Below are 57671 nucleotides of genomic sequence, written 5' to 3'. Positions count from 1 at the left end.
CAGCCACTTGCAGTAGATAAAGTGAGAACTCTACGTCTACTTACCCCATCCTTTGCACTACCACATATTAAAGATAGTCCAGCCGAGTTTAGAAAAATTCATAATCAAATAGCGCAAATATTCCAGAATAATATTCAAGCTATAGCTGGTGAAGAAACAGCGCGTTACTCACAGCGAATTATAAATAATCAAAGTTCAGGAATTTCTACCAAACCCTTAAAAATCGGATATGTATCTTATGCCTTAAGAAGACATTCTGTAGGCTGGCTAGCTCGCTGGCTAATACAGCATCATAATCGAGATAAATTTGAAATTTATAACTATTCGGTTAACTATAAACTCGTAGATGATTTTTTACAAGAATGGTATGTAGATCAATCCTATAAGGCTCGAAAGTTAGGAATTAATGCCTTTGAAATTGCTGAACAAATATATGAAGATGAAATAGATATTTTAGTAGACCTAGATAGTATCACCCTAGATATTAGCAGTGAAGTAATGGCACTCAAGCCAGCACCAATTCAAGTAACTTGGCTAGGTTGGGATGCGTCAGGTATACCTGCAATTGATTACTTCATCGCTGACCCTTATGTATTACCAGATTCAGCCCAAGATTATTATACAGAGAAAATTTGGCGATTACCCCATACTTATATAGCTGTTGATGGCTTTGAAGTGGGTGTACCTACACTACGTCGAGACGAGTTAGATATTCCTAGCGATGCTGTAATCTATCTCAGCGCTCAACGAGGATATAAACGTCACCCTGAAACTACAAAATGGCAAATGAGAATAATCAAAGAAGTCCCAAATAGCTACTTCTTGATTAAAGGTGACGCTGAAGAAGAAGCAATTAAACAGTTTTTCTACAAAATAGCTGAAGAAGAGGGTGTGGAGTGTTCCAAATTGCGATTTTTGCCTCAAGATCCCTCTGAAGCAGTCCACAGAGCGAATTTAACAATTGCTGATGTTGTATTAGATACATATCCCTACAACGGAGCTACTACAACCTTAGAAACCCTTTGGATGGGTATTCCCTTAGTAACTAGAGTTGGAGAGCAATTTGCCGCTCGTAATAGTTACACCATGATGATGAATGCGGGTATCACAGAAGGTATTGCTTGGACTGATGAAGAATATATAGAGTGGGGTGTGCGCTTGGGGAAGGATGAGGCATTACGTCAGCAAGTTGCTTTGAAACTAAAAGCGTCCCGTCAGACAGCGCCGCTATGGAATGGTAAGCAGTTTACCCGCGATATGGAAAAAGCTTATGAGCAGATGTGGCAAAGCTATATTGAAGGAAAATAAGCTTTCATATTACAATACGCTTGAGTTAAGAATAATTGTAGGTTGGGTTGTAGCTTGCTTCCCCGTAGGGGTACGGAGTGAAACCCAACAAAGGCTTGAAAACGTTGGGTTTCGTTCCTCAACCCAACCTACATAATGTAGCTTTTTGGGCTTATAGCGTTTCTCGCTTACGTGAGGTACACCCGTAGGGGCACGGCATGCCGTGCCCCTACACCTTGCGATATAATTTTGTACCGCATCTGAATGGGAACCGCTATAACCCAAGTGTATTGGGTCAAGAGGTAATATAAAAATAAGAAATGCAATTGTAAATAAATATGTCTGCTAAAGATGTCTTTCATGAAGTTGTCAAAAAAGCTTTGCAGAAGGATGGTTGGCAGATTACTCATGACCCCCTCTCAATTAGCGTAGGTGGTGTGAATCTATCTATTGATTTAGCTGCGGAAAAGCTCATTGCGGCAGAGCGGAAAGGAGAAAAAATTGCTGTTGAAGTTAAGAGTTTTTTGGAGAAATCATCTGCAATCTCAGAATTTCATACAGCATTGGGGCAGTTTATCAACTATAGAGGCGCATTAAAGCGACGACAGCCAGAGCGTGTTTTATTTTTAGCAGTACCTGTGACAACTTATAAAACATTTTTTCAACTTGATTTTCCCCAAGCCATGATTGAAGAGAATGAAGTCAAAATGATTATTTATGATGTTGAACAAGAGGTAATTTTTAAATGGATAAGCTAGCCCACTATCGCCAGACTGTACAGCAGATATTGCAGGAGTATAGTGAGCAAAAACCCGCTGACAGTAATATAGACGTTGAGAATATTTTTGATATAGAACGTGACCATTACCAGATAGTTCATGTTGGCTGGGAGGGTCAAGATTGGGTGCATAGCTGCATCATCCATATTGATATTAAGGGTGAAAAAATTTGGCTTCAGTGGAATGGCACAGAAGATGATATTGCGGCAAATTTGGTCACTATGGGAGTTCCAAAAGAGGATATTGTGTTAGGATTCCAGTCTCCTTTCATGAGGAAGTTTACAGAATATGCAGTGGGTTAGGCAATTTTTTGAAAAGCACCTTTAGAGGATATTTGAAAAGTCCTCTTGTTGGTATCAGAAGTTATAGCTACCTCTAAATCACCAAAAAGCTTAATTTATTGAACCGCCATATCTCTACGAGAGGCTTCCACCAATATGCAGCGTCTCGCAGAGAAGATGCCATCTCTACCAGACACTACTTGAACGCGTAGCGTCTCGTTAGAGAAAAGCGCCGATAATTCGTAGACTGTAGCCCATGCTGTAACGACAATTTTGCCATGCGTAGTTTACCGCCGTAGGCATCGCTCCTACTTGTTCAAACCAAAACCTTCCAAGTCTTAGTTAATTAAGCAAAATATTAAGATTATATAAAGATTTGCGATGAATCTACCTAATGCCAGATGTTTGCGATATTGTAAATAACGTTTAAATAAATAAACAGCAGACATTTCTACTCAATTGCAAATTTCTCTGTCAGTCAAAAACTTTTAAACTAGCCCGTGTCATATAGGTTACTCAACAAACACACATATTTTTTGTGATTCCAACAAATAGAATTTTTCCAGTCGTCCTCAGTCAGACCAGTTAGTGCAACTTACCAAACAACTAATTATTTTGCTCGGCATCCACATACAGATATCTAACAAAAGGTAGTGTTGCACTCTTGCTGAAAAATGGTAAAGGTAAAGAGGAAAAAGAAAAGGGAAACAGGTGAAGGAGAAAAGGGAAAACAGAAACATCCCTTAGCCCTTCATCCCTTAATCCTTTACCCTGAAGCCTTACCCACCTTGGCAAAAGTTTAAGGAATGCTTGGTAAAATTGGGGTTTTGTGGTCGTAATTACCGTACAAAACCGAATTTAGTACTAACTTAGTAGAGTTTATTATGGTATAGTTAAAAAGTTGAGACTAGCTTTACCAAATTACCCCACTCTACGACCCGGCAACAATTGCAGAATGGGAAGCAGTTTTAATTAAGTATTTACCAACAAAATCAGAATTCAATCGAGGTTATGACTCAAAAAGTGATTCACCCGATGGTGAAATTGCAGCGAAACGTGCAATCACTCATAGAATCGAACATTATCAAGCCAAGCGATAGCATCTGGAAAATCGCTTTGCTCTACGGTAATGAATGGCAGCACTGGAAACAGGAACTGATAGACTTTGGGTTTAGTATGCAAGACCCAGTTAGTGAATTGCTAGCTGTAGAAACTTGGGATGAGGAATAGGGAATAGGAGGGATGAGGAAGCAGGGGGAGCAGGGGAAGCAGGGGAAGAATTCTAACTTCTAACTACTAACTCGCTAATCCCCACTCTCTAAACTTTACAGGCAGCCAACGCTGTAGCTAATTCCCTTGCTGTTTGATAGCGATCGCGTGGCAATGGTTCTGTAACGCGGTCAATCACATCTCTTAATTGGGAACTAATGGTGGGAACTTTTGCCACATCAAACCTGAAGTTTCGCCCCCGTTGGCGGTAATACTTGAAAGGGTTTTCGCCTGTGAGTAAAAAAATCAGTGTTGGCCCAATTGCATATAAATCAGATTGAGTCAAAGGTTGTCCTCGTTCTTGTTCGGGGGCGCAGTAACCTTCTGCACCAATTCTAGTACCGGGCGCTGTACCAATTTCCTTAACAGCGCCAAAATCAAGTACCACTATGCGATCTAGCGAACTTCGCACCATTAAGTTGGCGGGTTTAATATCGCGGTGAATTAGTGGAGGCTCTTGGCTATGAAGATATTCTAAAATATCACAAGTTTGAGTCATCCAAGCGATCGCCTGGCTTGGTGTGACTGGGCCAGTGGTATAGACACGTTTTTCTAAATCTTGTCCGTGGATTAGTTCCATCGCCAAGTATTTCTTTCCACCTTCTACAAAGAAATCGTAATACTTGGGAATTCCCTGATGGTTAAGGGATTTGAGAGTGTGCGCCTCCCGCTCAAATAACTCTTGAGCTTTGGCAATCTTTGCCATATCAGCATTCATTTCCTTCAATACCAGCAGTTTAGGTATACCCACAATCTGACCAGCCGCATCCCAAGCGAGATAGGTAGTACCCATCCCTCCTTGTCCGAGAGTTCGCAACACCTGATAATGTCGAATCTTCTGTTGCACTGATAGAGGTTGACCGCAGTGGATGCAGAATAAATTATTTGGCGAGTTACCTTCGTGCGTGCAAGTGTAGGATGAATTTGCCAGATATTTTGCTGAGTAGAATGTCTCAACAGCATTTTCTTCTGTCCCTGGCATTTGTGGCGATCGCACACTAGTTTCCAGTACTGTTACATCCTGAATTTGGAATTGCAGTATTGGGCCTCCCTGCGCGAGTTGCAACAGAGAATTATCTGGTAACGGACTCTGAATTACAAGGATACCGTTGAGAAAAGTCCCATTTGTACCCTGACTAATCAGCTGCCAAGTACCGCCATTGCTGGCAGAACCGACTTGTCGAAGTTCTAGATGATGCCGCGAAACTAAACTATCAGTTAAAACAACGTGATTATCTGCCGCTCGACCAATCCGAATTATGGAGGAGTTCTCAAAGCACCACTGCTGGAGGGGCGTTTTCTGTTGCGGTTCTAACAGGGTCAGACTAACCACAATACAACCTACAAGGTAAATGATCAGGGATTGGGGATTAGGGATTGGGATTGGGAATTAGAGAGTAGAAGAACTATTTCCCAGTTTCCCGTCTCCAGTCCCCAATCCCCTAATTTTCAACTTTCCAAATTTGGGCGTACTTTTGCCCGAATTAGTATACCAGTAATGTTGTCATGACCATTGTGTTGATTGGCCAACTCAATTAAATCTGTAACGCCCCGTTCTAAGTTAGCGCCAGAACTAAGTAAGGGTTCTAAGTGAGTCTGCCAATGGGTTTCTATTAAATCATTATCTGATAGACCGTCCGATACCAACAGCAAAAGAGTATCTTCATTAATCTCGAAAAAGCCGACATCGGGATTAATCGCCTTCTCATCACGAGGCCCCAAGGCTTGGGTGAGTTGGTAGGCATCTGGGCGGGCGTAAGCGATGCTTGCTTCCACTCCTCGCGTAATTTCCCGTTGCCCAACTTCGTGATCTACTGTGACTTGTTCTAGCCCCTGCTTGCGCGTCAGGCGATAGAGACGGCTATCTCCTACATGAGCAACTGCTGCTTGAGTATCTTGAATTAACAGCATTACCAGAGTTGTACCCATACGCCCTACTCCAGAACGGGCATCTTGTTGATTAAGTTTGTAAATCGCCTCATTAGCTAAATACACTGCTTCACGAATACTATCTTCCGTTGGCAGTTGGTTTGTAATCCAGTGTTCTTGAAAGTATTGCCGTAGGGTGTTGACTGCCAACTCACTGGCTATCTCGCCGCCAGCGTGTCCACCCATACCATCACAGAGAATATACAAACCATGCCCTTGCAGAACTCGACTTTTAGGAAATTCCAGTTTATTACTTTTGGTTTCAATGCCAAAGTAGTCTTCGTTATGATGACGTTGCCGACCCACATCTGTGCGTCCCGCATCTTCCAAACTACTTAACTGCATCGCTAGCACAACAGTTGGCATATCATCAGCTTTGCTACTGATATCTTCTGGCTCATCTGATTGCGGGATAGTGGACACAGCAGTATTTTTCTCCTTTATTGGGGGCAAAGTTGCGGTTCCTAACGCTTCCAGTTCAATAGAGATTTCCTCTAAACGCGATCGCAAATGTGCGATCGTCTCAATTTTACCTAGCTCTAAATCCCCCAACATTTGGACTACAGAGCCAAATTGAGTGCGTTGAGACTGCCGAAATAGCGCTTGCCAAACGCGCCCCAAAGCTTGGATAGTTAACGGTTCCTCGGGAATGGCAGATGTTTCGGCTTGGGCATCTTCTGGCAACTCAGTGGCAAGCTGAGAATTCGATGATTCTACATACAACCTTTGTAGTGCTAGTGTTTGATCCTCATCCAATCGCAAATTCGACAAATCTAAAAGGCTTTGATGACAATTTAGTGGTTCCAACACTGCCCAAAGTTGGGTCATTTCATAACACCAGTGTAAAATTTTTAACGAACTCGTTGTTTCTTCTTGCCATAGGTCGACTAAATGCTGCCAATCTGAGCGATCTTCGATGATGACTACCTGTATATCACCCTGTTGCCATGCATCGTGAATCGGCGGTATACCCCGCTCACCTTGGGCTTGTAAGGCAATATAAAGTTTAGCAAGGTGAGGAATTCCACTTGCTTCGACTGAGGGGGTTAGCAAATCTGATTCCTGACTTACTAGCACTGCCTCAATGGGTGATATTTGATACGGCTGGCAGTCTAAAACTCTCACACCTACATCAGTAATGGTGGCAGTTTCCGTTTGGGTAGGTAGCGGATCTAACAATTGATAGCGCTCTTGGGAGTCTAAATAGGAGCCTAATGGAATCTGAAAACTTGGGGATAGAGGAGATGAGGAGGATATTACTTCCTTATCTCCCAAATCTTTTTGCTCTCCTAAAGCTTCCCCAGTCGTTTCTTTAGTAATAATTGCCCAAAACACTGTTCCACATTCCGTGCCACAGTTATAACAACTTAGTGCATTCACAGGGACATCATCAGTACTGCATTCAGGACAGACCTTGTGAGTCAGGGATGTGCCACAGCTTTGACAGAATTTATTGCTATTGGGGTTTTCAAATTTACACTGAGGGCAAATCAGCATAGTGGAAGTTCCTCTATTCCCGTTCCAAGGTGCTTCTAGCCACTATAAGATCCAAGGTGCCACAATTGGCTATCCCTGACTAAAGTAGACTTACATAGAGATTGTAGTTTATCAATTAATATTGGTGGCAGTATTAATTGTGACGCATATTCGATCAATATTTAATATATTGGCAACGAATTCTTTATAAATGGGGACTGGAGGCTAGAAACTAGGGAAGAGCTTGAAATATTTAATCCTCAATCCCCAATCCCCAATTGTTAAGAGTCTGGCAATTGTGGAGGTTCACCATTAAACCATTTTTGATAAATTTGCTTGTAAGTGCCGTTGGATAACAAAGTCGCTATATAGCGGTTCCCATTCAGATGCGGTACAAGATTATATTGCAAGGTGTAGGGGCACGGCAGTGCCGTGCCCTTACGGGTGTACCTCACGTAAACGAGAACCGCTATACCTTTGTTAATTTCATCTAGGTGGGGAGAATCCTTTGGCGTAGCAATCCCGTAGTATTCTTCAGTCAGAAGGTCGGCAACAGACAACTCTGATGCCTTGGAGTTTGCCATTTTGAATCGCATACAAAGTAGCAAAAGCATCGCCAACCACAGCATCAACGTTGCCATTGAGCAAGTCTTGGAAAAATTCTGGCCCAGAATTAAACTGGACTGCAAAACCTGCTACCTTTGCAATCGTATTCATCAAATCAATATCGAAACCTTTTAAGTTACCGTCAGCCTTTTGAAATTCAAAAGGGACAAAGGTGGGTTTAGCATCTGGGTTAATAGTGAGATACAAACTCTGACAGCCAATAATCAGTATTAGGCAGCCTAAGCTTAGAATTAGCTGCTCCCACTTGAAGTTAATTAATTTCACTATAGTAATTTCGTTCTAGTGATTAATATTTACAATACTTGTCATGATGTTATAAGAAATAATACATACGTATGATTTTTCCCTAATTGCCTTTTTGTGTGTTCTCTATTCTGACTTTCAATTTTGAATGCTTATGGCTTGTACCACTTCTGCTTATCGAATTACTGATTTGTTCGCCGAACGAGCTAGAAATATCGCACCACCAACTTATGGTACAGAGTTAACCAAAATCATCACTGTCAGCTTTGCTTATGGTCTAGCTGACCCAATTCTCTTTCCCCATGCTGATTTGGCTGCTGCAAGTGCTGCTGTGCTAGCAGAAGAGGCTCCGATCGCTCTCAATTACGGCCCACCTTCAACCCAATTGTATGAGCAAATTATCCTCCGCTTGCAGGCTAAAGGAATCGCTGCTGATCGCGATCGCCTGATCATTGGCTATGGTTCTGGTCAGATTCTCGGCTTGCTACCAGATGTATTTGTTGAACCTGGTGATGTCGTAATTGTCGAAGGCCCAACCTTTTTGGGAGTAGTCAGTAGATTTGTCCAGGCTGGCGCACGCGTAATTACCATTCCTGTAGATGAGATGGGAATGGATGTAGATGCTCTAGAAGAAACTTTGAGCGATTTCAAGAAACAAGGCATTCGACCCCGGTTTATTTACACTATCCCCACTTTTCATAATCCCACAGGCACTACTATGCCGTTATTTCGCCGCCAAAAGTTGGTAGCGTTAGCGGCTGAGTATGGCGTTTTAGTGGTGGAAGACGATGCTTATAGCGATTTGCGCTTCCAAGATGAAACTGTGCCCTCCTTGGCAAGTCTTGACAAGGAAGGGTGGGTTTTATACGTCAGTACCTTCTCGAAAATTATTGCGCCTGGTATCCGGCTAGGCTGGGCTTGTGGGGATCCAGCGATTATTGAGCGGTTGGCAATGTTCAAAAGTGAGGGGCCTGTAGGGCCATTTGTTAGCCATGTGGTCGCCCGCTACTGTGCTACAGGCAAATTAGATTATCACATTCAGGAGCTAATCGCCTGTTACAACCATAAGTGTAATTTGTTGTTAGAAGCGATCGCTCACGAGTTTCCTAGCGATGTCGTTGCTTTGCGACCAGGTGGGGGCTTTTTCGTTTGGTGTAAATTGCCACCAAATATTAGCGCTCAATCACTCCTAACTGCTGCCAATGAACACGGCGTCAGTTTTCTACCAGGGACTCGCTGCTATGCCAATGGACAGGGAGATGATGCCATCAGGTTAGCTTTTAGCTTTCAAACAACCGAGAAGATTCTTGAGGGAATCGCCACCTTGGGCGCAGTGTTGCGCAGATGGGGGTAATTTGTAATTCGTAATTTGTAATTCGTAATTCGTAATTCTACCTCGTTCCCAGTCAGAGACTGGGAATGGCTTTTGGAAGGTTCCCGCCTTCCGTCTAAGCCGTAGAACCGCAACGAAAAGCATTTCCTTCTTAGAGGTTGTTTGAAAAGTAGTTGGCTGTATCTTTGCACTCATTGATCCCCCCTAACCCACGCCAGTCGCTCCACTTGGGGAGACCCCAAGACCGCGCTGGCTCCCCTTAAAAAGGGGGGAACCGGAGTCAAAGTCCCCCAATTTATCGGGGAGCCAGTGCGGTCTTCTCCCAAAGGGAGAGGCTAGCGCCTTCTCTGCGAGAGGCTTCCGCCAACGCGGAGCGTCTCGTAGAGAAGGGGGTTTACCCCATGAGCAACTGGCGTGGATTTAGGGGGATCTGAACGTTTTTTTTACCGAGAAGAGGAGTTTTCAAACATCCTTTTAAACCTGGAAACGAGATTTAAAATTTTGTAAACTTTAAAAAATTTGTTCTAAGCGTTGGAAATCGCGCTGCACTTCATACCAGAGACTTTTATTATGAGGATCTGTTTTCAAAGCTTTTTTGAGATAAATTCTAGCTTTGAGTAGTTGTTTTTCAGAAATTAGCGCCCGTCCCCAAATTTGATAAGCGATCGCTAGCCATTGGCGAACTTCTGCATCTGTTGATAAACGATCTGCTAAAGCTTCCGCCAGGGCGATCGCTTGCGGAAATCGTCTTTCTTGCAAAAATCGCTGCAATTGCTCATAAGTCTTCCACTTCAGCCGTTCTTCTATTTCCAATAGATTCGGCGGCTTTGGTTTCCCTGGTTCTTGGCTTGTCACCGTTGTTACTGGTGTTTTCTGCCGTTGCGTTGCCTTGGCATCATTACCTCTAGATGTTGACACCTGACTTGAATGTGCAATAGTTTCTTCTGGCAGTACCACCGTCAGCAGGAGTTTGTACGCCTCTGTCAACGCAATAAACTTATCTTTGGCTTTGTTGTCATCTGGGTTAATATCGGGATGATATTGCTGTGCCAATCGCCGATAAGACGATTTGATGTCAGCAAAAGAGGCTCCCGATCTTAAACCTAGTAAACGGTAGCAATCTCCAAGATCCATCTTGAGCTATGAGCTATCGAATATCCAGCTAGAGGCTATCAGCTATCTGCTTTAAGCCTGAACTATTAATAATAAGGGCTAATTTGTGATTTTAAAGTTCAATGTTGACAGTTTCTTTAGCGAAGGGAATGGGGAATCGGGAATCGGGAATCGGGACTTAGGAGTTATAATTCTTCCCCTGCTCCCCCTGCCTCCCCTGCTCCCCCTGCTTCCTCATCCCCTCTGCTTCCCTACTCCCCTGCTACTATAGAGGTTCGTTCTTCAATCACACGGTCAATTAAACCGTATTGTTTTGCTTCTTCGGCAGACATGAAAAAGTCACGATCCATATCTTTTTCAATCTTTTCTATGGTCTGACCTGTTTTATCAGCATAAATGCCATTGAGCTGGTGACGAATCCGCAGTATCTCTCTAGCTTCAATCTCGATATCGCTTGCTTGTCCACGAGTGCCACCTGAAGGCTGGTGAATCATAATCCGTGAGTGAGGCAATGCTAGCCGTTTGCCTTTGGTGCCAGCAGCCAGTAGGAAAGACCCCATTGAAGCCGCTAAACCGACGCAAATAGTCACTACATCTGATTTGATATGTTGCATGGTGTCAAAAATCGCCATGCCAGATGTAACCATTCCACCGGGGGAATTAATGTATAAATAAATATCTTTACCTGGATCATCTGAGTCCAGATACAGCATCACAGCGATAATTTGATTGGCAATTTCATCATCAACATCTCGCCCCAAGAATATAATCCGTTCCCGGTAAAGGCGATCATAGATACTAATCCAATCTGTATATTGTCCACCGGGCATCCGGTAAGGAACTTTAGGAACGCCTATAGGCATAATTTACTCCGTTTTTAATTAGTCATTAGTCATTGGTCATTAGTCATTGGTCATTAGTCATTGGTCATTAATAATTTTTAGTTATTAACAAAGGACGAATGACATCGACGCGCCAGCGGCTACTCTTCGAGTTCTCCAACGGAGTACCCGCATGGTAGGACAAATTAAAGGACACTCGCCGGGAGTGGGGGATTTGCGAGTTCTTCTTTCTCAAAAACTCGGTCAATCAGTCCATATTCCTTAGCTTCGTAGGGTGTTAAATATAACAACCGATCCATGTCTTTAGTAATTTTTTCTGGAGCCTGTCCAGTGGTGCGATGCAAGATATCAACTAAGGCCCCTTTATTTACCAAAACTTCCCTAGCGCGAATTTGAATATCCGTTGCTTGACCTTGGGCGTAGCTCTTGGGCTGATGCAGGATAATCGAGGAGTGAGGTAAACTAGCGCGGCAACCTTTTGTACCAGCACTGAGGAGCATCGCTGCCATACCCATCGCGGAACCGACGCAGATGGTGTGGATAGGAGGTTTGATATATTTCATGGTGTCATAGATGGCGAAGGCTTCGGTTTCAAAGCCAATGGGTTCGCCACTGTAACCGGAAGTGCCGGTGGAATTGATATAGATTTTAATCGGTTTTTCGGGGTCGTCGGATTGCAAAAACAGCAATTCGGCCACGATTAATTCCGTGACAGCAGGTACCAGTGGCATCCCAATATAGACAATCCGCTCCTTCAATAAGAGGGAAGGTAAATCTGGCGGTGGTGTCCGGTAAAAGTTATCGCCGTAATATGGGGCTTGAACAGCCTTGATTGGGGAAATGTCCATAGCAACTGATCGCCTGAAACTATGCCGTTAACTGTAATACATCCTAGCGCGATGCCAGCCTTCCTTAAGGTGCGGATTTCTCCCTAATGCTGAAGGTGGCTTCGCATCTGCCAATGCTTGGCTTCTAAGATATTCTGATTATATTAGTGTATTTGTGTTGGATAGGTTTTCCGTAGAGTTAAAGTGTTGCTTTGAAGTTATTTTTTAATATGTATATCCTGAATAGGGACTTTAAGTTATGAAGGTTAATTTGCAGCCTGCCTTGAATGATGGTAATTTGGACGCAAATCAACTGAACAGTCAACGTCAGTTGGGAATTTCGATTTCAGCGATCGCAGAAAATCAAGATCGCCATGTACCCCTGAATTTATGCTTAATTCTCGATCATAGTGGTTCGATGAACGGGCGATCGCTAGAAACGGTGAAAAAAGCAGCAATTCGTTTGGTAGATAGACTCAATCCTGGCGATCGCCTCAGTGTTGTAGTTTTTGATCACCGCGCGAAAGTCTTAGTACCCAGTCAAGTGATTGCAAATCCAGAGAAAATCAAACAGCAAATTAATCGCCTTGCCGCCGATGGTGGAACTGCGATTGATGAAGGGCTACGTTTGGGGATTGAGGAGTTGGCAAAGGGGAAAAAAGATACTGTTTCCCAAGCCTTCCTATTAACCGATGGGGAAAATGAACACGGTGATAATAGTCGCTGTTTAAAATTCGCTCAATTGGCTGCTAGCTATAATTTGACTTTAAACACTTTGGGATTTGGTGACAATTGGAACCAAGATGTTTTAGAAAAAATTGCTGATGCTGGCTTAGGTAGTTTATCTTATATTCAAAAACCCGAACAGGCAGTGGAAGAGTTTAATCGCCTGTTTAGCCGCATTCAAACGGTAGGATTGACTAATGCTTATCTGTTATTCTCCTTGATGCCCAATGTCAGGCTAGCAGAACTCAAACCTGTGGCCCAAGTTTCCCCAGACACAATTGAGTTACCACTGCAACAAGAAGCTGATGGACGTTTCGCTGTGCGGTTGGGAGATTTAATGAAAGATGCAGAACGGGTAATCTTAGCTAATATTTATTTGGGACAATTGCCAGCAGGTGAACAAGCGATCGCTAATATCCAAGTCCGCTACGATGACCCAGCTGCCAACAAAGTGGGTTTAGTTACACCAAATATACCCGTTTACGCCCATGTAGTGAAAAATTACCAAGCAGACCCGAATCCCCAGGTGCAACATTCTATCTTGGCATTAGCTAAGTATCGCCAAACCCAGCTAGCCGAAACGAAATTGCAACAAGGCGATCGCTCTGGTGCAGCGACAATGTTACAAACGGCTGCGAAAACTGCTTTGCAAATGGGAGATACTGGTGCAGCGACGGTGTTGCAAACTTCTGCCACCCAGCTACAATCTGGTAGAGATTTATCTGAAAGCGATCGCAAGAAAACCAGAATTGTCTCCAAAACAGTTTTGCAAGATAATCCTCCTCAATGAAAGTTAAATTGCTCTCGGCGTTAAATGACAATAATGTTGATATGGCTCAAAGAAGTAGCCAACGTCAACTAGCAATAACGATTTCGGCTATCGCTGGTGAGTCTGACCAAAATCTCCCCCTTAACCTCTGCTTGATTCTAGATAAAAGTGGTTCCATGCATGGACACCCAATTAAAACGGTGATCCAGGCTGTGGAACAATTAATCGATCGGTTGAAAGTAGGCGATCGCATTTCAGTTGTAGCTTTTTCTGGTACTGCGGAAGTCATTATCCCTAACCAAGCGATCCTAGACCCCGAAAGCATCAAATCTCAAATAAAAAGCAAACTGACTGCTAGCGGCGGCACTGCGATCGCTGAGGGTTTGGAATTGGGAATTACAGAACTGATGAAGGGGACAAGAGGCGCTGTTTCCCAGGCGTTTCTACTGACGGATGGGCATGGTGAAAGCGGTTTGCGGATTTGGAAGTGGGATATTGGGCGAGATGACAACAAGCGCTGTCTTCAATTGGCGCAAAAGGCTGCCAAGCTGAACCTAACTATCAACACTTTCGGATTTGGCAATAGCTGGAATCAGGATTTGCTAGAAAAAATTGCCGATGTCGGTGGTGGGACTTTAGCGCATATTGAACGCCCTGAACAAGCTGTGGAGCAATTTAGCCGACTGTTTGGACGGATTCAGTCTATTGGGCTAACTAATGCCTACTTGTTGTTATCTCTAGTGCCTAATATCCGATTAGCAGAACTTAAACCCATTGCCCAAGTTGCCCCAGACACAATCGAGTTACCAGTGGAACCGGAAGCTGATGGTAGTTTTGCTGTACGTTTGGGAGATTTGATGCAGGATGTAGAACGGGTAGTTTTGGCGAACATTTATCTGGGACAATTCCCAGAAGGGAAACAAGCGATCGCTCATCTACAAATCCGTTATGATGACCCTTTGGTTAACGAAGAAGGTTTACTTTCGCCTCTCATGCCAGTATATGCAGATGTAGTGCAGGTCTATCAACCGGACTTGAATCTCCAGGTGCAGCAATCTATTTTAGCATTAGCGAAGTATCGTCAAACTCAGTTAGCCGAGGCGAAATTGCAACAAGGCGATCGCACTGGTGCAGCTACGATGCTACAAACAGCTGCTAAAACTGCTTTACAAATTGGAGATAAAGGTGCAGCAACAGTGTTGCAAACTTCCGCTACACGCCTGCAAGCTGGAGAAGAACTTTCTGAAGCTGATCTCAAGAAGACTAGAATTGCATCAAAAACTGTTTTACAGGAATAATAAAAATTCAGTTTTGCTGATTAACGGTGTGAAAAAAAATACTATCATTATTAATTCAAAAATGTTGGAGAAGAAATCAGAAGTCAGAATTCAGTTGGGTATTTTGACTCCCGAATCCTGTTTAACAAAAATATTTGTAGTTTTTATTTTCACTACTTGCTTTATGACAATTGAATTTGCAGCAGCTTAGAAACTTCTCACAATATTGCATCTATGCCAAGAAAGGTTCCTGTAATTCTGCAATAATGTGGAAATATTGCAACTCAATAAGCCTAGACTTGCAATGATTTGTAGTCAGCTATTGCCTTGATAGTTGCAATCCTCTCTGTAAAGAAAAAACTATAGGGAAAACATATTAATTTAAAGCATATATGTGTATTTTAGTCAATATTTTTTACCTTTCTTTCGTCCTTTATCCGAGAGCGCTGACAACCTAAAATTTTGTTTCAAACTGCTAAAGTCCGATTGGGAAATCGGGGTTTTATGTCATGATGGCATATTAGAATATATATGCTTCTAAACTACAGGGAATCTCTCATGGCTCTCCGTCTTGGTGACACAGTACCCAACTTTACGCAAGCCTCAACACACGGCGACATCGATTTTTACCAATGGGCAGGTGACAGCTGGGTTGTGCTGTTCTCTCACCCTGCTGATTTTACACCTGTTTGCACAACAGAACTCGGCACAGTTGCCAAGCTAAAACCAGAATTTGACAAGCGCAATGTCAAAGCGATCGCACTTAGTGTTGATAATGTTGAATCCCACAAAGCCTGGGTAGGAGACATTGAAGAAACTCAAAGCACCACTCTTAACTACCCAATTTTGGCAGATGCAGATCGCAAGGTTTCTGACCTTTACGACATGATTCACCCGAATGCTAATGCGGCTGTGACAGTGCGATCGGTGTTCGTGATTGACCCCAATAAGAAACTCCGTCTCTCTTTCACCTATCCTCCCAGCACGGGACGCAACTTTGATGAACTTTTGCGGGTAATTGATTCTCTGCAATTGACTGATAATTACAGCGTGGCGACACCAGCTGACTGGAAAGATGGAGAGGATGTTGTAATTGTCCCCTCACTCAAAGATCCAGAAGTACTTAAAGAGAAATTCCCCAAAGGTTACGAGGAAATTAAACCCTATCTGCGGATGACTCCTCAGCCTAACAAGTAAATCTGAAAATGATTTCGGATAAGAAGCAGAGACGCCAAGTTATATCTTGGCGTCTTTGTTTCTTTGCATAAGAATATCCTCATTAGGCTAGGTGTCCAAACTTGAAGGAAATCCCATGTTTTCATCCCTTTTTGTTTTGCAAATTTTGTGGCCGGATCTAAATTACCGTTACAAAACTTTATTACGTTAGTGCCGCGTACCACTACAAACAAGCAAGCTACGCGCAGCGTCTCGTAGAAAGTATTATTACGAATTATCTTAACAGCACCCCAAATTGTACTTCACAGTACCTTTTTTAGTGCTAGATATTTTTAATATTCATAAGAGTAACTTATTATATATAAGATAATTATTCAATTTTCACTTATAGGAGTATTTTTGCTTACTTAAAATTAAATATCAGCATTGCTATATGTTATACCCAACGTAAGACATGAAAAATTGTCCCGAATGCTGCGAATTTAGTTAGTATTTTGAGAGAGATGTACTTAAATTAAGAGATAAATTTCCTAAAATCGATATATTTATTCAGCAGATTTTGTCATTTCTATTCCTAAGTGAACTCGATTAGTTATGCTCCTAGATTTAGAAAGATTTTATCAGGCTTGCAATCCAAGCAGACCTCTAATTATAGGAAACGCTAGCGATCGCAGGTACTATATCGATTTTGCTGCGGTACGGGGTGGCAAAATTATTGAAGCTTTGCAGCGCACGATCGCTCGAATCTCGCCGGATATCCCAACCTGTCAGCTATTTACAGGACATCTCGGTTGTGGAAAATCAACGGAGTTGTTGCGCCTCAAAGCTGAGTTAGAAGTGCAACAGTTTCATGTAGTTTACTTTGAGTCTACCCATGTCTTAGAAATGGCAGATGTGGATGTGACTGATATTTTGTTGGCGATCGCTGGACAGGTGAGTGAAAGCCTAGAAGCCATGAAAATTAGGTTCAAGCCTGCCTATTTTACCAAGTTGTTTGGTGAACTGGTTGATTTCTTGCAAACGCCAATTGATCTTGGCGTAGAGGCAGAGTTGTCAGTGGGAATTGCCAAAATTACAGCTAAAACTAAAGAAAGTCCCCAATTACGGCGGCGGTTAAGAGATTATTTAGAACCGCGAACAGCAAATATTTTACAGTCAATTAATCAAGAATTGCTAGAACGTGCCACCAATGAACTGAAAGCCAGGGGTAAAAAAGGATTAGTAGTAATTGTTGATAACTTGGATAGAGTCGCAATTCGACCTTTACCATCGGGGCGATCGCTGCCAGAATACTTATTTATTCAACGTGGTGAACAGTTACGCAAACTGAATTGTCATATAGTCTACACTATTCCCTTAGCCCTGACTTTCTCCAACGATAGCGCTGAACTTCAGCATCGTTTGGGGGGAGGAGTCGCCCCCAAAGTCTTACCGATGATACCTGTACGTTTGCGCTCTGGAGAGGTTTTTCCTCAAGGGCTAGCAATGATGCGGCAAATGGTTCTAGCTAGGGGTTTTCCAGACATTTTGCCTAGCGATCGGTTAGGCTTAATAACAGAAGTGTTTGATAGTTTGGAAACCTTAGATCGATTGTGCCTGATGAGTGGTGGTCATGTACGCGACTTACTAGGATTACTGTTTGACTGTCTGCGAGAACAAGATCCACCTTTTGATCGGGAATGTGTCGAACTGGTAATTCAAAGACAGCGGGATTACCGAGCCAACGCCATCGACCCCCATGAGTGGGAATTAATCTTTCAGGTGGTGCAACACCAGAGAGTCAGAGGTGATATACAATACCACGCTCTATTGCGAAGTTTATTTGTATTTGAATACCGCGATCATCAAGGAGCTTGGTTTGCCGTCAACCCAGTTTTAGCAGAGACGGAAAAATTTAAATCATGGTTGAACGACACCCACAAGTAGATGTAAGAGCAGCTAACGAGCGTGCTTTGCGAAGTTTGGGGAGAGCAATTACCCTTTCTAGTGGTCAGTTTTCCCTAGTTTTGGTGTGCTGCAATTATCGAGTTTTGCAAGAGCTTATGCTACAAAGACTCGAAGAACTCTCTTCAGAGGTACACCAAATTCAAAAGGTAGTTCTGCCGCATAATGCTAGAAGTCTTTACACAAGTATTCATTTACAATTGCTAACCGCAGCTAATCCGCCATCGGCGTTGATGATTTTAGGTTTAGAGTCAGTAGATGGACTTGATGATTTACTTAGGTCTGTCAATCATATTCGAGATGAATTTCGCAAACGCCACCCATTTCCGATGATTGTGTGGGTGAATGAGGATGTATTGCAAAAAGTAGTGCGTTTAGCACCAGATTTCGCTAGTTGGGCGGCGACACCGATTCGGTTTGAAATGACAACTCAATCACTGCTGCAATTTCTGCAACAGGAAACTGACTCTTTATTTGCTACGGTGTTACGAACCGACGCCGCACAACACCAACCTCCTCAACTCCCAAAGCATTATTCCACAGTCGAGCAAGTCTGGGAACATAGCTATGAACTCCACTTTGCCATTAAAGAGTTGCACAATCGTGGTATTACCTTAGAGCCAGAATTACACGCTAGTTTAGAATTTGTTTTTGGTTTAGATAATTATATTAGCGATCGCATCAATACAGCTTTAAGCCATTTTCAGCAAAGCTTGCTAGTTTGGCAAAACTTGGTGGAGACAGAGGGGAAGAGAGCAGGGGGAGCAGAGGCAGCAGGGGGAGATGAGGGGGTATTTTCTTCGTCTAAGCCTCCATCTCCCCCATCTCCTTTACTTCTGCGACAGGGAACTTTGTTGTTTTATATTGGGCTGTGTTATTGCCGTTTTGCCGAGCAAAATCAAACAGAAAACCGTCGCCATTGGTATACAGCTAAATCTTATTTCCAGCAGTGCTTGAATATCTTGCAGGTGGCTGGACGTTTAGACATAGTTGCTGGATTTATTGGTCAACTTGCAGAGGTTTTGCAATATCTGCAAGAGTGGGAAGAGTTGCAGACTGTTGCTCAAAAGTCTTTGGAGTTACATCAAACTTATGGTAGTCAAATTCAATTAGCTTGTGACTACGGTTTTCTGGCGCAAGTGGCTGTGCAGCAGTCGCGGTGGGTACAGGCGAGTATCTTAGCACACGTATCACTGCTGAAATTAGGTGAGGCGCAAAAGCACAACGACCCTCATAACTGCTTATTTCCATTATTATTGGCGCAAATTTACTATTTAGTTTTGGCAAAAGCACAGCGCAATACAGGTGAGCTAGAAGTCGCTCATGAATATTTAGAAAAGGCGACAAAAGAACTGCCGACAGCCTTAGAAAGCAGTGCCCATCAATACGATGCCCATCGTTATATTCGCTTATTGCGAACACTGCGATCGCTCTACTTTGAAGAAGGTCGCTATCTGGAAGCTTATTACATTCGACAGAAACGGCGTTCTGTTGAGCAGCAGTATGGTTTTCGGGCTTTTATCGGTGCAGGACGCTTGCAACCCCAAAGGCAAGCGACAAACCCAGCATTGATGTCACCTTCTGGAAGTACCAGCGTGGCTTTAGAAATTGCCGCTTCTGGTCGGGAGCGTGATATTAATAACTTAATTGGCAGAATTAGCCGCGCCGATCAAAAGCTAACGGTGATTCATGGTCAATCAGGGGTAGGCAAGAGTTCTATTGTCACGGCGGGTTTAGTTCCGGCACTGCAAAATCGAGCCATTGGCGATCAAATAGCCGTGCCTGTGGTACTACAAGTTTATACAGATTGGCCACGGGAATTAGGAAAATCTTTAAGTGAGGCGATGTCTAGTGACCCATCGCTTGCCATTTACGCTGATATGAAGCCAGAAGTAGCCAATGAAGCAGAAGCTTTGCCCTACTCCGACACACTGATCGCCATTTTTAGAATTTTACAACAACTAAAAGAAAATGCTGACAACCATCTGATCACAGTTTTAATTTTTGACCAGTTTGAAGAATTTTTCTTTGGTTATAGCGATCGCAATCAAAAACAGGAGTTTGATAAATTTATTAGCGATTGTCTGAATATACCCTTTGTAAAAGTTATTTTTTCCTTGCGAGAAGATTATTTACATCGTTTATTAGACTTTAAAAATCTTTCCGCCCTGGAAGCGATTAATAATAATATTCTCGACAAGCATATCCGCTACCAGTTAAATAATTTTTCGCCAGAATATGCTAAAGCAATTATCCAAAAATTGACAGAGCGATCGCACTTTAATTTATCACCTGCTTTAATTGATGCCTTAATCGAAGATTTATCAACAGAATTTGGAGAAGTCCGCCCCATTGAATTACAAGTTGTGGGAGCGCAAATTCAAGATGAGCGCATTACTACACTAGAAGAATATCAGCCATATAGACCCAATAAACTCATCGAGCGATATCTTAAGGAACTAATTAAAGACTGCGGCCCAGAGAATGAACGAGCTGCTTTACTCGTCTTATATTTACTTACAGATGAAAGTAACAACCGACCTTTTAAAACTCGTGCTGAGTTAACGGCGCAGCTAGCAGAGTTAGAAGATGCTGGCAAATTAGATTTAGTATTAGAGATTTTAGTAAGCTCAGGCTTAGTGGTTCTTTTTCCTGATATACCAGAACGCTATCAACTGATTCACGATTATTTAGTAGACTTGATTCGCTACCTGCAACAACAAGAATCGAGCTTACAGGTACAACTAAATCAGTTGCGCTCCAAAGTAGAACAAAGTAAAGCTGAAATTGATCGGCTCAAGAGCGAACTTAGCCAAAATAGCCAGCGATCGCAATTGATAGATTCTCATCCTCAACAAAGTTTGGACTTATTAACAGAATTGCGAGAATTACACAAGCGAGAAGAATTAAGTCAGTTAGAAATTGAGCAATTGCGAGCTGAACTTAAAGAAAAAGAGTTAACAGCTAAACTTGCAGAAAGTCAAAAGAAACAAAGGCTCAGTGAAGCTCAATTAAATCGTTCGCTAAAAATCGCCCTAACTGCTTCTTTTCTCGCCATATTAGGATTAAGTGTTTCCATAGTGACAGCAGTAGATAGCGAAATTAAAACCCTCAGTGCATCCAGTGAAGCCCTCTTTGCCTCTCAAAAAGGTATTGATGCCTTAAAGGAAGGTTTAAAAGCAGGGAGAAAATTACAACAAACAGTCTGGGTAGATTCCTATACAAAAGAGCAAGTACAGACGGCATTATATCAAGCCGTTTCTGGGTTAAAAGAACATAACCGCTTGGACGGGCATATATCTGGGGTAAATAGTGTTGCATTCAGCCCCGATCGCTCTTTAATTGCCTCAGCCAGCGCAGATACTACAATCAAACTCTGGCATCCTGATGGCAGCTTGCTTAGAACCTTGTCGGGGCATGCAGATGTAGTTAATAGCGTCAGTTTCAGCCCAGATGGTCAAATTGTTGCTTCCGCCAGTCAAGACAGGACGGTGAAACTTTGGAGTCGAGAGGGTCAACAGCTTGCTACCTTATTAGGGCATCAAGCTGTGGTGAATAGTGTTAGTTTCAGCCCAGATGGGCAGATTATTGCTTCGGCGAGTACAGACAAGACAGTGAAACTGTGGAGTCGAGATGGTAAGCGGCTTAAAACCTTGCAGGGACATGATGGTGCAGTCTTGAGTGTCGCTTGGTCAACCGATGGTCAAACCATTGCTTCCGGGAGTGCTGACCAGACGGTGAAATTGTGGAGTCGAGACGGTAAGCTGCTCAAAACTTTGCAGGGACATGAAGATGCAGTCTTAAGTATAGCTTGGTCAGCCGATGGGAAAGCGGTAAGCAAAGCCATGTCCAAAGGGCTTATCGCTTCTGCTAGTTTAGACCAGACAATCAAACTGTGGAATCTGGAGGGGAAGCTACTGCGAACATTGTCAGGGCATAGTGCTGGAGTTACCAGCGTCAGTTTTAGCCGTGATGGTAATACGATCGCTTCTGCAAGTACCGACGAGACAATCAGACTTTGGAGTTCTGAAGGTATGTTGTTGGGAACCCTGAAGGGACATAATAATTGGGTGAATAGCGTCAGTTTCAGCCCAGACGGTCGCACCCTTGCTTCCGCCAGTCGGGACAAAACTATTAAACTTTGGCATTGGGACGATGTGTTACTGCGAAACCCCAAAGCCAATGACGATGACTGGGTAACTGGCATTAGTTTTAGCCCAGACGATCGCACCTTAGCAGCAGCAAGTCGAGACAGAACTGTAAAACTTTTCAACCGCGACGGTAAGCTACTCCGTACATTTACAGGGCATGATGGTCAAGTATGGGGCGTTAGTTTCAGCCCCGATGGTCAAGTAATTGCTTCGGCTAGTAAAGATAAAACTGTAAAGCTTTGGAGTCGAGACGGTAAACTGCTCAATACTTTACAGGGTCATAATTATGCTGTCTTGAGTGTAGCTTGGTCGTCTGATAGTCAAATAATTGCCTCGGCTAGTAAAGATAAAACGGTGAAGCTTTGGAATAGAAACGGTAAACTGCTTAACATCTTGCAGGGACATCAAGATGATGTGAATTGGGTCAGCTTTAGTCCTGATGGCAAATTGCTAGCCTCAGCTAGCGATGATAAAACCGTGAAAATTTGGAGTGTGAATGGTAAATTGCTATACACATTAACTGGTCATAGCCGCCGAGTAAATGGGGTTGCTTGGTCGCCTGATAGTCAGGCGACCGCTTCAGTAAGTATTGATAGCACAGTGAAGATTTGGAGCCGGGACGGTCATTTGCTAAATAATCTTACAGGCGATGGTGATAGTTTCATCAGTGTGAGTTTTAGCCCCGATGGTAAAACTTTAGCAGCTAGCAGTGATGACAAAGTGAGAATTTGGAACCGAGAAGGAACGTTGCTGATTGCTTTGAAAGGTGATAAGCAAGAGTTAACCAGCGTTAGTTTTAGTAATGACGGCAAGACTCTGGCTGCGGGTAGTGGTAATGGCACAGTAATTTTCCAGAATTTGGCAGATATCGAACTGGAAAAATTACTGGCTCGGGGTTGCATTTTGCTACATGATTATTTGCAGACTAATCAGAAGGTAATGAAAAGCGATCGTGCTTTATGTTCTGGTAGGTGATAGCGTATTTAGTTATCAAATTTAATTTTCACTTTTGCCTTGTTCTACTAATGTGTTTACTAGTTCAATTTAATGTCTACTATATAAAAACTAACTTTACAACATTCGCTAATTTACATTCATAGTTTTTTCTAAAATTTTACTTATAAGTTGACCGCGAACATTACGTCCTTTTCTACTAGCAGTACCTTGATGTGTATAATAATAATATTGAGCAAACATATTTTTAGATAAATCTTCTTTCTTATTTATATGTAGCTCTTCTTCTAAAGATTTTAAAGCATGAGCTAAAGTTTCCTCTTGAGGTAAATAACCATACTTGTTTTTAATTTTTATTAATTCAACCATTAAAGTAAACAAACTAGACTTCTTTATCCACAAACTATCTGAAGGGAGATTAGACCCAATAATTAATCTAGATGCTTCGTTAAAATTATTAGACATTAACTCTTTATTTGGATATTCATTATTATACTTTTCTACATAGGTCTTTACCTCTTTATCACTAGTAAAATAACCACCTTCTTCTATTGTTGACATAATTAGCAATACATATTCTAGGTCTTTCATACGAGAAAATTCACCTTCACTAAAGACCTCTAAACTAGTAAAAATAGCATTATTTTCTAGAATATCTTTAGCAGTTGTGATGAACTCCCCTTCGTATAATGAGTTGCTAATTTCTATTGCATTTAGTGCGTATTGTACAGAGTTTATTCTCTTAAAAACTTCTCTAATTTCACTTTCAGGAATTCTTCCTAAATCTCTAACGACAACTGTATAATCAAAAAAATCTGTTTTTTCTTGTGTAGACAATTTTTCAAACTTACTGATATTTTTGATAGTGAATTCTGGTGATGCTGTGACATATTGGTAGATTGTACTTAATCTTTGTTGACCATCTACGACAAGTGTTTTTGATGTTTGAATATCAAGATCGATTTCACCATCAGCTAGATATATTTCAGGGAAAGGAAGTTTTAATAAAATTGTTTCTATAAATTTTTCTTTATGTGCATCATTCCATACAAGCTTTCTTTGAAAAGATGGAGCAAGTATTAAAGTACCAGTTTTCATCATGTTGAATAAATCTAAAACTTTTTTATTAGTTGCAATACCATTTTTGCTCATTTTAAACATCCTCCTGTCTCAGTTTTTTGATATTCTGTATGTGATATTTTTCAAAGAGAGCGGAATTATAATAAATACCCCCTGCTATTTTTTGGGGTGTATAATTATAAGAGATTGATTTAAAATATTCAAACCACTCATTTTTACGAGAATATTTAAATGGAAATAAATCTGGTCTTAGCCACCCTTTAAAAAAATATTTTAAAAATTTTTTATACCTTTGTTCTTCTCTATCAGTTCTAGATACTAAACTTATGTCGAAATCATATAACTCTGACCAAAATTTTTCAAAAATTTCTCTAGATATAATAGCTATATCTATATCTGATTCTTCAGAGAACGAATTCCATAATTTACTTGGAGCTATACTAAATCCTAATTTAGCTGAACCAACCATCAGTACACATTCTGGTCTTTCTTCAAAATGAGTAGCAATTTCATGTTTGAGGTCAAAATATTTACCTTCATCATCTTTAAAAACATAAGGTGTACCATGTATTATATATTTTTGAACAATTAATTTCTCTGTTAGAGAGTAATCACGTAATGCTGCTTTGAATATATCAATCTTTTGATTAATATGGCTTTGGTCAATTATTAAAGTCTGCCACATAGAGTATTTTATTTAATCAACATAACTTGAGCCAAGTTTTTATAGCTACAAACACATATATTCAATGCTAAAATCTACCAAGTCAATAAGTGTATATACTTGAATAAATGGTGATTTGATTTTTTAGCTTTGTTAGCCCGAACAAAAGACAACAGAAGTTACAAACTGTTAATAGTCACAGAATACAATCGGATAATTAAAACAGGTATTTTCACAAAAAGGCGATCACACTACATTATCAATTGCGATCGCCTTTTGTTACCCAACCTCAAGCCGTTGTTTCAAAACTACGGCAGAAAAATCAGCCAGGACTCATAGACAAAGTTGTACATCTTGGTAGCATTGAGTGAAGTACCCGTCAGCAAGGGAGCGAGGGCGATGTATGCAACCGTCACACAACCACTGACTTTTGAAGAGTTTCTTGCCTGGGACGATGGTTCAGGCAGAGAGTTTGAGCTATCGGATGGAATTCCCGTGCCATTATCAGAACCAAATGCAAATCATGAGGATTTGATCGAGCGACTGTGTACCTACTTAGAAAATCACTGCCAAGAAAGTGACCTGCCTTACGTGTCGCGCCAGTCCAAGCAGGTTCGGCTCAAAACAGCACCAGGAGAAAAGGAAAAAAGCCGGAAAGCAGATATTGTCATATTTGCAAGAGTTGAATGGCAGAGAATGAAAACTAGCTCTAGTAGTCTGCCAACCCAAAAATGCGCTTGTGAGGGCTGGGGAAAGGGGAAGGGTTAAGGGGTAAGGGATTCAAAACCTTTCCTCCCGCCCCTTATCCCCAGAGGGGGCCCCACCTTCCCCTTTACCCTTTACCCCGCTTTCGTCACGAAAGCGAACTACTAGTTCTGCTGCTGCATATATTCCACCACCGGGAATCATTGAGGTCGTTAGCAACAACTGGAAGGACGACTATCTGACAAAACTTGCTGAATATGTTCGCGTAGCGTCTCGTAGAGAGGACTTGGGCGTTTTCGAGTACATCATTGTAGACTATGCTGCTTTTGGTGGCATTCGGTTCATTGGCTCTCCCAAGCAGCCAACCATTACAATCTATCAACTTGAAGGTGCAGAGTATTTACCCCCAAAGGTGTTTCGAGGGCAGGATCGAATTGATTCTAGATTGTTTCCGAATATTCCCTTAACGGCTGAACAGATTTTTGCAATGAGTCGCTAATTAGCAACGAAGAAATTTATTCTAGTCGTCTTCTTGCCACTAGTTTAATGTGCGATCGCCCTTGGAATTAACAAAGCGATCGCACATTAAACTCAATAGACTTTTTGCATGAGTAAAGTCCTATAGCGATATAACAGTTTCAGCAGATTGGCTCGACGCATTACGAGGGCGAAGATGTAAGGTGATTTCCGTATCGAGCCGCTTGAGGAAAATGAGGAGTTTGCCCTCGCTGAACCGTTGAAACTCTCCTTTCATCAAATGAGATACTTCTGGCTGGGGAATGCCAAGAAGTTCGCTGATTTCGCGCTGTTTCAGGTTGCGTTGAGAAAGGAGGCGCAGTACCTGAATCCCTATCTTTCCTCGCATAAAAAGTTCCGAAGCATCCTCTAAACCAAGATCAGCGAATACGTTACCACTGCTTTCTTCAAAAACGGGTTCTTGTGTCATTGTTGTTTCTCTCTTACCACTGCGTTTTTATAGCGTTGTTTAATCAGATCAACATCAGCCTGTGGGGTTTTAATCCCCTGCTTTGATTTCTTCTGAAAAGCGTGCAGAACATAGATTTTCTCTCTAATCTTTACCGCATAGACTGCCCTGTAAGTATCGGTATCGTAGCGTTTGACGATTTCATACACGCCGCTTCCAACTCCTTTAAAAGGTTTGGCATCCATTGGTGTTTCCCCTGCTTGCACCAATTGCAGTGCATAGCCTACTGATGCACGCACATCAACAGGAAATGAGCGGATATTTTTGAGAGAGTCTCCCATCCAAACCAGAGGTCGTAAAGGAATTTCTATAATATCCTCGTCATCATCCATTTTATATGAAATTTCCTATAAAATAAGTTAGACAATAGCATGAAATGCCCCGCGTGCAAACGGCGTATCGCGTTATATATTAACTATCTATCCAAATAATCTTAATTCATGCAAAAAATCGTATCCGATTCAAAAATAATGATGGGCAAACCTGTCATTTCAGAAACTCGTATTACAGTTGAGTTAATTCTTGAAAAACTTGCTGCGGGTGAAACACCTGAGCAAATACTCGAAGCGCATCCACGACTTAGCTATGAAGGAATTAAAGCAGCTTTGGCATTTGCGGCTCAAGCTTTAAAGTTAATCCAAAATTGGTATTATTATCGTCCTAACTTGTTAGGAATACCTTCACAACCACCAGGAATAGTGCCTCTAGTTTTTTCGCCCCCCCAAGTGCAACAATAGCAGCGTGCAGACTCAGACATTCGCTGCACATTGGTGAAATCGGCATTTTCTATCACAGCGCCAGTTTGTTCGCCGGTTTCATAATCTGGTGGTTCGGTGCGACTGCGGGGTGATGCTTTGTCCACTGTACCGTAAAATAGGCGAATCCCGTTCAGGTCAGCACCACTGAGATTAGCATGATATAGAATTGTGCGAGAAAAGTTAGCTTTTACTAAATCACAATCGGACAAATTAGCGCGGACAAGATTAGCTTCACTCAGATCAGTCCAACGCAAATCAGTGCCAGAAAGGTCTGCTGCTGCTAGCATTACACCTAAATCAATAACGCGCACACCTTCCCAACGGTCTTCCGCGTAACCACCAGTACCGTTGAAAATCGCTCGGCCTAATCGGCCATCGCGTTTTAGGGGAGACAACAATTTGGAACGTGAAAGAAAGCGGAGAATTTTCGCTTTACCACTGCTATCGACACTACTTAAAATTGCGGCAGTGCGTCCTTCAGCGATCGCTCTTTCTTGGGGCCAATCTTCTAATAATCCTTCTTCATCTAATACCAAGTCTGAAACGCCTTGGAAATAAGAATCAATTGTCTGCTGCTGGGTGATAATATTTTGCTGAACTGTTAGCAGGTTTTGCTGAATTGTCAAGTCTTTGGAAATGACATATTGTCGCCATGCTACGTAAACAGCGATGATGGCGATAAGGATTTGCCCCAATGCGCCAAACCATTCTGCTAGGGTTCCAGCAATATCCCAATTAATCTGGCCTCCCCAAAGCAGTAAGCGATCGCCTACACCTGTAAACTTGATCAAGCCGATGATGGCTACTAGTAGTCCCAAAATAGCAACAAACAGGGTGCGTTCTTGGGGTGAAAACCACTCGTTTAACGCTTTTTGCAACCAAGGCAATAATATCGCTAGGGATAACAGCAAAGTCATCAGCGTTCCGATAATGCCGATGATCCAGTTATTCAGAATAACTCCAGTGAAGGTGATGGCGATCGCGATTACAGTAATCAGCAATGCCCTCGGCTTAACTGTGAATTGCTTGGTAGCCGATTGCTTGGCCTCAGAATGGGCTTGTTGGAGAGCAGTTGTATATTGCGGAGATTTCAAGGATGCGATCGCCGCTAGTGCTTGTTGTGTCGCTAGTACTTCTGAGCTTAGGTTTTTCTCAGTTGCACTCCCGTCAAAGTCATCTGGCTGCAAATCGTTTTCCGGGTCTGGTTCTGGGGTTGGTAGATTAGAGGAATTGGATTCAATTGTCATGTTTTCTATTTTGCCCCAGCAGATTCAGAACAACATCTGTTTTATCAGAAATTGTCCTAAACCAAAGACGTATATTCCATACGACTGAGGGGCTTTAAAAGAAAGTGTCAGACGGCAAAAATATATTTTCTTCCTTCTGCCTCCTGCCTTCTGCCCTCTGCCTTTCTTCGGTAACAATTTAAAGCTAGCCATTCAACCAAAGTCTTGTTCACCCATAATTAAGGGACGGGCAAGATGCCCGCCCCACAAAATTGAGTAATTTATTTGTTGCAAGTCTCAATATTCCGCACTCAATTAGGGTGCAAGGGCATTACCCCGAATTAGACTACCAATGGTTTTGGCAGTAATTTTCAGTTGGGTGATGGGATTAGCTGGGACAACCGTCTTATACAGATAGCTATCAAATGTTAGCCGCTGTACATCGAGGTCATCGCACATTTCCACAAACGCCTCGCGGGTAGCGTCGGAACGATAGAACACGCTTTGCAGAATGTCCAGAACCTTGTAAGTGAGTCCGTATCTTTTATCCCAACGCTTCAGGTAAACCTTGAGATCGCCTTCTGTTGGAATACGGCTACCACCGTTAGAGGTTTCTACAATGGTTTCAGCACACATCCGCCCAGATTTAGCGGCAAAATAAATACCTTCGCCAGAGGACTTGGTAACGTAACCAGCAGCATCTCCCACCAACGCGATGCGACCGACAACACGACGAGGACGGGGATGTTCAGGAATGGGATGCGCTTCTACTTTGATGATTTTACCGCCTGCTAGCTTCTCGGAAGCACGGGCGCGGATACCAGCTTGTAACTGTTTAATACTGGCTTTATTGATGTGCATTGTACCAGTACCGACAGCTACGTGGTCATATTTGGGGAAAACCCAAGCGTAGAAGTCAGTAGAAACGTCATCGCCGACATACATTTCGGCAAGGTCGTTATAATAGGCCATTTTGTCTTCGGGTAAGCGAATCCGCTCTTGGAAAGCGATCGCATAATTGTAATCCCCAGCGTCCATTTCTTTAGCAACGCGAGAATTAGCCCCATCCGCCCCAATAATTAGATCCACTTTCAGAGTTTTGGCAATACCCTGTGATATACCATCTGCGTGGTCAATGTAATGGATGGTATAGGGATCAGTATTGTTTCCTGGTATATCAAGTTTATGAACAGTGGCATTAATTAAATTTGCGCCTAGTTTTGCGGCGCGATCGCGCAAAAAGCCATCCAGTACTTCCCGGCGGCACATTCCTATATATTCATCTTCATTTACCAAATTAATATCAACCTCACGATTGGAAGGCGAAATCATTTTCATCTTCCGTACTCGGCGATCGATAATCTCTGGCGGTAAGTCAAATTCACTCACCATACATAGAGGTATTGCACCTCCACAAGGCTTTGCATTGTCTAACTTCCGCTCAAACAGGTAGGTTTCAATCCCAGAGGCTGCCAGTGTTTCAGCGGCAGATGAACCAGCAGGGCCTGACCCAATAACAGCAACCCGTAGTGTCAAAGGTCTTTCTCCCAATCTTCACATTTACCGAGAGCATACTACCACGGTCTTTCTAGTGATTTGGCGCTTTTCCTCCAGGTTTCTGCACAAATGCAATATTCCTTAATGTTTCGATACGAATTGGGGATGACTCCTGATTGTGATTCCCTAGATTGCAGTGGTGCTGACTGTAGCTTTCTCGATTGCGGCAGTTGCGGTAGCTAAATGTTGTTCATCCATAAATTAACGATGTATGGTATATGTAAGACACGGTAATCCTAGCAAGGATCTGTAGATTTAGTTGCAGAGGAACAGCAGCAGTGGGCATAGTAGTTGAGAACGTCTCCAAACAGTTCGGGAGTTTCAAGGCAGTTGATGAGGTCAGCCTCGAAATTAAGAGTGGTTCGTTAGTTGCGTTGCTAGGGCCATCGGGATCAGGTAAATCTACGCTACTACGGTTAATTTCCGGTTTAGAAATGCCAGATAGTGGCAAAATCCTGCTTACTGGTAAAGACGCTACATACCAAAGCGTGCAACAGCGAAATATTGGGTTTGTGTTTCAGCACTATGCCCTATTCAAGCATTTGACTGTCAGGCAAAATATTGCCTTTGGCTTAGAAATTCGTAAGGCACAGCCAAAGAAAATTAAAGGGCGGGTAGAACAGTTACTTGAATTGGTGCAATTGACTGGATTAGGCGATCGCTATCCATCACAACTTTCTGGTGGTCAAAGACAACGGGTAGCATTAGCAAGATCACTGGCAGTAGAACCTGAAGTTTTATTGCTAGATGAACCCTTTGGTGCACTTGATGCTAAAGTCCGCAAAGACTTACGGGTATGGTTACGCAACCTCCATGACGAGGTTCATGTTACTACAGTTTTTGTTACCCACGACCAAGAGGAAGCAATGGAAGTCTCTGATGAAGTTGTGGTGATGAATAAAGGGCGTGTGGAGCAGGTGGGGACACCAGCAGAAATTTACGATAATCCTGCCACCGCATTTGTCATGAGCTTCATTGGCCCGGTGAATGTGTTACCTAGTAACTCGAAGATTTTTCAAAGTAGTGGATTTGATGCACCACACCCACAAGTATTTTTGCGCCCACAAGATGTAATTTTGGAAACTAGCGCCAACGGTACTACTACACCTGCAACAATAAGCCGATTGATACATTTGGGTTGGGAAATTCAGGTGGAATTAACTTTCGATGATGGACAAGTCGTGACGGCGCATTTAACACGCGATCGCTTTAATGACTTAGAGTTAGAACCGAAACAGCGAGTGTATGTTAAGCCAAAGGATGCGAAGTCCTTTCCAGTGTCTTATTCAATTTGAAGGAGGCAGGAGGCAGGAGGCAGAAGGCAGAAGCTAAATCATTCGTGAACAATGAGATCCCCGACTTCTTAAAGAAGTCGGAGATCTTGTTATTGCGATTTTTACAAATCAAATCGCATTGCTATCTATCTGAGATAATTAGCTGCCCTCGGTTACAGTATCTCCAGGCCCGGCGGTGACAATCACCAGATTTTCCGGCTTAATTAAATCTTCAATTGCCTTTTGCATATCAGCCATAGTCACTTCTTGAATCCTCTGGGGAAACTCTTGAATTTCCGACCGTGAAAGCCCTAAAACAGCATTATCCAAAATGATACTTGAGACATTGCTGGGATTAGCTAAATCCACGGGATAGCTATTAGTAATTGAGCGTTTTGCTGTGTTGAATTCAGCCTCAGTTACTCCTTGTTCACGCAACTGTTTGAGTAAAGCCACAGTACTGGCGATCGCTTTTTGGGCATCTCCAGGAGCAGTCTGCATTTGAATCAAAAACGGGCCGGGATTGATCCCGGCGGCAAAACCACTATATATACCGTAGGTTAAACCTTGGCGATCGCGCACTTCCGTACCCAGACGGCTCGATAAGGTATCACCACCCAAAATTTGATTTAGCACCAGTGCCGCATAATAACGCGGGTCTTTCCGAGAGATGCCATTGTAACCGATGTAGGTAACAGCCTCAGATTTACCGGGAATTACTTTGTTTACTTGTGTCAAAGTTTGCGGTAATGCTACGGTCGGTATTTTGAGAACAGGCGGTTTACCCGTGGCTTGCCATTTACCAAACACCTTATTTAGCAAAGGTTTCACCTTAACTGAATCAAAGTCTCCAACTATTGCGATCGTCGTGGTATCCGGTCGGTAATGTGTCTGGTAGAAGTTAAGCAAATCATTACGACTAATACTCTTTAAACTCTCAGCCGTAGGAAAGCTGTGGAATGGATGATTTTCAGGGTAAATTGCCTGTTGGAATACTTGTCGTCCCAAACCCCTAGGGTCATCTAGTTGTACTTTCAGATTTGTTAGTGCCCTTTGGCGACTCAGTTCTAACTGATCGGCGGGGAAAGTGGCGTTTTCTAACACATCTGCCAAAGTTTGAATCAATATTGGCAGATTTGCCGAAAGTCCCTCACCGCTAACATTAACTCCTTCACGACTGGCGCTGAAGTTCAAATCGGCTCCCAGGTCTTCTAAGGTTTTCGCTAGGGTAAGAGCATTTTTAGTCTGCGTTCCATTCATTAAGTTGCTTGCAGTCAAATTCGCTAATCCGGCTTTTTGATTGCCGTCAAATTCAGTACCAGCGTCAATTTGTCCACTTAGGTTAATAGTGGGAAGGTTGCGATCGCGCAAGAGCAAAACCTTCAAACCATTATTTAAAGTAAACTCTTCTGGTAGTGATTGTTTATTAGAATCTGTCTCTGATGTAGCAGGTGGCAGATATTTCGCCAGTTCTGCTGGATCTACGGGTTTACCAGGGCTGAAATTTTCTACTGTGCGACCAGAACCACCGCTAGAAGCCCCTGGTTGACCATCTGGTTGAGTTGGCTCAAAGAAGCCGATGGTTTGTTGAGCCGGATTGAGGTAAGCTTTCGCTGCTTGCTGCACTTGAGCAGGAGTAACTTTAGCGATCGCAGCCAGATACCTTTCAATAAAATGATAATCCCCTGCGATCGTTTGGTAATACCCCAGTTGATTAGCTTGACTAGTGATATCTTGGTTCCCCAAAATATACGAGGCTTGCAGTTGCGTCTTCGCCCGGTTCAACTCTTCTGAGGTGACAGGCTGCTGTTGCAATTTTGCTAGAGATTCCTGTACTACCTGGGCAATTTTCCTCAACTCTTGACCTGGAGCCGCCGTAGCATTAATTTCATACCAACCCGGTTCGATAAGTTCAGCAGCACCACCACTCACTGAACTCGCGAGTCCAGATTCCACCAAATCTTGATAAAGCCGAGAACTACGTCCACCCGTGAGAATAGCATCCATCACATCAATTGCTGGGACATCAGGATGTTTGATATCTGGCAGAGGATACACCGCTTGCAATAGGGCTGCACTTCCAGGTTGCTTGAGAACAATCGGCACTTTTTTCGCAACAGGGTTAGATGGCGAAGCGTCGGAGGAATTATTAATTGTTCTGCTGATGTTCTTTTTTGCTCGTTGCGATACCTTACCAAAAGTTTCTTTCACAACTTTGAGTACAGGTTCTGTAGCAAAATCCCCAGTAATTACTAACGTGGCATTTTCTGGACTGTAGTAGGTTTGGTAATAATTCCGGACCTGCTCAACCGTGAACTTCTCTACATCGGCTTTTGTGCCTCCCACCGATAAGCCATAGGCTCGATTGGGGAAAGCAGCTCGCATCACTGCCCGACTCAGACGATAACCTGGTGAATTTTCGTACCCCTGTAACTCAGAAATCACCACCTGCTTTTCACTTTTGAGTTGCTCAGGCCCAATTAAAGAGTTCTCCATGCGATCGGCTTCCAGTGTCAGCAGTGCTTCCAATTTGTCTCGCTGCACTGTGCCAAAGTAAGCTGTTTCGTCATAACTAGTAAAAGCATTGAACTGGCTACCCAAAGCACTAAACAAACGTCCAAACTGTACTGGACGGTCATTTGTACCTTTGAACATCAAATGTTCTAGCTGGTGAGAAATGCCATTCTCTCCCTTAAGCTCGTTGCGTGAACCAACTTTATACCAGACCTGCACACTCACCACTGGAGCGGTATGGACTTCTTTGGTTAGCACCGTTAAACCATTGTCCAATACCTTTTTTTGAACACCTTTGGTGAATGACACAGCAGATACAGGTGCGGCTGCTGTCGGTGTTGCAGCATTTGTAAAATTGCCCGACAAAGGCACGATAGTTAAAAGAAGGCTGAGAAAAAATCCTATAAGCATGTATGAGCGCCGTTTCATAAGCAATGCGAAATTTTCAATTTTTAAATAAAACCCAAAGGTATTTCAAAATTTAAATCTAACTCAAGTTGCTAATTATGGAGAGAAGCAGACAAAGATGCAATCAAATCTCCTCAAAAGAAATGTGGCAGGGGAAGATCATACATAAACTTATTGCTACATTCATTTTTGGAGATGTTTATTAGAGGATGTTTGAAAAGTTCTCTTCTCGGTAAAAAAACGTTTAGATCCCCCTAAGTCTCCCTTTTTAAGGGGGACTTTAACTCTAGTCCCCCCTTTTTTAAGGGGAGCCAGCACGGTCTTGAGGTCTCCCCAAGTAGATCGACTGGCGTAGGTTAGGGGGGATCAATGAGTGCAAAGATACAGCCAACTACTTTTAAAACATCCTCTTAGTATGCTGTTAACAGCAATACCTGTATTATCACCTAATGCCTCAGAAGTGATACTGAACTTGTACCAGTTTAAAGGCAAGAATATTAGCATTAGTTACTCAATGAGCAGCTTTATTGACCAGCCCCTTTTAACCTATCAAGATAACCAATAGATACCATTGAACAAATTACTGCAAGGATTAAAATTGAAGCTTTAGATCGTTTAATTGAGGCTCTCAGACAGGGTTTAAAAGATTTAGTCGAATAAACTTCCAAATATAATAAAGAAAGAGTGGTTCGCGATAGACTATCGCGAATCACTCTTTCTTTTCCACACCCATGAAAAGTCAGGTTGGTTGTGGTCTATTTCGGCAAAATTTGTACAATATTTTTATTTTTAAGAAAATAATTTTTGGAGAAATTAGTATTAAATGTTACAAAATACTCTACAAATATCTTTGTTATCTATCTTTAGGTACAACTTTACATACCTATGTTGACAGAGATAACTCTCTATGTGACTATTATATGTAATGTAGGGTAATGTAGACATAAATTAGATTACGCTTGTTAATCAGCCTTCATAAAGATCATCAGATGCAGTGACAAGTTTTTAGCGAGTAAGAAGTTTTTGAAAGTTCGGAGTGAAAACTTTGGCACTTAGCAAACTTTTGTTTCTCGTGTAAAAGCGTAAATTTACTATTTTTAGTGCAACTACTCATACAAAAAATCATTGTCTTGACAGGTAAAATTTTTACCTAAGCGTGATCTAATTAAAAGTTTATAATTCCCATCATCAATCTCGGCTCTCGGCTAATGTTTGAGTTGTGTATCGATTTAAAACCTAACTGCAAAAACATAATTGTGTAAATTTTGATTCTCTTAGAGAAATCAGGTAGATAAAGTAATTCTGCCGTCATGATTTATTTACTGTTGGGCCTGAATTCTCAGCTTGCACATGCGCGACAGCGAGTTTGCATCACCAAATAAGGTTGAGGCATACTCTGTTTTCGGCAAAAATAATGTTTAGCTTAAGGTAGAATCTTAGCCTTCGCTGCATTTTTCGTGCGAGTTATAAGTTTGTAAAAGATAACGTCAAGAAAGTGAGCCGCGAAAAAGTGCGACTACACAATGTTCTGGCATTCTTAAATGATTGCTTCTAATTGTTTTGAAAGGCTATAATTGTCCATTTTTGTGCTGTCGCATATAGTTGCCAAATCAAAAAAAGTTGATTTGTAAATGTTTACTCATGGAGTGATTGGGAAGTATGTCTAACGATCTACTGCAATATCTTCTCACCATACCTTTATGACCCCCTCTTCTAATTTTGGGAGAGGGGGAAGTGGTGAGAATTGCAACAACTAATTAGCAAGACTTGTATCGTGCATCCAGCCCGTTTAAGTTAGCTAGAAAAATTGTGTTTTGAAAACGAGGATTAACTTATGGCAGTAAGAAACGGAACACCGGAAAACGATACCCTTACCGGCACTAATAATGCTGATACAATTCGCGGCTTTGGTAAAGAAGACCTCTTATTTGGCTTAGGCGGTAATGACACCATCTTCGGTGGAGATGATAAAGACACCGTGTTTGGTGGGGATGGTGCCGACAGAATATTGGGGGAGTTCGGTGAAGACGAGCTATATGGTGATGCTGGCAATGACTTCATCGATGGTGGATTCGATAAGGACACTTTGTTTGGTGGAGGTGGTGCTGATAGACTCTTTGGCGGAAAAGGCGAAGACACAGTGTTTGGTGATGCCGGCAATGACACTATCTACGGCGGCGCGGACGCTGAAGATGGACTCGAAGGCAAAGACTTCCTTGATGGTGGCGCTGGTAACGACTGGGTATATGGTGGCTTTGAAGATACTGCCCAGGGCGGTGCTGGCAATGACACCCTAATTGGTAGCTTCTATGATGACGCACTGTACGGCGACGACACAGAAGGTTCGGTTTCGGGTGGTGCTGATTACATCGATGGTGGTGCAGGCAATGATACCCTTTACGGCGAAGCTGACACCTTGGCTTCGGGCGGTAATGACACCCTCATCGGTGGCGCTGGTGATGACACTCTCTATGGCTATGCTGGTGATGACTCCCTCCTGGGTGGAGACGGTATTGACTACCTTGATGGCGGTGATGGCAATGACGTTCTCGATGGTGGTGCAGGTTCTAGCACCCTCTTGGGTGGCGCTGGCTTAGAAACCATCACAGGGGGTAGTGAAGGTGACTTCATCGATGGTGGTGAGGGTAATGATAACCTTAGTGGGCTTGGTGGCAATGACACCATCTATGGTGACTTTGGTGTAGATGAATCTCTCGCTGGCAATGATGTGATTAATGGCGGCGCGGGCGATGACTTCATCGATGGTGGCGCTGGCGTTGACCGTATTATCGGTGGTGGTGGCAATGATGTTCTCTACGGTGGCGAAGACTCAGAAACCCAAACCGGACGTGATACGCTAACCGGCGGTGCTGGTACTGATTTCTTCCAATTGAATTACGCAGAATATGAATTCGAGCCACCCCAACCCGGTGAGCCAATCATCCCTGTTCCTGCTGGCGACTGGATCACCGACTTCCAAAATGGTACTGACTACTTAGTGCTTGAAGCTCTGGAATTTCAGGATCTAGGCTTCCAGCGCATCAATCTCAGTGTTGGTGGTGTTGCTACAGCTAGTACTCGGATCTACGTTCTGACTGAAGGCGTTACTATTGCTCAATCCGAAACCTTAGCAGTTCTGCAAGGGGTACTTCCCGGAGCGATCGACGCATCAGATTTCGTTGTAGAGCCTATCTAAGAAATGGGTAACTAGGCGGTGTACTTGGTTCGTACCCAAGTAGCACACACCTGATAGTTACCCCAACCATGAAGAGTGGCGGCATTGTCAGAATTCGCTTTCGCTACTCTTCGTACCAAAGCTAAATAAGCAGGCGTAATTAAAGATCACTGGATTTGGATTGGTATTAATGGGTATTAGGTAAGGGTAATTCAAGCTACTCTATACCTTTTACCTCATACTTCTCCTCACTAGTTACATTTATTCTGCCTGACCTACTTAACTGTGTCCATCTTAATATCTCCTGTCCGAAAATCTAGAACAGGAAATAAGCTCAAACACATCTAATTTGCATATCTCGACTGCATCAAAATCCTGTGGGGTGGTCATCTTACCCCCGGCTTTCTCATGCAGTATAAATGCTTATTAGCTTAAAGATTTGTAATACTCAGCATTACTGAAAGTGCCGTGCGAATTTTATTTTTGCATCCTAATTTCCCTGCTCAATTTCGTCATGTAGCAGCAGCTTTGGCGAAAGACAAACGTAACCAAGTTTTCTTTGGTACTACTCGTCACGATGGTAAATTGCCCGGTGTTAACAAAGTCATCTATAACCTTAAACGAGAAGCTCGACCAGAAACTCACCATTACGTCAAACCTTTGGAAAATGCTGTTCTTCAGGGTCAAGGTGTGTATAGGCTGGCAGAGCAACTTAAAGCACGGGGATTTCTTCCAGATGTAGTCTATGGCCATTCGGGTTGGGCCCCTACCTTATTTATCAAAGATATTTTTCCCAAAGCCAAGTTACTGTGTTACTTTGAGTGGTTTTATCATGCTCATGGTACTGATGCTGACTTTGATCCTAGCGATCGCCTGACTGCGGATGATGAAGCCCGAATTCGGATTAAAAATGCGCCGATTTTGCAGGATCTATATAGTTGCGATCGCGGTCTTTCTCCTACCTATTGGCAACGCCAGCAATTCCCTCTAGAGTATCACAGTAAAATTTCTGTATTACATGATGGGATTGATACTAACTTTTTTTGTCCAAAACCAGGGGCTAAATTAGTTCTTCCACGGATCAATCTGGATCTTTCTCATGTTAAAGAACTTGTTACTTATGTAGCAAGGGGCATGGAGCCTTATCGGGGATTTCCCCAGTTTATCGAGGCAGTTGCATTACTCCAACAACAACGCCCTCATTGTCATGTCGTAATTGTCGGAGAAAACCGCGTAGCCTATGGTAAGCCTCTGCGTGATGGCAAAACCTATAAAGAGGTGATGCTAGAAAAATATGATCTCGACCTCAGCCGAGTTCATTTTACAGGCTGGCTACCTTACGTTGAATATTTGCAAGTTCTCCAAGCTTCTGTGGTACACGTTTATCTTACCCGTCCCTTTGTTTTATCTTGGTCAATGTTGGAGGTTTTATCAGCAGGTTGCTTGCTGATAGGTTCTAAAACTGCTTCTGTAACCGAGGTGATTCAAGATGGCGTTAATGGGCTGTTGGTAAATTTCTTTTCACCGCAGCAAATATGCGATCGCATTGCAGAAGCCCTCAATCATCCAGAGAAAATGTCTGCAATTAGAGCGAAGGCAAGGCAAACAATTCTAGATCGCTATGACTTAGCCCAATTATTACCCCAACACCTGCAATGGATACAGCAGTCAGAAGATAGCAAACTAGTTGCGCCTTGGGAGGGAATAAAACTAGGGTTGCTAGCGCCTGTAGAAAAGAAGGGATTTGGTAAGCGACATCAAAAAGCTGAGAATTCATCAGTCACATCTGCGACACCCTTACAAGTTCATAATCAGACATTGACAACTCAAGAAATTATTCCTCTCTTGAGTCGATACCAACTGCTACCAAAGCTTCAGCAAGAACTCTTAATTGACAAAGCGATTGACAAAGCGATCGCCTCTTTTAGCTGCACAAGCGAAGAGCAAGCCAAATGTTACCAAGAGTTTTGCCAACAAAATCAGTTGTCATCCGAAGCTGAACGCCAAGCTTGGTTACAGCAGCAGAATCTGACTGAAACAGAATTTTTAGATTTAACAACTCGCAACCTGAGAATTGAGAAATTCAAAAAAACTACCTGGGATAACAAGTTAGAGACTTATTTTCGCCAATTAAAACCAAAACTTGACCAGGTTGTTTATTCTCTCATTCGCATCCGCGATAGAGCTGTTGCTCAAGAACTTTACTTCCGCCTGTCAGAAGGTGAACAGTCCTTTGCTGAACTAGCAAGGCAATATTCCCAAGGTGCAGAGGCTCAGACTGGTGGCTTAATGGGGCCCATATTGAGTGCACCCCATCCCAAACTTGCCCGCCTCCTCGCCTTCAGCCAACCCGGTCAGCTATCGCTCCCGACCAATATTGGCGATTGGTGGTTAATTGTGCGCTTAGAAAAGTTTATCCCGTCCCAATTTGACGAACCGATGCGACATCGGTTGCTCAACGAACTTTTTGCTGGTTGGTTAAAAGACCAAATGCAAGAAACTTCTCCACCACAATCTGTAGCAATCAAACATTCAGCTTGAACTTCTATTGCTTTAACCTTTAGGTATGTAGTATGCCAGCTCTAAACTTTAGCGAACAGCTTTTAGTAGGAAACGATTTTAGCGGTCAAAACCTGAACGGTTCGACCTTTTTCAAAGCCACTCTCACCAACGTTTCATTGTTCAATACACAGTTGAGAGGCACTAACTTTGAAGAAGCAAAACTATACAATGTTGATGCCCGTAATGCCATTTTTGCCTCCAATAATAATTTTGGCCCAGCTAATCTTTTTAAGGCAACATTAGAAAATGTCAATCTCAGGGGAGCAAACCTAACTGGGGCTAATCTCTCATTCCTCAACACTAAATTCATCAACCTGTCAAACGCTAACCTGACCAATGCCAATCTACAGGAGGCTAATCTCAGTGGCGAACAATCCGAGCGACCAAACCTGAGAGGTGCGAACTTTACTGGTGCTGATCTATATAAAACAAAGCTCAAAGCTGCTGACTTGACTGGTGCGAATCTGAAAAATGCCAGCTTAGAAGAAGCTGATTTTGAAGCAACTCTTTTAGTCAACATCGATGCAACTGGTGCTGACTTCCGACTAGCAAAACTGACAGATATTACCCTGCAAAATGCAATTTTTGACCTAGCTAATTTCAGTGATGTTGTTCTGAGTGATGTAGAAGCATTAGATCCGACACAGCCAATTAATGCTAGGTTTCGTGGTGCTAATTTAACCAACTTGACTCTAGATGACGCTATTTTGACGGGTTCTGATTTTAGTGTTTATGTAGCTGCTAATGGCACTGTTACAGTTACAGACCTGACTGGGGCTAAATTAATTGATGCTGATTTCACTGGAGGAAATTTCAGTAGTGCCAAGCTGTTGAATGCTGACTTATCTAAAACCAACCTCACCAATACCAATTTTACAGGGGCTAATATGAGTGGGGTGCTGACGACTGATGCGATCGCAATTGGTGCAAATTTCACTGATGCCAATCTCAGTAACGCTAATCTGTCAAAAGGCAACTTTACAGATGCTACCTTTGTGGGTGCAAATCTCACGGGAGCGATCGCAGTTGATGCCATTGGCTTATTTCTTGGTGATGCCAGTAACAACACCCTCAACGGCACTAGCAACGGCGATAACCTCTTTGGTTTTGGGGGTAATGACACCCTCATCGGTGCTGGAGGGGATGATTATCTTGATGGCGGTGCGGGTGCTGACAGAATGGTTGGTGGTGCGGGTAATGACACCTATGCAGTCAATAGTGCCAGCGATACCATTGCTGAAAATGCCAATGTAAGTATAGATACTGTCCGTTCTAGTCTTGCTAGCTACACATTAGGCAACAACGTTGAAAACTTGGTTTTAGTAGGGACAGCCCAAAACGGCACTGGTAACGCACTTAATAATATCATTATTGGTAACACTGGTAACAATACCCTCAACGGGTTGGCTGGCAACGAGACCCTAATTGGCGATGCTGGTAATGACACACTTAACGGTGGCGCGGGGGATGACTCTCTGATTGGTGGCACAGACTTTACCAATGGCACTTTTACAGGAGCAAGTCTCACGGGTGCGATCGCAGTTGATGCCAATTTTACCAAATCTGCCCTTTTGTCTCCCTCAATCAAAGACCATTTTTACCTAATAACCTAACTTAAAAAGGGTGTAGCCTCATGCGAATTCTTTTTACTATTGTCCACTTTTTTAATCCTGATATTAAGGGTAAGCACGGCTCCCAAAGAAAAGACCCGCGACCCCGTTTGCTAGCTTTAAGTCGAAGTCTTGCTGCCTTACATCAGTTACTTGGTAAATCTCAAAGTATGATCAACACTGGGCAACAATTAGCTGTTGACAGAGCTTCTAAATTTGTCTGACTTTTCACGGGATGTGGAAAGTCAGGGGTAATAGCGTTTTTTGTGAGGCTGCGCCAAACTCTGTTCAAAAGAAAGCTTGCAGCAGAGATTAAAAGTGACTTTTGGTTTGGCGCATCCTTATATTACTGTCACCTTATTTTTTTTGAAAATAAGGTAGTGCGTTAACGCAGTGTAACGCACCCTACAAATGAATCAATCCCTAAACTTCAACATTCAAAGTACGTACCAAAAAAGCCCATTTATCTGCGGCTTCTTCAATAATCTTAGCCGTGGGTTTACCCGCACCATGTCCTGCTTTCGTCTCAATCCTAATTAGAACTGGTGCGTCACCAGCGTGAGCCTCTTGTAAAGCTGCGGCAAATTTGAAGCTATGAGCAGGGACAACGCGATCATCATGATCGGCTGTGGTAATTAGTGTAGCTGGGTAAGCTGTATCTGGTTTGATATTTTGCAATGGCGAATAAGCATACAACGCTGGAAACTCTTCTGGATTATCTGCTGAACCATATTCGGAAGTCCAAGCCCAGCCGATGGTAAATTTGTGGAACCGCAACATATCCATGACTCCGACTGCGGGTAAAGCTGCACCAAACAAATCTGGACGTTGCGTCATACAAGCACCCACCAATAAACCGCCGTTACTACCACCTGCGATCGCTAGCTTCTCAGTCTTAGTATACTTGTTAGCAATCAACCACTCAGCAGCCCCAATAAAGTCATCAAAGACATTCTGCTTTTTATCCTTCATCCCTGCTTGATGCCATTCTTCGCCGTATTCTCCACCGCCGCGAAGATTAGGCATAGCATAGACACCACCCATCTCCATCCACACCAACAGACTCACAGAAAAACCAGGTGTCATTGAAGCATTAAAACCGCCATAAGCATAGAGGTAAGTAGGGTTATTTCCATCTAATTTAATACCCTTTTTATGGGTAATAAACATTGGTATTCTAGTACCATCCTTGCTTTGATAAAAGACTTGTTTTGTCTCATAATCATCAGGATTAAAATCTACCTGTGGCTGGCGGAAAACCTCACTTTCTCCTGTCACCAGATTGTAGCGATAAATAGTACCTGGTATGGTAAAGCTGGTAAAGCTATAAAAAGTTTCAGTATCATAACGCTTCCCACCAAAGCCTCCGGCTGAACCTAGTCCAGGTAATTCAACCTCTCGAATAAAAGCACCTTTGAGGTCAAATATTTTGATTTGACTGTGAGCATCTTTGAGATAATCAACAACAAATTGATTATTAAGTATACCAACACTTTCTAGAGTTTCCGCAGATTGGGGAATGAGTTCTTGCCAATTTTCTGGTGCAGAGTTTTTCGTGTCAATCACAATAACCCTTCCCCGTGGTGCATTTAAATCTGTGCGGAAATAAAACACGCTATCATCATTATCGATAAAGCTGTAATCTGCTTCAAACTGGTTAATTAGTTCTACGACTTCTGCATTAGGGTTAGTCAAATCTTTATAGAAAACTAAATTCTTGGAGTCAGTACCCATCCAAATTGCAATTATTAGATAGCGTCCATCTTCAGTAACGCCACCACTAAAACCCCACTCTTTTTGGTCAGGACGTTGGTAAATTAGTACATCTTCTGATTGAGGTTTACCTAGCTGATGATAGTAAAGCTTTTGATAATAGTTAACATCTTCTAATTGAGTTTTTTCATTTGGTTCATCGTAGCGACTGTAGAAAAAACCTTGATTATCATCTGTCCAAGATGCACCAGAAAATTTAATCCACTTCAGGTGGTCTTGGAGGTCTTCACCAGTTTCAACATCGCGTACTTTCCACTCTTGCCAATCAGAACCAGAAGACGATAGACCATAAGCTAAAAGTCTACCATCCTCACTAATGGACAAACCCGAAAGAGCAACAGTGCCATCTTCTGAAAGTTTATTAGGGTCGAGTAAAACTTTGGGTTCATCATCAAGGGTTTTCAAAGTGTAGAGGACACTTTGGTTTTGCAGTCCGTCATTTTTAAAATAAAAGTAGCGTTCGGTGGAACCGTCTTGCAGAGATTCGCCTTCTTTAAAAGGGATACCGTATTTTTCATAATCCCAAAGTTTGGTAAGGCGCTGTTTAATTTTTTCCCTAGCAGGGATTTCACCCAGGTAGCCAAAAGTAACTTGATTTTGTGCCTCAATCCAAGTCCTTGTTTCTTCAGAGTCAGGATTTTCTAACCAACGATAAGGATCTGCGACTAAAGTACCGTGGTAGTCATCGACTTGATTACTCTTGTGGCTGGATGGGTAGGTGAGAGGTTTTTCAGAAGGTGGCATAGTCTTAGGTCAAAAGTGCTTCTTTACATACTACAAACATAGACCCAAGACGTGGAGCATACACTGACCAAACTTGCGGGAAAATTCCAATAGGAAAGAGTACCCTCTGGGGTACTAGTAAGCAGCAAGTAGTCTCGTTAGGCTTTCAATAAGCAAGTAAATTATAAATTCGCAATCGCGCATTTAATTTGCCTCATTTAGAAGCTGAACCTTTAACTGGTCTACTTCTATTTGGGAAAATCGATATGCAATATCTGATACACAAAAAGTTAAAGGATTTTATGATCGACCAAGTTATAAACTGGAACAATGTATATTTACAAGCAATTCGTGTGAACGGTGGCGCTCCTGGGCCAATTTCCCGTACTGGTGCTATATTACATACTGCAATTTATGATGCTGTTAATTCTATTGAGAAAACTCACAAACCATACTTAGGAATCATCCCCGCAGCCTTCGGAGCTTCTAAAGAAGCGGCGGCAGTTTACGCTGCCTATACTGTATTGAGTAGCGTCAGTGTTTATCCCAATTCCAAGGAGAAAAGCCAAAGCTTCTTCGACACAGAACTCAAAAAAGCCCGTAAAGAACTTGAAAACAGTGGATTGTCAATGCAGAGCATTGATGATGGTAAAGAACTTGGCATAGCAGCAGCTCAAGCAATTATCCAAAATCGACAAGGGGACGGTTTTAATGACAACACCCCTTATACTCCTGGAAAACAGCCTGGTGATTGGCGTCCAACAGGTTCTGGTGATGCAGTGACTCCCAATTGGGGCAAAGTAAAACCCTTCTCGCCCACACAGATCGAGAAATTCCGTCCAACTCGACCAGCAGGTTTTGACAACAAGCAAGATTTACTCGCTAGCGTTGAATATGCGGCTCAAGTCAATGAAGTAAAACGGCTTGGTTCTGCTACTTCCACTGAGAATAAAACATCTTGACTTTTCTGAGACAAGGGGACAAGTTTCCCCTTGTCGTTTTCATTGAGAGCAGCGTTGCAAGATGTTTTTTAAAATCGTCAAACTAAACATTAGTTGGGCTGCTAATCAGTTTCTCCCCTTTCAACATCCGCGCCGCAGCTTCTAGGAGAGCTTCTTCGAGATAAGGCTTGGTAAAGTAGCCACTAGCACCGAGTTGAGATGCAATTTGTCTGTGCTTGTCTGCACCCCGTGAGGTGAGCATTGCGATCGGTAAGTGGTTGAGGTTAGAGTCTTTCTGGATTCGAGAGAGTAACTCTAGCCCATCGCAACGGGGCATTTCGATGTCGCAAAATACGATATCGCAAGGCAGACCAGAGCGGAGTTTATCCCAAGCTTCCTGACCGTCACGCGCTTGTTCTACGCGATAACCTGCCTTATTAAAGGTTAGGGATAGCAATTCTCGGACTGTAATCGAGTCATCGACAATTAGCACTGTCGGGTCAATCTTCGCAGGAGAAGTATCTGGAGTAGCTTTTTGTTGCCAAGAATTGCCACCAATTTGTGTAGAAATCCGTCCCTGGAAGATGTCAATTATTTCCAGCACGTCAGCAATAGGCATAATGCGACCATCACCCAGAACTGTAGCACCAGCTACACCGATGGGTTTAGGCGCTGGGCCTTCAAATTGCTTAATTACAATTTCTTGTTCGCTCAATACCAGGTCAATCTGTAGAGCAATTAGGGTATTTGCCGATCGCACCACAACCACAGAAACCATATCATCATCTCTGGTGCCGCCATAGACATTACCGCGACTGATTTGGCGATTGAAGGTTAAAAGTTCCTTCAAGGGTCGGAATGGTAACACCGTATCGCGCCAGGAAATAAACGATTGCCCATTGTCATCGTGCTGAATATTTTTGACTGGTATATCTAGCGTATCTTCTACACCGTCCATCGGGAAGGCAATCCTGGCTCGATCGGAGACGCAGCAGAGAGCTTTACAAATACTCAGAGTCAGTGGTAAACGAATAGTGAAGGTGGTTCCCTTGCCAATAGCAGAATCGGTGTTAACTGTTCCCCGAATTTCGCTAATCTCGGAACGCACTACGTCCATACCCACACCACGACCGGAAATTTCATCGGCTTGGTCTTTAATCGTAAAACCAGACTGGAACAACAGATCGTAGACTTCCAGGCGAGACATGGCTTTTGCTTGCGCTTCTGTAATCATGCCAATCTTCACCGCCTTAGCCTTAACCTTTGCGGAATCTATGCCTGCGCCATCATCGCCTACGGAAATGATTGTTTGGTTGCCTTGGTGGAAGGCACGGATAGTAATGATTCCCACAGGTGGTTTACCAGCAGCCTGCCTCTCTTCTGGTGTTTCAATACCGTGAGCGATCGCATTATTCAGCATGTGAGTTAACGGATCGGTGAGATGATCCAAAATCATCTTGTCAATTAAGGTATCGCCACCTTCGATCACCAACTCTACTTGTTTGCCACACTTGATGGCGTTGTCGCGCACTCCTCGCCGCCAGCGATCGATTGTTTGGGCAAAAGGCACCATTCGCGCTCTAGTTAATCCTTCTTGTAACTGGGTGGTTACTTGACGGAACTGTCTTGCGACTCGCTCGGTTTCTTCGGTAACAAAATCAATGTCACTAGCCGATTCACGTACTCGCACAATGCGCTCAATCATCTGCTGTGAGAGTGTGTGGAAGGGTGTAAAACGATCCATTTCTAACTCGCTAAAACCCCTGTCGGCGTTGGAATCTGGTGCTTGAAAGCCTGGGTCTTTCTTTTTGCGTCCAGCTAACAGAGAGGCTTCTAATAGCGATCGCTCGTACAACTCTTGCATCCTTGCGCCTACATCAGAGAGTTGTTGCACCTGAATCAGCAAGTTATCTAATGATTGTCGCAGCCGTTCATGATCCTGCTCTAAGGTATTGCGATTAACCACCAACTCCCCAACTAAATTACTCATATCGTCCAGTTGCTTAACTGGAACCTTCATGGTTTCTTCAAATCTCGCAGCCCTACGAGTAGAGGGGCGGGTAGCTTTGCTGGTGTTAGATTTTATCGAGGGTGAATGGGATATTGTTTTATCTGCTTCTGCCAGCAACTTCTCCAAATCACCAAATTCATCTTTTATCACTGGTGATGGAATGGGACTTTTAGCCAAGACTGGTTGAATTTCCAAGGGCTGGCGTTGGCGTAGCCCGTCGTAGACATCGCTGTCGTTATCCGTACCTAGCAGTTCTTCCAGGGCAGCAAAATCTACTTCTGGTATCTCCTTAGCTTTGGGGATAGGTGCTACTTCCTCTCCTAGTAATGCTTCCAAGTCTGCAAATTCATCTTCTAGAGAAACTTCTTCAATAGTTTCTGTGATTGCTAATTCTTCAGTCGAGGCAATAATAGCATTTTCTGCCTCTGACACTGCTGCAACTTCAGATGTTTCTCCTATATTCCACAATTCGGTTTCTACATCTTCCTGAATAACCGTTTGTGTAAAGTCAACTGCTGCCGTGTTTTCTTCTAATTCTTCTTGATTTACTGCTTCTATCAGATCCGTTTCTGTAAACAATAAATCATTTTCAAAAAGTATACTTTCTGTGAATTCAAAGGTTGTTTCTAAATTATTATCATCAGTATTTAGAACTTCTGAACTTGTCTGGTGGGAATCTGAAGTTTCTCCCAAACTGATAGTTTCTGATAATTCATCCACAGTATACTCTGGGGTATCCATCTGAATATAAGTGGATGTTGCTACATCTTCAAATAGCAGTTGCGGATTTTCATCGAAGGAGCCAAATAAATCCTCTGGTTGTGCTTCGGCTGATACTGAATCTGAAGTTTCTCCAAAACTAATAGTTTCTGATAATTCATCTCCAGAATCTGATGAGAATATCAAATCTAGCTGCTCTTCATGCTGGAAATTGATATCAAAATCTTCTTCTAGATCAAAACTGCCTATAGGAGAAGGTATGGACTGGTGATTATCGGCAAAAATGTCCTCAGCCGCCGCAGTAAACAAACTCTCATTTAACGCCCTTTCCACATTCTGCTCAATTAAGGAATCGAATTCGTCCTTTTCCTCTGTGGTTTCTTGGTTCCAGAAGTTGCTCAGATCATTTTCTGATTGAGAAAACTCAGGTGCTGTTGTTGGAGATGTATCAAATAAATCACCGATTTCTGATTCACTTGTCGGCAGTAGTGTCTGTTCTTCCATTTCAGCAAATAGGTTGTCCAAAGACAAGTCTGTTTGCTGGGGTAATTCTATGTAGTCGCTAGGGGTAATTTCTTCTACCCAATTTGCATTTCTAGTTTCTAAGAATAAATTATCAAAACTATTTTGTTGGTTGGTAGATAGTTCCACACTGGCAAACGGTTCAGTTTCTGGTTGAATTACTTCACCTATTGGCAATAGTTCATCATCATCTAGTCCCAGTGTCAACAAATCTTCAACTACACTATTTTGGACAATCTCTTCGGGAGTCTGGTTTGTATCACTAGGAATATCAATAAATTCTTCTAAAATTTCGGGAGAAGAAGAGTCTAAATTTATATCAAGTACATTAAGAGCACTTAACTCTACAGTCGTAGCAGCTATTTGTTGATTTTGTGGTTCCGAATTCTCTTTTTCTAAGAAATTGTCGCCAAATAACAAAGATAAATCTTCTTCCGCAGTTGTGGTTGTTGGGTGCTGCGCGTTGCTTGTGTCTTCATCAAAGGAAAGTAAATCAGATAAATCGCCATCAGCAGCCTCAGCATCAGTGTTGCTGAAATCAATTCCAAATTCATCGGTGGCAACAATATCTAAGGTTTCTTCTTGATGCCAGCTTTCATCTAGTTCGGGAGTTTCACCTTCAAATAAATCAGCAAGGCTATTTAACTCAGCTATTCCTACCTCTGGGCCATTAGGGTCAAGATTGTTACTAACTGGATGTGCTTCGTCGTGGGTGGTGAAGGTAAGACTAGTATGAGTTGCTGCGTTTAGTTGTGTTCTTTGTAACTGAAGAGAGGAACGTTCGTCGAAGACATTATCGTAGTCAGACACTCGTGGACTCGCTAACGCTGCGCGATCGCTAGTATCTTCGTTTAGATTTAGTTCTTCAGTTGTTTGGGCTGACGGCTCGGTGTTAGCAGATAGAATTGGCTCTGATTCTGTCAAAACGACAAACTGTTCATCAAACAAATCAGGTGTAAATTCTAATAAATCAATTTCTGCAACGCTCAAAAGTGCTTCTAGTTGCTGAGTAATTGCAATTTCGGCTTCTTTACCTTGCAGAACTAATTCTTGAGCTTGTTTGATTTCGGTAATGACAATTTTAGCTAAAGTCAGATAAGTATTTTCGGGATTAGCGATCGCACTACCTGCTGCTTGACACAAACCACACCACTTAGGCAAATTCCAGCTCTCGCCAAGTTTGACTAACTGGTGACAGCATTGCTGAAGGTTTTGCCGAGTTAAGGGGGTTGTGGTTTGCTTAAATAATTGCAACATTTCCCGCAGTGTTTGCAGCACCTGGGCTTGAAACTCGCCCCAATTATTTTCTTTAGCGGTAACTGGCAAAGGCTGGGGTACTACTAAGTTTGAAGATTCCTGATGGATATCTTCTGCCAAACTGGGAATATCTCGCCGTAGGAATATTTCTGTAAGTGTGGAGACATTATCTACAGAGGTTGTATGTAGTTCTGCTGCGTTAGGACTGCTGGCTACTCCACTCTTTCCTTGCTCTACAAGTAGTTCCAAATGCTGATACAGCCATTGAAAAACTGGCTCAGTTTCTGACATCAAAGTGTTAGCTGCATCTTCGGAAAGACCATAAGTCCCACTCAGATTCTCTAACAGCACTTTTAGGGTATCAGATACACCAAGAAATAAAGACTCTAACTTTTGGTCAATCTGAACCGGATTATCTTTAAGAACTTTGAAACAATCTTCCAGACGGTGCGAGGTATGCTGGATGCTAGTCAATCCAAGCATCGCGGCTCCTCCTTTGATGGAGTGAGCCGCCCGGAAGACCTCACTGATCATTTCCGGGTCGTTCAGGGTACCCTCTAAATTCAGTAAGCCCTGCTCAATGGTATTCAGGTGATCCCTGGCTTCTTCAATAAAGTAACCCAAAATCCGCTGTTGTTGTTCCGGCAGCATAGTTTTTTAGTCAAGAGTCATTAGTCATTAGTCATTAGTCATTGGTCACTTGTACTGAGCGTTGCCGTTGGCGCAGCCTCTCGTAGAGAAGTATTGGTCATTAGCAAATAACAAAGGACAAAGGACAAATGACAATTTACCTGGTTTCCATAGTTTCCACTCGGAAACGTTCAACGGAGGCAATCAAGTCACGGGATACACCTACTAAGTGTTGTAGGGCACCTGAAACTCGCTGTGCTTCTTGGGAAGTTTCTTGCGCGGTCAACTCTACTGACTGCATTACATGAGCAACGGCACGGGAGGTTTCCGTTTGTTCCACAGTATCGGTAGTAATGGAGCGCACAAGAATATCAATGCGATTTGCCACTTGAATAATGTTTTCGAGCGATCGCTTGGCTTCTTCTGCCAATTTTGTCCCTTTAATTACTTGTTGTGTGCCTTCTTCCATCGCGGTCATTACAGAGCCTGTTTCGCTTTGGATTTGCATCACAATTTGTTCAATTTCCTTGAGCGATTTAGCAGATTTATCTGCTAGCTGGCGCACTTCATCTGCCACGATCGCAAACCCGCGTCCAGCTTCTCCCGCTCTTGCCGCCTCAATACTAGCATTGAGTGCTAACAAGTTTGTTCTGGAAGCAATTTGAGAAATCAACGCCACAATTTTAGAAATTTCTTGCGAAGATTCCGCCAACCGCTTCACTTTGCGAGTGGTTTCAGCAACGGTTTCTCGAATTTCCAAAATCCCTGCTACGGTATTTTCTACTGCTTCGCCACCTTTAAGAGCGATCGTACTAGCATCACGAGCAACGGTTTCAGCTTCCCGCGCCGCCTCTGCTACTCGTTGAATCGAGTCGGTCATTACCTGTACAGAATTCAGCGTCACTGCTAACTCTTCTGCTTGGCGCAAAGCATCACTAGATAAAGCTCTAGCAAAAGTTTCAGAGTTGGTTGCACCCTTTGTCACATCTTTCGCCGCCACTTTTACCTGTTGAACGATATCCCGCAGGTTTTGAATTGTCAAATTAAAGGCATCAGCTACGGCTCCCAGTACGTCGGCTGTGACTTCCGCTTGGACTGTTAAATCACCTCTAGCAGCTCCTTCCACATCATCTAAGAGACGAATCACCTGACGTTGCAGGTTTTCTTTGGCTTCCTCTTGTTCATCAGCTTTGCGTTGGGCTTCACTTGTGGTTGTGAAAATTACCCGCGCCATTTCATTAAAGCCACTGGATAAATGCCCCAATTCATCTTCAGAAAACACTGTAGCTTGAGCATTCAGATTTCCTTGACGTACAGCTTCAAACTGAGCTTGGAGATCATCTGTTGTGCGCCGAATTTGTTTCAGCGCTAGATTCCCCATAAAGCCTGCGGTCGCAAAACCTGCAATCCCAGCGGCTAGTGACATTGCCCAGCCTGTGTTGCGTACTGATTCTCGTTGTTGGGGTGGCGAAAATGTGGTGGCAACAAAGCTAACTGTGGCTACAACCAGTGCCGAGACAATGCCCACACTGCCAGCAATTAACCATTGTTTTCTTTCAATGGAGGCATTCTCTAACGGTGCTAACCATCCTTGCTCGATGCTGACGTTGGGTTCTAGTTTCGAGACATCTGTTTGGCTAAAGACTGGAACGGCTTCATGGGAACCAGTCATTGAGAATAGTTCCTCTTCGCGATCAGCTGCATTACTGGGAAAAGCCTGCGCGGCTTGAGAGCGTCCAGTCTCACTAGTTTCTGCCGGAACAGAATGCATTGCTAAATCGCCGAAGCTAGCATCTCCTTCGAGCATATCAAACCCTGGAATATTGCCTAAATCGTCAAATTCCTCAAAGTCATCTAAAAACTCAATATTGCTCTTAGAATTTTCTTCATTCAGTATATTGCTTGAGTCTTCATAAGAGCTTAAACCCTCTGAGCCAAAGGCAGACTCAAATGCTTCCATATCGAAATTTTCATCTTCATCAAAGCTATTTTGACCGATAGATTCACCTGATTTGAACTGCTTTTCTTTCGGAGGTAAATTCCTACTTAAAGATGAAGAATTATTAGATAAATCCGGCTGAAAAGCTTCATCTGCTTCAACATTTGTTGGTTTTAACCATTTATAGGCTTCGGTTTCAGGCAAATTATCTTGACTGCCATATTCCAATTTATTTGTTATTGGCGAATCATCTCTAAGCTCTTCTGCAACAATTAGTAAAGTTTCGTCTCCAAAACTAGATTTTTTATATTCTAACTTCCCAATATTAAGCTCTGGAGACTTTGACTGACTCAATAAATCAGGGAGATTACCCTTGGTATTACCAGTTTGGGAATTAGAAGATGAAGAATTATTATGGATAGTTGAATTTTCCTGAGAAGAATTTATCTCATTATCTGAAAAAGGACTATTTACTAATGATTCTGCCTGATTATTTTCTGACATATCTTCTTGCCAAAAAACAGGTAACTCTAATTCTTTTTCATCCTCCCAGTTATTATTTGAGTCTTGTTCCTGCAATTCTTCATTCATGGCGAAAGGGTCATCGCCAAAAGCTGTAGAATAATCTGATGTTTTAACTGTTCCAATACTATCTTCTGTGGCTATGTCAAATGGAGTTTTTGAAGATGTCTCTTCAACGCCATTTACAGTTTCTTGATGCTCTCCAAAAAAGTTCAAATCAAGGTTTTCGCTGTCAAACTCCTCACTAGCAGCCAAATCTTCTAATTCTGGTTCGCTATATGCCAGTGCATCAGACATCTCTGAGGAGTTTATTTGCTCTCGACTTTCGGATGTATCAATCTGCCCACCAAATGACTGTAGATATTGATTGATATTCTCAATTCCATTATTGGCAAAAGCAATAATTTCTTGATCGTTAGTCAAGCCTAATACCTGTTGATATTCTTCTTTTGCTACATCGTACTGTTGTAAAACATAGTAGATATGACCCCTTAACAAATGGGAGTTAGGGTCATTTGGTAAATCTTGCACCACTTGGTCAACTAAAGTGGCCGCAACGTCATAATTTCTTTGAACATAGGCGGTCATCGCCTGTTGATATGTTGGCTCGTAATTATCGATACTTGCTGCCATTTCCTCCTCCAATTTCATGCTGCCCACCTAGCACTCCGTACAATTGCCATTTGATCGAGCAGTCGTAGACACTGATTGTTTTTAGCACCTAATGACCACTCTCCACGTAAAAAAGGAGCCATCGTATCAGGAACACTAGTTGGTGGCATGAGATTCTGGACATCCAGCCAGTCCATACCACCGATTTCCTCTACTGCTAAACCCACTATTGTGTCTTGCTCTTCAATGGCAATCACCGAAATTTCCGCTCTATCCGTGTTTAATGCACTTGCTTCCCCTAGAAATTGACCCAAATCGGCCACCCAAATAACTCGACCTCGTAAATTTAGAGTACCCAAAAGTAAAGGAGAAGCATTAGGAATCGGGGTGATTCTATCAGGACTTAGTTCAATTACCTCCCGGATGCCAGTTGCTTGTAGTGCAAACTCCTGATGCGAGGGAATGTAAAACCTCAAATGTAACTCACCTTCAGGACTTTCTACTTGTAATTCTGGTCGGAAGTGGTCTTGACCGCTACCACTTAAAAAGTCCGGTTTGCTGACCATGTTGTTTTTATCCTTATCCTCGCAGCAGTTGTTTGACTGTTCCTACCAACTCGGTTGGTTGAAATGGTTTGGCTATGTAGGCGTCTGCACCCTGCTTCATGCCCCAGTAGCGATCAAATTCTTCGCCTTTGGAAGAACACATAACCACAGGGACATTTTGGGTTTTTGGATCGGATTTTAACCGCCGACAAACTTCGTAGCCGTTCATCCGGGGCATAACAATATCCAATACCACTAAATCGGGAGGTGCTATTTGGATTGCCTCTAATGCTTCTAATCCGTCACTGGCATGGGTAACTGTTAGGCCAGTTGCTTTCAGGAGGTCTGTAATCATCTCCCTTTGCGCGATACTGTCTTCCACAATCAGAACTGTACTCATAAATGTCTATTTACCTCCTGATTTAGACGTTCCTAGTTGGAACATTCCCTGATTCCTCCGCAAGTATTAACTGTATAAATTAATTTTATTTCTTCACTATTTTCCCGGAGATTGACGTTTCACTGAGTTAGCTGACTCTGTGATAACATCTTTTTACTCATCTTTTAGTAGATCAACAAATCTTTGATCTCTTTAATATGTCCCATAGATGAGGGAGCAGGGGAAGAAAAACTATTAAATTATTTATTGCCCAATACCCAATTTTCATTGGTTGTTGATATATTTCTCCACGAGCATGAGTAACTCAGTGTCTGTAAACGGTTTTGTTAAATAATCTGTTGCCCCGACCATCTTAGCTTTGACTCGATCAATAAACCCATCTTTCCCAGTAAGCATGATAATCGGTGTGAGCCGAAATGCTGTTGAATGTCGCAGCATCGCGCAAACCTCGTGCCCTTCCAATCCTGACATAGCAATATCGCATAAAATTAAATCCGGTTTGAGTTGAAAAACCAGACTCAATGCCTCTAAAGGATCACTGAGAGCGATCGCTTCATAACCTTGTGGTTGTAAGATCGAATTTATAGTCTCACCGATAGCGATCGCATCGTCAATACATACTATCCGCCCCCTTGGTTTTCCCTTCAATTCCCAGGTGTCAGTGTGGGTATCTAATTGATTCGTCTCTGAATATACTAGTTGTAGCCAACTTTGTTGCACATAAGGGTATATTGCCTTAGCGACTGTCAAAATGTCTCGGTTGAGATAGCGAGCCAACTGACGCAAGGATGTTTTACCATCAGCCCAATGTTGTAGCCTATTCACCGTTGCTTCTGGCAGGGAAGATTGTAGCTGAACTTTGTCAGATAGTACTGGTAATTGTTCTGGAGACTGAATGTGTGGATACAGCTGTTTCCACTCTTGCAGCTGCTTCGTAATTTTTGCCACAAATGGAGCAATTTCGAAAGTGTTTAATTGCGGGGCAAGTGCGACACCCTGATGGAAAATGAAGTTACCTTGGCATAAACTCAACAGGTCAAAGAGAGTTTCATGCACCAAGCCCTGAATGATACTACCAGCTATCTTTGGGTTGATGATATTCCGCTCCAAAAGCGCCCAAAGATAGGCATACTCTGGCGCGTCGGTGGGTGGTAGGGAAGCAATTTGTTTGTCGGTGAGTCGCGTCTCAACTCGGTAATGACGTAAATAATCGTTAATTCTAAATAAACTACTCTCGCCTTCTTGGCAATAGATAATTTGACCATTCAAGAAAAAAACGAACCAAGACTCTTGTTTGGGGCGATAAATGCTTGCTCCCTCTCCACCCAGTTTGTTGTGATGGTGAGAGCTACTAGCTCTCACCCATAATTGCCCGGTTCGTTGTCCCAACTCAATCAATTGCAGAATACTGCAAATATCAATTTCATTTAAATTTCCCTGCATTTAGCTAAAAAGTACTCCTTAAGTACTCCTGAATTCTGACCTCTTCTTTAAGTATTGATTATGGATTATTGAAAAGATTGTTACTCTATTCTTGTTGTCATTAGGCAATACATTAAACTATAAACCTTTATCTTTTGTAATACACTTCGATAAAGCTAGTGTTAACACGGAAGTCATCATCACTGTCATCAGTACAAAATATAAAGGCGCGACTAGCTCGCTTCTATAAGTATCAAGACGTAATATCTGACGTCTATAGTTTTGTCTGTCTTGTTCTCCTAAACTTCGGTTCAGTGAGATAAGTTAACAGAATTATTTAAGATATATCCCAAAACATAAACTTTAAGTGCATCAATAAAGGACTAACGGTGTGCTGTATTTAGCAGAAGTACAAAAACAGAAAGGTGGTTTACTCAGTGGCGGTGCCAAAACCGAACTGAAACTGCTAGCTTGTCAGCGAACTGACCAGAATTGGAGTACTGTGTCAGAAGAAGTGATTGCCGCTGAGGACGCAAGCAAATTAAATGACGGTGCTTTGGTACTGGTTGAAGTGAATCCGAATCGTCAAGTGCAACGGGTTCAAGAAGCTGGGCGTCCGCTAGTCAACATTTTGCAGAATTTTTCCCGCCAATTGGAGAAATTTAAGCTCAAGGAAGATGAAATTGATCAGTGGAAGCAATCGTTGACGTTTCAGGCGCAAGAGTTGAATCGCCGTGAAATGGACATGGAAGTGCGCTCGGAACAGTTGCAACAATTGGAGGAAGAGTTGCAACACCTAGAGGAGCAAAAACAGGAAGTTGACACTTCCCGCCAGGAAATTGAACGATTGCAAACAGAAGTTGAGCGCAACCGCCTAGAATTGGAAGGCGCTTGGGAGCATTTACGAGGTGAGCAGCGTCGCCTAGAGGAACGTCTTGCGGATTTTAAATCAGGAACGGTTTTGGATGAGGAGCAAAGCCGGGTAATGAGTGAGTTACTCGATCGCTTGTCTAGTCGTGTTGTTCCTACAGAAAAAGTCAGAGAACATTTACATCTAGCCTTTGAATTGATCGAAAAGCAGCAAGCGACTCTTACCCCGCACTGGCAAAAACTGGAGGAGCAAAAAATTGCGATCGCACAACAGCAAAAAGAAGTAGAGCTATTGTCACAGGCTTTTAGCGATCGCCAAAATGCGTGTCAAGAAGCACAAAATTCTCTAGTTCAGCACACAGCCCAATTGCAAATAAATACAGCAGACCTTACCGGCAAGCAAGAGTATGCTCGGATCATCAAAGACCAGTTACGAAGTCAAGAGGAATTATATCAACAGATTCACTCTTTAGCTGCAACATCTGGTGACGTAGTTCTCGGCAAGCAAGCTGATGTGGAGGCTTTGGATAAAATGCCTTTAGAAGAACTACAAAAGATAGTGCAAGACTTGCAGTATAAGTTAGAAATAGATGCTAGCTTTGTTCACGATCAAGAACAAGAATTGAAATATAAACAAGAAGCTATAGAAGAACTACAAACTAAAATAAATAATGCATCTGACCATGACCACATTAATTTGGAACTGGAACTAACAGATGAAAAAGACCTCTATCAGATGCTAAACTCCAGTTTGGTGGGACAACGCCGCAATATGTTGCAGCATCAGAAATTTCTTAAGCAACACCAAGCTGTATTGCTACGGCGGCAAGGAGATACTGTTGTTAATGAACAAGAGGGTAATAAAGTTAATTTAGAACCGATTCTGTTACAAATTGAAAGCCAGCGACAACAATATTCACAAGAAATCCAAAAGCTGGAACGTGAGATTGATCAGATTCGTTCTGGTATTGAGCTAAATCAGGGAATGATTGACAATCAAACTCACGATCTAGATGAAAAGCGCCAAGAGCTGAAAGCGATTGAGGAGAACTTGCTATCTCTAAGAAGAACAACTGCTGAATGCTGCGGTCGGGTGAATCTCTATCAAGAAGCGCTACAACCAATTCAGGATTCTCTAGATGGATTACGGCAAAAGCTGCAAGGAATTGGAGAATCTTTGGATCAATTCCAAGAAACTGGTGATTATCAAGTCCAAGCGATCGCGCAGTTGCGTCATACTCTCCAAAGTTTAATGCCTCAGCC

At 42.7% G+C, this 57671-nt stretch carries 39 protein-coding genes and 1 pseudogene (2 of these 40 cut by a window edge); 20 read left to right on the top strand and 20 right to left on the bottom strand.

Features of this window, described 5'->3' with window-relative positions; genetic code table 11:
* From H6G97_RS08635 to H6G97_RS08620, 4 genes are all read left to right on the top strand, one after another.
* On the top strand, positions 1-1308 hold the 3' portion of the coding sequence (locus H6G97_RS08635) for an O-linked N-acetylglucosamine transferase, SPINDLY family protein (RefSeq protein WP_190940225.1). It extends 909 nt beyond the left edge of the window; 1308 of the gene's 2217 nt are visible here — the last part of the coding sequence; its start codon lies off the left edge, out of view; it ends in the stop codon at positions 1306-1308.
* 317 nt (positions 1309-1625) lie between these two features.
* Positions 1626-2045 carry a XisH family protein gene (locus tag H6G97_RS08630; RefSeq protein ID WP_190940224.1) on the top strand — a complete coding sequence of 140 codons (420 nt, stop codon included), beginning with the start codon at positions 1626-1628 and terminating at the stop codon, positions 2043-2045.
* Positions 2033-2368, top strand: a complete 336-nt coding sequence (locus H6G97_RS08625; protein ID WP_190940223.1) for a XisI protein — start codon at positions 2033-2035, stop codon at positions 2366-2368. Before H6G97_RS08630 ends, H6G97_RS08625 begins: the two co-directional genes overlap by 13 nt.
* Positions 2369-3358: 990 nt before the next feature.
* Positions 3359-3577: a DUF4327 family protein gene (locus H6G97_RS08620; RefSeq protein WP_190940222.1), complete on the top strand. Its 219-nt coding sequence runs from the start codon at positions 3359-3361 to the stop codon at positions 3575-3577.
* Positions 3578-3665: 88 nt separating this feature from the next.
* Here H6G97_RS08620 and H6G97_RS08615 read toward each other — a convergent pair whose 3' ends face one another.
* The 4 genes from H6G97_RS08615 to H6G97_RS08605 all read right to left on the bottom strand — a co-directional run bounded on the left by H6G97_RS08615 (position 3666) and on the right by H6G97_RS08605 (position 7912).
* A complete protein-coding gene (locus H6G97_RS08615; RefSeq protein WP_190940221.1) occupies positions 3666-4949 on the bottom strand; it encodes a protein kinase domain-containing protein in 1284 nt (427 codons plus the stop codon).
* A 116-nt stretch (positions 4950-5065) separates the two neighbouring features.
* On the bottom strand, positions 5066-7042 hold the full coding sequence (locus H6G97_RS08610) for a serine/threonine phosphatase (protein ID WP_190940220.1): 1977 nt from the start codon (positions 7040-7042) through the stop codon (positions 5066-5068).
* Between the two features lie 260 nt (positions 7043-7302).
* The gene (locus H6G97_RS52290) at positions 7303-7605 is read right to left on the bottom strand and encodes a type 2 periplasmic-binding domain-containing protein (protein ID WP_242054851.1); all 303 of its coding nucleotides are present in this window, start codon (positions 7603-7605) and stop codon (positions 7303-7305) included.
* On the bottom strand, positions 7556-7912 hold the full coding sequence (locus H6G97_RS08605) for a transporter substrate-binding domain-containing protein (protein WP_338421634.1): 357 nt from the start codon (positions 7910-7912) through the stop codon (positions 7556-7558). The genes H6G97_RS52290 and H6G97_RS08605 overlap by 50 nt, the downstream gene beginning before the upstream one ends.
* Positions 7913-8045: 133 nt before the next feature.
* Here H6G97_RS08605 and H6G97_RS08600 point away from each other — a divergent pair, with 133 nt between their 5' ends.
* Positions 8046-9245: an aminotransferase-like domain-containing protein gene (locus tag H6G97_RS08600; RefSeq protein ID WP_190940219.1), complete on the top strand. Its 1200-nt coding sequence runs from the start codon at positions 8046-8048 to the stop codon at positions 9243-9245.
* Between the two features lie 489 nt (positions 9246-9734).
* Here H6G97_RS08600 and H6G97_RS08595 read toward each other — a convergent pair whose 3' ends face one another.
* The 3 genes from H6G97_RS08595 to H6G97_RS08585 all read right to left on the bottom strand — a co-directional run bounded on the left by H6G97_RS08595 (position 9735) and on the right by H6G97_RS08585 (position 12027).
* Positions 9735-10358 (bottom strand): J domain-containing protein, encoded by a 624-nt coding sequence (locus H6G97_RS08595; protein WP_190940218.1) that lies wholly within the window; start codon positions 10356-10358, stop codon positions 9735-9737.
* Between the two features lie 230 nt (positions 10359-10588).
* Positions 10589-11200 carry an ATP-dependent Clp protease proteolytic subunit gene (locus tag H6G97_RS08590; RefSeq protein WP_190910433.1) on the bottom strand — a complete coding sequence of 204 codons (612 nt, stop codon included), beginning with the start codon at positions 11198-11200 and terminating at the stop codon, positions 10589-10591.
* Positions 11201-11364: 164 nt separating this feature from the next.
* Positions 11365-12027, bottom strand: coding sequence for an ATP-dependent Clp protease proteolytic subunit (locus H6G97_RS08585; protein WP_179067383.1), 663 nt, complete (start codon positions 12025-12027; stop codon positions 11365-11367).
* 238 nt (positions 12028-12265) lie between these two features.
* On the opposite strand from H6G97_RS08585, the gene H6G97_RS08580 reads away from it, so the two are divergent.
* From H6G97_RS08580 to H6G97_RS08560, 5 genes are all read left to right on the top strand, one after another.
* Positions 12266-13522 carry a vWA domain-containing protein gene (locus tag H6G97_RS08580; RefSeq protein WP_190940217.1) on the top strand — a complete coding sequence of 419 codons (1257 nt, stop codon included), beginning with the start codon at positions 12266-12268 and terminating at the stop codon, positions 13520-13522.
* Positions 13519-14799 carry a vWA domain-containing protein gene (locus H6G97_RS08575; protein ID WP_190940216.1) on the top strand — a complete coding sequence of 427 codons (1281 nt, stop codon included), beginning with the start codon at positions 13519-13521 and terminating at the stop codon, positions 14797-14799. Before H6G97_RS08580 ends, H6G97_RS08575 begins: the two co-directional genes overlap by 4 nt.
* A 537-nt stretch (positions 14800-15336) precedes the next feature.
* On the top strand, positions 15337-15975 hold the full coding sequence (locus tag H6G97_RS08570; protein ID WP_190940215.1) for a peroxiredoxin: 639 nt from the start codon (positions 15337-15339) through the stop codon (positions 15973-15975).
* 573 nt (positions 15976-16548) lie between these two features.
* Positions 16549-17880: a P-loop NTPase fold protein gene (locus H6G97_RS08565; protein ID WP_190940214.1), complete on the top strand. Its 1332-nt coding sequence runs from the start codon at positions 16549-16551 to the stop codon at positions 17878-17880.
* On the top strand, positions 17856-23024 hold the full coding sequence (locus H6G97_RS08560; RefSeq protein WP_190940213.1) for a WD40 domain-containing protein: 5169 nt from the start codon (positions 17856-17858) through the stop codon (positions 23022-23024). Before H6G97_RS08565 ends, H6G97_RS08560 begins: the two co-directional genes overlap by 25 nt.
* A 108-nt stretch (positions 23025-23132) precedes the next feature.
* On the opposite strand, the gene H6G97_RS08555 is transcribed toward H6G97_RS08560, so the two are convergent.
* Both H6G97_RS08555 and H6G97_RS08550 read right to left on the bottom strand, forming a co-directional pair.
* Positions 23133-24155, bottom strand: coding sequence for a DUF262 domain-containing protein (locus H6G97_RS08555; protein WP_190940212.1), 1023 nt, complete (start codon positions 24153-24155; stop codon positions 23133-23135).
* Position 24156: 1 nt separating this feature from the next.
* Positions 24157-24768 (bottom strand): hypothetical protein, encoded by a 612-nt coding sequence (locus tag H6G97_RS08550; protein WP_190940211.1) that lies wholly within the window; start codon positions 24766-24768, stop codon positions 24157-24159.
* 378 nt (positions 24769-25146) lie between these two features.
* Between H6G97_RS08550 and H6G97_RS08545 the strand changes: the two genes are divergently transcribed.
* Together H6G97_RS08545 and H6G97_RS08540 are read left to right on the top strand one after the other, a co-directional pair.
* A complete protein-coding gene (locus H6G97_RS08545; RefSeq protein ID WP_242054850.1) occupies positions 25147-25515 on the top strand; it encodes a Uma2 family endonuclease in 369 nt (122 codons plus the stop codon).
* 103 nt (positions 25516-25618) lie between these two features.
* Positions 25619-25951, top strand: a pseudogene (locus tag H6G97_RS08540) (Uma2 family endonuclease); the annotation flags it as partial.
* Positions 25952-26071: 120 nt separating this feature from the next.
* Here the strand turns inward: H6G97_RS08540 and H6G97_RS08535 are convergent.
* Complete coding sequence (locus tag H6G97_RS08535; RefSeq protein ID WP_190940210.1) at positions 26072-26398, bottom strand: helix-turn-helix domain-containing protein; 327 nt, start codon at positions 26396-26398, stop codon at positions 26072-26074.
* On the bottom strand, positions 26395-26769 hold the full coding sequence (locus H6G97_RS08530; RefSeq protein ID WP_190940209.1) for a type II toxin-antitoxin system RelE/ParE family toxin: 375 nt from the start codon (positions 26767-26769) through the stop codon (positions 26395-26397). The genes H6G97_RS08535 and H6G97_RS08530 overlap by 4 nt, the downstream gene beginning before the upstream one ends.
* A gap of 108 nt (positions 26770-26877) precedes the next feature.
* Here H6G97_RS08530 and H6G97_RS08525 point away from each other — a divergent pair, with 108 nt between their 5' ends.
* A complete protein-coding gene (locus tag H6G97_RS08525) occupies positions 26878-27174 on the top strand; it encodes a DUF433 domain-containing protein (RefSeq protein WP_190940208.1) in 297 nt (98 codons plus the stop codon).
* On the opposite strand, the gene H6G97_RS08520 is transcribed toward H6G97_RS08525, so the two are convergent.
* Entirely contained in the window at positions 27090-28442 is a 1353-nt protein-coding gene (locus H6G97_RS08520; RefSeq protein ID WP_190940207.1) for a pentapeptide repeat-containing protein, read from the bottom strand. The genes H6G97_RS08525 and H6G97_RS08520 overlap by 85 nt on opposite strands.
* Positions 28443-28736: 294 nt before the next feature.
* Positions 28737-29957 carry a geranylgeranyl reductase gene (chlP, locus tag H6G97_RS08515; RefSeq protein ID WP_190940206.1) on the bottom strand — a complete coding sequence of 407 codons (1221 nt, stop codon included), beginning with the start codon at positions 29955-29957 and terminating at the stop codon, positions 28737-28739.
* Positions 29958-30256: 299 nt separating this feature from the next.
* Here chlP and H6G97_RS08510 point away from each other — a divergent pair, with 299 nt between their 5' ends.
* A complete protein-coding gene (locus H6G97_RS08510) occupies positions 30257-31273 on the top strand; it encodes a TOBE-like domain-containing protein (protein WP_190940205.1) in 1017 nt (338 codons plus the stop codon).
* Positions 31274-31411: 138 nt separating this feature from the next.
* Here the strand turns inward: H6G97_RS08510 and H6G97_RS08505 are convergent, their stop codons facing one another.
* On the bottom strand, positions 31412-34177 hold the full coding sequence (locus tag H6G97_RS08505; RefSeq protein WP_242054849.1) for a M16 family metallopeptidase: 2766 nt from the start codon (positions 34175-34177) through the stop codon (positions 31412-31414).
* Between the two features lie 1831 nt (positions 34178-36008).
* On the opposite strand from H6G97_RS08505, the gene H6G97_RS08500 reads away from it, so the two are divergent.
* The 4 genes from H6G97_RS08500 (at position 36009) to H6G97_RS08485 (ending at position 41745) form a co-directional block, all read left to right on the top strand.
* Positions 36009-37370, top strand: a complete 1362-nt coding sequence (locus H6G97_RS08500) for a calcium-binding protein (protein WP_190940203.1) — start codon at positions 36009-36011, stop codon at positions 37368-37370.
* Positions 37371-37817: 447 nt separating this feature from the next.
* Positions 37818-39890: a glycosyltransferase gene (locus H6G97_RS08495; protein WP_190940202.1), complete on the top strand. Its 2073-nt coding sequence runs from the start codon at positions 37818-37820 to the stop codon at positions 39888-39890.
* Positions 39891-39922: 32 nt separating this feature from the next.
* Positions 39923-41524 (top strand): pentapeptide repeat-containing protein, encoded by a 1602-nt coding sequence (locus tag H6G97_RS08490; protein WP_190940201.1) that lies wholly within the window; start codon positions 39923-39925, stop codon positions 41522-41524.
* A gap of 20 nt (positions 41525-41544) precedes the next feature.
* On the top strand, positions 41545-41745 hold the full coding sequence (locus H6G97_RS08485; protein WP_242054848.1) for a hypothetical protein: 201 nt from the start codon (positions 41545-41547) through the stop codon (positions 41743-41745).
* Between the two features lie 199 nt (positions 41746-41944).
* On the opposite strand, the gene H6G97_RS08480 is transcribed toward H6G97_RS08485, so the two are convergent.
* Positions 41945-44038 carry a prolyl oligopeptidase family serine peptidase gene (locus H6G97_RS08480; RefSeq protein WP_190940200.1) on the bottom strand — a complete coding sequence of 698 codons (2094 nt, stop codon included), beginning with the start codon at positions 44036-44038 and terminating at the stop codon, positions 41945-41947.
* 281 nt (positions 44039-44319) lie between these two features.
* Here H6G97_RS08480 and H6G97_RS08475 point away from each other — a divergent pair, with 281 nt between their 5' ends.
* Positions 44320-44979 carry a hypothetical protein gene (locus H6G97_RS08475; protein WP_242054847.1) on the top strand — a complete coding sequence of 220 codons (660 nt, stop codon included), beginning with the start codon at positions 44320-44322 and terminating at the stop codon, positions 44977-44979.
* A gap of 82 nt (positions 44980-45061) precedes the next feature.
* Here H6G97_RS08475 and H6G97_RS08470 read toward each other — a convergent pair whose 3' ends face one another.
* From H6G97_RS08470 to H6G97_RS08450, 5 genes are all read right to left on the bottom strand, one after another.
* A complete protein-coding gene (locus H6G97_RS08470; RefSeq protein WP_190940199.1) occupies positions 45062-50119 on the bottom strand; it encodes a hybrid sensor histidine kinase/response regulator in 5058 nt (1685 codons plus the stop codon).
* Positions 50120-50255: 136 nt separating this feature from the next.
* Complete coding sequence (locus H6G97_RS08465; RefSeq protein WP_190940198.1) at positions 50256-53192, bottom strand: methyl-accepting chemotaxis protein; 2937 nt, start codon at positions 53190-53192, stop codon at positions 50256-50258.
* Positions 53193-53206: 14 nt separating this feature from the next.
* On the bottom strand, positions 53207-53737 hold the full coding sequence (locus H6G97_RS08460) for a chemotaxis protein CheW (protein WP_190940197.1): 531 nt from the start codon (positions 53735-53737) through the stop codon (positions 53207-53209).
* A 13-nt stretch (positions 53738-53750) separates the two neighbouring features.
* Positions 53751-54116 carry a response regulator transcription factor gene (locus H6G97_RS08455; RefSeq protein ID WP_069073698.1) on the bottom strand — a complete coding sequence of 122 codons (366 nt, stop codon included), beginning with the start codon at positions 54114-54116 and terminating at the stop codon, positions 53751-53753.
* Positions 54117-54380: 264 nt separating this feature from the next.
* Complete coding sequence (locus H6G97_RS08450) at positions 54381-55559, bottom strand: response regulator (RefSeq protein ID WP_190940196.1); 1179 nt, start codon at positions 55557-55559, stop codon at positions 54381-54383.
* 370 nt (positions 55560-55929) lie between these two features.
* Between H6G97_RS08450 and hmpF the strand changes: the two genes are divergently transcribed.
* Positions 55930-57671, top strand: the 5' portion of a protein-coding gene (gene hmpF / locus H6G97_RS08445; protein ID WP_190940195.1) for a pilus motility taxis protein HmpF. The gene runs 19 nt beyond the window's last position; the window shows 1742 of its 1761 coding nt (coding positions 1-1742); its start codon is at positions 55930-55932; its stop codon lies off the right edge, out of view.

Source organism: Nostoc flagelliforme FACHB-838, from assembly GCF_014698065.1.
Classification (GTDB): domain Bacteria; phylum Cyanobacteriota; class Cyanobacteriia; order Cyanobacteriales; family Nostocaceae; genus Nostoc; species Nostoc flagelliforme_B.
Note: the sequence above shows the minus strand (reverse complement) of the source record. Positions and strands in the feature narration are given on the sequence as shown.

Bases quoted from the DNA above. Each gene is read 5' to 3' on its own strand.
- H6G97_RS08565 (WP_190940214.1), top strand. From the start codon at position 16,549: ATGCTCCTAGATTTAGAAAGATTTTATCAGGCTTGCAATCCAAGCAGA.
- H6G97_RS08550 (WP_190940211.1), bottom strand. From the start codon at position 24,768: ATGTGGCAGACTTTAATAATTGACCAAAGCCATATTAATCAAAAGATT.
- H6G97_RS08580 (WP_190940217.1), top strand. From the start codon at position 12,266: ATGAAGGTTAATTTGCAGCCTGCCTTGAATGATGGTAATTTGGACGCA.
- H6G97_RS08590 (WP_190910433.1), bottom strand. From the start codon at position 11,200: ATGCCTATAGGCGTTCCTAAAGTTCCTTACCGGATGCCCGGTGGACAA.
- H6G97_RS08455 (WP_069073698.1), bottom strand. From the start codon at position 54,116: ATGAGTACAGTTCTGATTGTGGAAGACAGTATCGCGCAAAGGGAGATG.
- H6G97_RS08575 (WP_190940216.1), top strand. From the start codon at position 13,519: ATGAAAGTTAAATTGCTCTCGGCGTTAAATGACAATAATGTTGATATG.
- H6G97_RS08470 (WP_190940199.1), bottom strand. From the start codon at position 50,119: ATGCTGCCGGAACAACAACAGCGGATTTTGGGTTACTTTATTGAAGAA.
- H6G97_RS08480 (WP_190940200.1), bottom strand. From the start codon at position 44,038: ATGCCACCTTCTGAAAAACCTCTCACCTACCCATCCAGCCACAAGAGT.
- H6G97_RS08500 (WP_190940203.1), top strand. From the start codon at position 36,009: ATGGCAGTAAGAAACGGAACACCGGAAAACGATACCCTTACCGGCACT.
- H6G97_RS52290 (WP_242054851.1), bottom strand. From the start codon at position 7,605: ATGGCAAACTCCAAGGCATCAGAGTTGTCTGTTGCCGACCTTCTGACT.
- H6G97_RS08525 (WP_190940208.1), top strand. From the start codon at position 26,878: ATGCAAAAAATCGTATCCGATTCAAAAATAATGATGGGCAAACCTGTC.
- H6G97_RS08620 (WP_190940222.1), top strand. From the start codon at position 3,359: ATGACTCAAAAAGTGATTCACCCGATGGTGAAATTGCAGCGAAACGTG.
- H6G97_RS08545 (WP_242054850.1), top strand. From the start codon at position 25,147: ATGTATGCAACCGTCACACAACCACTGACTTTTGAAGAGTTTCTTGCC.
- H6G97_RS08630 (WP_190940224.1), top strand. From the start codon at position 1,626: ATGTCTGCTAAAGATGTCTTTCATGAAGTTGTCAAAAAAGCTTTGCAG.
- H6G97_RS08585 (WP_179067383.1), bottom strand. From the start codon at position 12,027: ATGGACATTTCCCCAATCAAGGCTGTTCAAGCCCCATATTACGGCGAT.
- H6G97_RS08560 (WP_190940213.1), top strand. From the start codon at position 17,856: ATGGTTGAACGACACCCACAAGTAGATGTAAGAGCAGCTAACGAGCGT.
- H6G97_RS08505 (WP_242054849.1), bottom strand. From the start codon at position 34,177: ATGCTTATAGGATTTTTTCTCAGCCTTCTTTTAACTATCGTGCCTTTG.
- H6G97_RS08570 (WP_190940215.1), top strand. From the start codon at position 15,337: ATGGCTCTCCGTCTTGGTGACACAGTACCCAACTTTACGCAAGCCTCA.
- H6G97_RS08625 (WP_190940223.1), top strand. From the start codon at position 2,033: ATGGATAAGCTAGCCCACTATCGCCAGACTGTACAGCAGATATTGCAG.
- H6G97_RS08600 (WP_190940219.1), top strand. From the start codon at position 8,046: ATGGCTTGTACCACTTCTGCTTATCGAATTACTGATTTGTTCGCCGAA.
- H6G97_RS08450 (WP_190940196.1), bottom strand. From the start codon at position 55,559: ATGCAGGGAAATTTAAATGAAATTGATATTTGCAGTATTCTGCAATTG.
- H6G97_RS08555 (WP_190940212.1), bottom strand. From the start codon at position 24,155: ATGAGCAAAAATGGTATTGCAACTAATAAAAAAGTTTTAGATTTATTC.
- H6G97_RS08460 (WP_190940197.1), bottom strand. From the start codon at position 53,737: ATGGTCAGCAAACCGGACTTTTTAAGTGGTAGCGGTCAAGACCACTTC.
- H6G97_RS08490 (WP_190940201.1), top strand. From the start codon at position 39,923: ATGCCAGCTCTAAACTTTAGCGAACAGCTTTTAGTAGGAAACGATTTT.
- H6G97_RS08520 (WP_190940207.1), bottom strand. From the start codon at position 28,442: ATGACAATTGAATCCAATTCCTCTAATCTACCAACCCCAGAACCAGAC.
- H6G97_RS08485 (WP_242054848.1), top strand. From the start codon at position 41,545: ATGCGAATTCTTTTTACTATTGTCCACTTTTTTAATCCTGATATTAAG.
- H6G97_RS08475 (WP_242054847.1), top strand. From the start codon at position 44,320: ATGATCGACCAAGTTATAAACTGGAACAATGTATATTTACAAGCAATT.
- H6G97_RS08530 (WP_190940209.1), bottom strand. From the start codon at position 26,769: ATGGATGATGACGAGGATATTATAGAAATTCCTTTACGACCTCTGGTT.
- H6G97_RS08595 (WP_190940218.1), bottom strand. From the start codon at position 10,358: ATGGATCTTGGAGATTGCTACCGTTTACTAGGTTTAAGATCGGGAGCC.
- H6G97_RS08535 (WP_190940210.1), bottom strand. From the start codon at position 26,398: ATGACACAAGAACCCGTTTTTGAAGAAAGCAGTGGTAACGTATTCGCT.
- H6G97_RS08610 (WP_190940220.1), bottom strand. From the start codon at position 7,042: ATGCTGATTTGCCCTCAGTGTAAATTTGAAAACCCCAATAGCAATAAA.
- H6G97_RS08465 (WP_190940198.1), bottom strand. From the start codon at position 53,192: ATGGCAGCAAGTATCGATAATTACGAGCCAACATATCAACAGGCGATG.